Origin of the sequence: Streptomyces sp. NPDC050263, assembly GCF_040655955.1 — a bacterium.
Lineage (GTDB): Bacteria > Actinomycetota > Actinomycetes > Streptomycetales > Streptomycetaceae > Streptomyces.
This window is the reverse complement of the sequence record NZ_JBFAKW010000067.1, coordinates 1-52811: the sequence shown is the minus strand read 5'-3', so window position 1 is coordinate 52811 and position 52811 is coordinate 1. Positions and strand designations below refer to the sequence as shown.

The window sequence follows — 52811 nt, the reverse complement described above, 5'->3', positions numbered from 1 at the left end:
CTCGTACTGGACGTACTTGGGCTTTCGGCCGGTGCGGCGAGAGTGCGTGCCGGGCGTCGCGACGGGGCGAACGTTGCCTGCCGCGGCACTAGCGGCTTTCCAGCAGCTCCTGGAACACCACCAGCGCCCGGCCGCCCTTGCCCGCCAGCATGTTGTCGAAGGCCGCCGGGATGCCGTCCAGCGCGATCCGCTCCGTCACGAGGGCGGAGAGGTCCAGGCGGCCGGCCCGTACGTGCTCGGCGAGCACCGGGAGGTCCTCGGCGGGGTTGGAGTTGCCGTAGACGCAGCCGGACAGGGTCCGGCCCCAGTGGAAGAGTTCCAGCGCGTTGAAGGTGACCTGCTGGTCCTTGCCGCCGATGCCGACGACCGTGGTGCGGCCGCCGCGCCGGGTGGACTCCCAGGCGGTGCGGATGGCGACCGCGCGGCCCACGCACTCGACGGCCACGTCGACGCCCTGCTTCCCGGTGCGGCCGCGGATCTCGCGGGCGGTCTGTTCGGAGGCGACGACGTACTCCGTGGCGCCCGCCGCCCGCGCCAGCTCCTCCTTCTCGGGGGAGACGTCGACGGCGACGATCGTCGAGGCGCCGGCGATGCGGGCCGCCTGGAGGGTGGCCAGGCCGACCCCGCCGACGCCGAAGACGGCGACCGTCTCACCGGGCCGGACCTTGGCCGAGTGGTGGATCGCGCCGTAGCCGGTGAGGACGGCGCAGCCGAGGAGGGCCGCGTCGGTGAGGGGGATGCCGTCGGGCAGGGGCAGCACGCAGGAGGCCGGGACGACCGTCTCCTCGGCGAAGGCGGCGACGTTCAGGCCCGGGTGGAGGTCGATGCCGTCCGTCGTGCGGGCGTAGACCTCGGCGGCGCCGTTGAGGGCGTTGGCGCACAGCCAGACCTCGCCGAGCGAACAGGCATGGCAACGCCCGCAGGACGGAGCCCAGTTGAGGATGACGCCGGCGCCGGGCGCGAGGTGTTCGACTCCCTCGCCGACGGCGACGACCGTGCCGGCGCCCTCGTGCCCCAGGACCGCGGGGACCGGCACCCGCATGGTGCCGTCGGAGAGGGACAGGTCGGAGTGGCAGACCCCGACGGCGGCGAGCCGGACGCGGACCCGGCCGGGGCCGGGATCCGGCAGGTCGATCTCCGTGATCTCCAACGGAGCCCCGATGGCGGGCAGTACGGCGGCACGGACAGCCATGTTCGGTCGACTCCCTTAGAACTGGAGGGACTTGGTCTGGAGATACTCGGCGAGGCCGTGCGCGCCGAGTTCGCGGCCCACGCCCGACTGCTTGTAACCGCCGAAGGGGGCACGGGGGTTGAAGCGGCCCCCGTTGATGTCGACCTGCCCGGTGTCCATGCGGCGGGCGAAGGCCACCGCCTCCGTCTCGTCGCCGGCCCAGACGGCGCCCGCGAGCCCGTACACCGTGCCGTTGGCGATGCGCAGGGCGTCGTCCTCGTCCTCGTAGCGCAGGATGGTCAGGACCGGGCCGAAGATCTCCTCCTGGGCGACGGTCATGTCGGGGGTCACGTCGGCGAAGACCGTGGGGCTGACGAAGTAGCCCTGTTCGCGCGGGGCTTCGGGGCCGCCCGCGACCAGCCGCGCGCCCTCGGCCACCCCCTGCTCTATGTAACCCCGCACCCGCGCCTGCTGCTTGGCGTTCACCACCGGGCCGATGCGCTCGCCGTACTTGGCGGCCGCCGCGGCGGCCAGCTCGACCGCCGTGTCGTACTGGTCGCGGTGGACGAGCATCCGGGTCCAGGCGCTGCACGTCTGGCCCGAGTTGGACATCACGTTGGCCACGCCGACGTTGACCGCCTTCGCGAGATCCGCGCCCGGCAGGATGACGTTGGCGGACTTGCCGCCGAGTTCGAGGGCCGCCTTCTTGACGGCCGCGCCCGCCGTCGCGGCGATCTGCCTGCCGACGGCCGTGGAGCCGGTGAAGGAGACCAGGTCGACGTCGGGGTGTTCGGCGAGCGCCTGGCCGGCGACCGGGCCGAGGCCGGTGACGAGGTTGAAGACGCCGGCCGGGACGCCCGCCTCGTGGACCGCCTCGGCGAAGAGCTGGGCGGTGAGCGGGGTGTCCTCGGCGGGCTTCAGGACCACGGTGCAGCCCGCGGCGAGCGCCGGGGCGACCTTGGCGACGATCTGGTGGAGCGGGTAGTTCCAGGGGGTGATCGCGCCGACCACGCCGATCGGCTCCTGGAAGACGGTCGAGTTGCCGACCCGCTCCTCGAAGGAGTGGGTCGCGGCCAGTTCGGCGTAGGAGCCCGCGACCGCGATCGGCACGGCCGCGTGGACCGCCCGGGAGAAGGCCAGGGGCGAGCCGAGTTCGGCGGTGACGGTCTCGGCGATCTCCTCCTGGCGGGCGACCAGGACGTCCCGCAGAGCGGTCAGCCGGGCCGCGCGCTCGGCGGGCGGGGTCGCCGCCCAGCCCGGCAGGGCGGCGCGGGCGGCCCGTACGGCGGCGTCGACGTCTTCGGCGGTGCCCGCCGGGACGCGGCCGATCACCTGCTCGTCGACCGGGTTGACGACCTCGATCACGTCCTGGCCCGCGGCCGGGCGCCACGCGCCGTCCAGGTAGATGCCGTCGTGTGCCTTCATCGCGTTCCCTCCGGGCGGTGCTCGTCGTCCGCGCCCTAAACTAGCGTCGATAGTTTTCAGGCACCAGGGGACGCCGGGGCGCGCTGGAGTACGCCTCGTCACTCGTCCAGGTCGTCGAGGTCGGGCAGCCGGTCCGGGGCCGGGCTGATGCGCTCGCGCAGCTCCCGCTCCTCGTCGACGTCGAGCATCCCGTCGTCTTCGACCAGCGGGCGTGCCGATGCGGACGGCCTCCGAGCGCAGCCCGACGATCGCCTCACGGCCCTGCCGCACACGCGGCGACTCGTGGTCCGGGCAGAGGGGTTCGGGCAGCCGGAGGGCCTGTTCGCCGAGGCTGATCGTCATCGCCCCGTCGAGCGGGGCGCGCACCGGGCCGCGCAGCAGGTTGATGCGCGGCGCGCCCACCTGCTGGAGGACTCCGCCGCGCAGTACGGCGACCCGGTCGCCGAGCGACATGGCCTCGGCCTGGTCGTGCGCGACATGGACCGTGGTGACGCCCAGCTCCCGGGTCGGCTTGGAGATCTCGGCCCGCAGGCAGTTGCGGCGCTCGGCGTCGAGGTTGGACGGCGGCTCGTCCATCAGAAAGGCGGAGGGGTGCAGGGCGATGGCCCGGCCCGTGGCGACCCGCTGCCGCTCGCCGCCGAAGAGCTGGCCGGGATGGGGGTCCCAACCTCCCCCGCTCTCGGCTTCGCGCGAGCGGGGGAGGTTGCCACGGCCTTCCGGAGCTTCGCCCTCGGCATGTGCTCCAGCCCCGATACCCGAGCAACCGCACTGCCGGGTTCGGCGGGCGGGCGCGGTCCCGTCGGGTGGGGTCGGCGGTGGTGGGTGGTGGGTCAGCGGGTCGCCGTCAGGTGGGCGAAGACCACGACGTTGCTGGTGTAGCCCGTCGCGTGGCGGAACAGGCCTCCGCAGGTGAGGATGCGGAGCTCGGGTCGGCGGGTCGGGCCGTAGACCTTTTTGTCGGGGAAGGTGGCCTTGTCGAAGACCCTGACCCGGTCCACGGTGTAGACGGCGGTGTGCCCGTCCGCGCGCCGGGCCTCGATCCTGGCGCCCCGGGCCACCCGCGCGAGGCCGGCGAAAACCGCGGGGCCGGTCTTGGTGTCGCGGTGCCCGACGGCGACGGCCGTGCCCCGCTCCCCCGGCGTGGGGCCGCCCGCGTACCAGCCGACGAGTTCGGGGCTGTCGAGCGGCGGGGTCCCGAGGTGCCGGTCGGGGCCGAGCCGCAGCGGCATGATCGGTGCGTCGATGCCCAGCGAGGGCACGCGCAGGGTGGTCGCCGGGGACCGGGGCAGCGGGCGGGGCGGGGGCTTTCGCCGCTCGGACGTCTCCTTGTCCGCCGTCCGCTCGTCGTCGGCTCCGTCCCCGGCCGGGTGGGCGGCCGGCGCCCCGGCCTGTGCCGGTGCGACCGGGATGTCGTGCCCCCCGCACCGGACTCCCGCCGTCACCAGGACGACCGCGAGCGCGGCCGTCCTGGTGAGACGGTAGGCGCGAGTCCGGTGCCAGGGCCTGCGTGCGCGCCTACGCGGCACCGTGGGTGCGCCGGCGGGTCAGTCGGAAGTACGCGACGCCGCCGACGGCCACCAGACCGACGGCCGCGGCTCCGGCCAGCGGGGTGAAGGCGTGCGAGGTGTCGGCGAGACCGCCGCCGCCCGCGTGGACGCCGCCCTCCGGACCGCCGCTCTTCTCGCCGTTCCAGGCGGAGCCGCTCTGCTCGCCGGCGCCCTGCTGGGCGGCGCCCTGGCCCGTGGCGGTCTGACCGGTGGCGGTCTGACCCGTGGCGCCCTGACCTGTGGTGGCGGTCTGACCGGCCGCGTTCTCACCGGCCGCGGTCTGGCCGGTGGCGGTCTGGCCGGTGGCGGTCTGGTCGCCGCCCTGGCCGCCGCCCTGGCTGCCCGGGGCCGCGGCTTCCCGGCCGTCGTCCGTGATCGGCCGGTTCGGACCCTGGTTCCCGCCGCCGCGTCCGTCCTCACGGCAGTTGATCTTGAAGACCTTCACCTTGGGCGAGACGACCGGGGCGGCGTTGGGCGGAACGATGGTCCACTCCAGCGTGTACGAGCCCTCGGCCAGCCCGAGGGTGTCGGTGTGCCCTGCGCCCTGCGTCAGGACGATGTTGCCGGTCACCGTGGCGGTGTCGGGGGCCGGGGGCCGAGCCTTGATCGTGTAGGCGACGTTCGTCAGCTCGCCGAAGTTCGCCGCGTCGAGGTAGAAGCGGCAGGCCACCGGGTCGTCCTTCGAGACACCGGGCGGTACCTGCTCGCGGTGGATCCTGATGTCGCCGGCTTCCCCTACGGCCATGGCGGACGGCGCGGCGAGGCAGGTGAATCCCGCCGCGGCGAGCACCGTGAGGGCGGTGACGCCGAGGCGGGAGCCGCGGGCGGACGGGAGCGTCGAGGTGGACATGTGCATTCCTCCGAGTCAGGACGATTTTCATACAAATCGTTCTCGCACCTGACTCTCTTTCACATCGACGCCCCCGACTGTGGGAGCGCCGCCCGACGCGCCGTCAGACATCGCTCGACCGGCGCAATCCCGATCCAGGTCGCCGTCCGGCCGGGGCCGCCCCCGAGCCGCCTCCCTCGCGCGACTCCCCCGGCGACCGCAGCGCGACCCCCGACGACATCAGCAGCAGCACCCCCAGCATCACGAACGGCGCGGCCACGCCCGCGACCCCGGCGACCAGGCCCGCGGCGGCGGGCGCGGCGACCTGGCCGAGCCGGTTGCCGGTGAGGCGCAGCGCGAGGGCGGTGGACCGGGCGCCGTCGGGTGCGGCCTGGACGACCGTCGTCATGGACAGCGGCTGCCCGACGCCGAGGCAGAAGCCGAGCAGCGCGAGGATCACAGCGAGCCCCCAGACCGGCACCGGCAGCGCGACCGCGGCGCACAGCAGGGCGGCCAGCAGACAGGTCACGGTGAGCAGCGACGTCCGGCCGAGCAGCCGCAGCAGCGGGGTGAGGACGAGCCGGCAGGCGATGGAGGCCGCCGCGCGGACGCTGAGCAGGACGCCGATCACGGACGGCGCGATGCCCCGGTGTTCGCCGACCACCGGCAGATAGGCGGTGAGGATGTCCGTCGCGGACAGCACGGACAGGCTGACGAGGATGCCGGCGGGGACGCCCCGGGCGTGCAGGATGCGGCCGACGGGGACACGATCGCCTTGGCCCGCGCGGGACTTGGGCGTGGTGTCGCGGTCTTCTATGCGCCACAGCGAGGTGAACGCGACCGCGCAGCCCGCCCCCGCGACGAGCAGGGCCAGCGCGCTGCTGCCCGCCATGTCGGGACCGCCGATCAGCGCTCCGGCCGCTATGGGGCCGATCAGCTGGCCGAGGGAGGCGCCGATGGTGAAGTGGCCGAAGTTGCGGTCCTGTTCGTGCGGCGCGGACTGGCGGGCGACCAGCGACTGGGAGCCGATGACGAAGCAGAGATGGCCGAGGCCCATCACCCCGCTCCACAGGGCCATCGTCCAGAGCGAGCCGGCGAGGCCGCTCAGCGCGCAGCCGCCTGATATCAGGACCACGCCGACGGGCAGCAGGGGCGCGCAGCGGCCGTGGTCGGTGCGGCGGCCGAGCGGCACGGCCGCGAAGAGGGGCAACAGCGCGTACACGCCGGCGATGACGCCGATCGCCCGCTCGTCGGCGCCGAGCGCGAGGGCCCGGTAGGAGACGGCGGGCCGGGCCATCGACACCGCCCCCTGCGCGAAGCCGAAGGCGATGACGAGACGGAGCAGCCAGCCGCGGTTCCTACCGGGCCTCACAAGGTCCTCCAGTGACTTCGAGGAGGTGGATCAGATGATCCCGAACAGCATGCCCGCGCCGAGGATCACCAGGCAGGTGAGGGCGGCCCACTTGACGACGAACCTGGTGTGGTCGCCGAACTCGACCTTCGCCATGCCGACGAGGACGTAGACGGCCGGGACCAGCGGGCTGGACATGTGCAGGGGCTGGCCGACGAGCGAGGCGCGGGCCATCTCCAGCGGTGAGACGCCGTGCGCCGCGCCGGCCTCGGAGAGGACGGGCAGGACGCCGAAGTAGAAGCCGTCGTTCGACATGAAGTAGGTGAGCGGGAGGCTCAGGACGCCGGTGACGAGCGCCATGTGCGGGCCCATGCCCTCGGGGATGACGTCGACCATCCACTTGGCCATGTGGTCGACCATGCCCGTGCCCTGGAGGACTCCGGTGAAGACGGCCGCGGCGAAGACCATGCCGGAGACGTTGAGGACGTTGTCGGCGTGGGCGGCGAGCCGTTCCCGCTGGGAGGGGATGTGCGGGAAGTTGACGGTGAGGGCGAGCGCGGCGCCGAGCAGGAACAGCACCGGGATCGGCAGCCACTCCATGATCATGGCGGTCAGCAGGGAGACCGTGAGCAGCGCGTTGAACCAGTACAGCTTGGGGCGCAGGGTGGCCCGGTGCGGGTCGAGGCCCTTGAAGTCGTCCTCTTCCTCGTCGTCGTCGCCGAGCGCGACGGCGCCGCCGGAACCTCCGGCCGGGGTGGCGGACTTGTCGGCGCCGGAGCCGCCGGCGCCGACGAGCACGGACTCCGTCTGCTCGACCTTCTCCTCCACCAGCGTCTTCTTCTCCACCAGCACCTCGTCCAGCGTCAGCACGCCGAGCCGGGCGCGCTCGCGGCGGCCGAGGACGTAGGAGAGGGCGATGACGAAGAGCAGGCCCACGGCCAGCGCCGGGATCATCGGCACGAAGATGTCGCTGGCGTCGAGCTTCAGCGCGGTGGCGGCACGGGCGGTCGGGCCGCCCCAGGGCAGCGTGTTCATCACGCCGTTGGCCATGGCCGCGACGCCGGTCATCACGACCAGGCTCATCTTCAGGCGCTTGTACAGCGGGTACATCGCCGAGACGGTGATCATGAAGGTGGTGGAGCCGTCGCCGTCCAGGGAGACGATCGCGGCGAGCAGCGCCGTGCCGACGACGATGCGCAGCGGGTCGGCCTTGCAGAACTTCAGGATGCCCCGGACGATCGGGTCGAAGAGGCCGACGTCGATCATCACACCGAAGTAGACGATCGCGAACATGAGCATCGCCGCCGTGGGGGCGAGGCTGGTGACGCCGTCGATGACGTAGTCACCGAGCTTGGCGCCCTTCCCGACGAAGACGCAGAACAAGGCCGGGATCAGTACGAGCGCCGCGATCGGCGACATCTTCTTCAGCATGATCAGGACCAGGAAGGTCGCGATCATGGCGAAGCCGAGGATGGTCAGCATGAGTGGATACCTAACGTTCGCCCTTGAACATCCCACCTGGGGGTCGGCGGTGCGATGACGTTAGGTCTGTTCAAACGGTGTTAACAAGACGTTGACGCGCGAGCAATAAGCGCAAAACTCCAGGTCACGGCTTTGCTCAGCTCAGAGGGCCACGACGGCGGCGCATTCCACCGGCACTCCGTTGAGGACCGCGTTGCCCGACAGGGGGTCGAGCAGGCTGCCGTCGAGGAGCTGGTTGACGTTGACGCCGGGGTCGACTGCGGCGTGGCTGAGCCGGGTGCCGGGGCGGTCGTGGCCCCAGCCGTGCGGCAGACTGACGACGCCCCGGCGCACGCCGTCGGTGACCTCGGCCGGCGCCGTGACCTCGCCTCCGGCGCCCTTGACCCGCACCGGCGCACCGTCGCGCACGCCGAGCCGTTCGGCGTCCTCCGGGTGGATGTGCAGGGTGCAGCGGTTGGTTCCGCCGGTGAGGGCGGGGACGTTGTGCATCCAGCTGTTGTTGGACCGCAGATGCCGTCGGCCGACGAGGACGAGGCCGTCCGGCTCCCGCCGCAGTCCTTCGCGCAGCCGCGGGAGATCGTCGACGATCGGCTGCGGCAGCAGCTCGACGCGCCCGCTGCGGGTCTTGAGCGGCTGGGGCAGGCGGGGGCGCAGCGGTCCGAGGTCGATGCCGTGCGGGGCGGCGAGCAGCCGCGCCAGGCCCAGTCCGTCCGGGCGGGCGCCGAAGCCGTCGCCGTAGGGGCCGAGGCGCAGCATCATGTCGAGGCGGCGCTCGGGGCCGCTCTCGCCGGTGAGCTGCGCCGCGAGCTCCTGGGGGTCGCGGCCGTGCACGGGCGAGTGCGCTTCCCGGACGGCCTTGCCGAGGGTCTGGCCGATGACCAGGTCGTCGACGGCGGACGGGTCGGCGCCGTGCATGCCGGTCGCGGCGAGGGTCAGCCGGGCGAGGATCTCGGTCTCGGCCATCCGACCCGGTTCCAGCGGGACGGCGGGACGGTTGTAGCGGACCTGGTTGCGGACGGCGAGGGTGTTGAAGGCGAAGTCGTGGTGCGGGCTCTGCGAGGGCGGCGGCGGGGGCAGTACGACGTCGGCGTGGCGGGAGGTCTCGTTCAGGTACGGGTCGACGCTGACCATGAAGTCGAGCGCGTCGAGCGCCTTGTCGAGCCGGTCGCCGTCCGGTGCGGAGAGCACCGGGTTGGCGGCGACGGCGACGAGCGCGCGGATCGGCTCGCCCTTTGGGGTCGCGGTGTCGATCTCCTCGGCGAGCGCGGAGAGCGGCAGCTCGCCCTTGGCCTCGGGGTGCCCGCTCACCCGTGAGTGCCAGCGGGCGAGCCGGAAGCCGTGGCCGGGGCCCGCCGGGCGGGGGGTGCGGTCGGTGGCGGCCTGCGGGAAGAGCGCGCCGCCGGGCCGGTCCAGGTTGCCGGTGAGGATGTTGAGGACGTCGACGAGCCAGCTGGCGAGGGTGCCGTAGGGGACCGTGCAGCTGCCGATGCGGCCGTAGACGGCGGCCGTGGGGGCGGCGGCGAGCTCACGGGCCAGGGTGCGGATGAGTCCGGCGTCCACGTCGCAGGCGGCGCTGACGGCCTCGGGGCTGAAGTCCCGTACGGCGTCGGCGAGTTCGTCGAGGCCCTCGATGTGCGGGGTCAACTCCCCCGGGTCGGCGAGGTGTTCCTCGAACAGCGTGTACGCCATCGCGGCGAGGAGCAGCGCGTCGGTGCCCGGCCGGATCGCGATGTGCCGGTCGGCGAGCTTCGCGGTGCGGGTGCGGCGCGGGTCGATGACCGTGAGGGCGCCGCCGCGCGCCTTGAGCGCCTTGAGCTTGCCGGGGAAGTCGGGGGCGGTGCACAGGCTCCCGTTGGATTCCAGGGGGTTGGCGCCGATGAGAAGGAGATGGTCGGTGTGGTCGAGGTCCGGCACGGGGATCGCGTTCGCATCGCCGAAGAGCAGTCCGCTGGAGACGTGCTTGGGCATCTGGTCGACGGTGGAGGCGGTGAAGAGGCTGCGGGTGCCGAGTCCGGCGATCAGGACGGTCGGGTAGAGCGCGCCGGCCATGGTGTGCACGTTGGGATTGCCGAGGACGATCCCGACGGCGTTCGCCCCGTACCGTTCGACGACCGGCCGGATCCCGGCGGCCACGGCGTCGAAGGCCTCCTCCCAGGTGGCTTCGCGCAGCTCGCCGTCCCGGCGCACGAGGGGCGTCCGGAGCCGGTCGGGATCTCCGTCGACGGCGCCGAAGGAGGCGCCCTTGGGGCAGATGAAGCCCTTGCTGAAGACGTCCTCCCGGTCGCCGCGGGCGCCGGTGACCTTCGTCCCCTCGATGGTGAGCGTCAGCCCGCAGGTGGCCTCGCACAGGGGACAGATTCGCAGGGCGGTGCGGGACACGGGTCCTCCTGGAACGCGGCGACAACGATGACGCACGGACTGCACCCGAGCATACCGACCGGTACGGAGGGAGGGGAGGGTCTCGGGGCGACCGCTCAGTCCAGCACGCGCGCCAGATACGAGCGCAGCAGCACGCGCGTCTCGTCGATCACCTTGGCGTCGCCCTCCGGATCCACCCGGAAGGCCAGGTGGACGAGGGTGTCCGCCGTCTCCACGGCGATCAGGAAGGTGCGGCGCAGGTCCTCGTCGGGCGCACGGACGAGATAGTCCGAGAGCAGGACGGTGAGCCGGTCGGCGACGCGGTGGTTGGGCTCGGCGTGCCGGGCGCCGACCGGGATCTGGTTGCCGAAGTCGACGAGGGAGAACCCGGGCGCGGTGCGCTTCATGGCCAGGTACTCGTCCAGCACCGCGTCCATGGCGGCCCGCCAGTCGCCCCGGCGGGCCCCCTTCAGCCGCTCGGTGACCCGCTCGGAGTAGCGTTCGAGGTTGCGCTGCGCGAGCGCGTCGGCCATCTGCCGCTTGTTGCCGAAGAACCGGTAGACGGAGCCGATGGGCACGCCGGCGCGCTCGGCGACGGCCCGGGTGCTCAGGGCGTCGTAGCCGACCTCGTCCAGCAGGTCGGCGCACGCGTCGAGGATCCGGGTCAGCCGTTCGGCACTGCGCCGCTGCACGGGCGCACGACGCAGAGATGTCGCTTGGGGCACGGACTTCATGATGCCTTTCCGCCGCGGCCAGGTGAACCTCGCCCCCGGATACGGAGAAAGATTCCCGGTTCGCTCAACTCTCGGGCTCCGACGCCGTGACATCCGCCGTGCTCTGCACCGGCTTGCCGTCCACCGCCCACACCGTGCCGTCGTCCGCGTACAGCCGGGCGGTGACCTCGTGCGTGCCGTGCGGGAGGTAGCCGGCCGGGATGCGGTAGCCCGGGGTGCGCAGGTCGGCGACCGGCTGGTCGTCCACGAAGAGCCGGGCGATGCCCTCGCCGTGGACCGCCCGCGCCTTCGCCCCGGCGGTGGCCGTGAACCGGAAGTTCTCCACCTTCAGACGGACGTCCCAGCTGCCGTCCGCCTCGGGCTCCACCTCTACGCCGACCTCGGGCGCCCCCTTCTTCGCCACCTCACGGTAATGCCGGCCTTCGCCGTCCGTGTCCTTCAGGACCTTGCCCACGGGCGAGGGGGAGACCGACGCCTCGGTCGTCGCCTTCGGCCCCTCATGGGCGTCACTGGTGCCACAGCCCGCGGATCCGGTCAGCAGCAGGACACAGACCGCGGCCACGGCAAGGCTTCCGCGCGTCCACGACATGCGGGGGAGCGTAGAACAACCGACCGACACGCGGATCCCCCTGGGGTCTGGTTCCGGCCGTCTTGATCGTCCTCCATGAGGAGGACTGCCGCATCTCTTGCACCCGGGAAAACGCAATCCTACGGTGATACACAGGAATCAGGGATCAGGGATCAGGGATCAGGGATCAGGGCGCGAGAGCCGAGAGAGCGGGGCGAGCATGAGCAGCGGGGACGCACGCAAGACGGCCGAGGGGTTGGCCTACCTCTCGGGGTTCGGGAACGAGCACGCCTCGGAGGCCGTCCCGGGCGCCCTGCCCGACGGCCGCAACTCGCCGCAGCGCGCCCCCCTCGGCCTCTACGCGGAGCAGCTCAGCGGTGCCGCGTTCACCGAGCCGCGCGCGCACAACCGCCGCTCATGGCTGTACCGGATCCGCCCGTCGGCCGCGCACCCGGCGTTCACCCGCGTCGAGGACGGCGCGATCCGCACCGGCCCCTTCGCCCAGACCGTCCCCGACCCCAACCGGCTGCGCTGGAACCCGCTGCCCGAGCCGCCCGCGGGCACCGACTTCCTGGCCGGCCTGTGGACGCTGGGCGGCAACGGCGACGCCGCCCAGCGCACCGGCATGGCCGTGCACCTCTACCACGCGAACACGTCCATGGAGCGCGTCTTCGGCGACGCCGACGGCGAGCTGCTGATCGTCCCCGAGCGGGGCGGGCTGCTGCTGCGCACGGAGTTCGGGCTGCTGCACGCCGAGCCCGGCGAGGTGGCGCTGATCCCGCGCGGGGTCCGCTTCCGCGTCGACCTGCTGGACGCCGCAGCCCGCGGTTACGTCTGCGAGAACTACGGCGCCCCCTTCCGTCTCCCCGACCTCGGCCCGATCGGCGCCAACGGCCTCGCCAACCCCCGCGACTTCCGGGCGCCCCGCGCCGCGTACGAGGACGTCGAGGGCCCGGTGCAGGTGGTCAACAAGTTCTGCGGCCACCTCTGGGGCACGACGTACGACCACTCCCCGCTGGACGTGGTCGCCTGGCACGGCACCCATGTGCCGTACGTCTACGACCTGCGCCGCTTCAACGTCGTCGGGACCGTCTCCTACGACCACCCCGACCCGTCGATCTTCACGGTGCTGACGTCCCCGACCGACACCCCGGGCCTGGCCGGCGTCGACTTCGTGGTCTTCGCCCCGCGCTGGCTGGTGGGCGAGGACACCTTCCGGCCGCCGTACTTCCACCGGAACGTGATGAGCGAGTACATGGGCCTGATCGAGGGCGCGTACGACGCGAAGGCGGAGGGCTTCGTGCCGGGCGGCGGCTCGCTGCACAACATGATGTCCGCGCACGGCCCCGACCGGGAGACGTTCGACCGGGCGAGCGCCGCCGAGCTGAAGCCGCAGAAGATCGACGACGGACTGGCGTTCATGTTCGAGACGCGCTGGCCCATCGTCCTCACCCCGCACGCGGCCGACGCGGACTGTCTGCAACAGGGCTACGACGACGTGTGGCAGGGCCTCGAACGCCACTTCCGCCCGGCCGGTCCCGCCCCGGCCGACGGCACATTGCACTGAACGTTGCCGACCGGTACGGATAGCCCCGTGACCTCCTTCGCCCCGGACTCGATCGTCCTCACCCGCAAGCTGCCGCTCTGGTACCAGGTGTCGCAGTCGCTGCGCGCCTCGATACTCGGCCGCTCACCCCGGGACCCGCTCCGGCTGCCCACCGAGGAGCAGTTGGCGGGGCACTACGGGGTGAGCGTGCTGACCATGCGACAGGCGCTGAAGGAGCTGGAGGACGAGGGGCTGATCACCCGGCACCGCCGCCGCGGCACGTTCATCGAGCCGACCGCGCAGCGCGGCGCCCCGGTCCGGCTGCTCGGCTCGGTCGACGCGATCGTGGCCCAGCAGTCCGGCATGGCGACGGAGCTCCTCGACCACGGCCGGGCGCCCGTCCCCGCCGAGGTCGCCGAGCACTTCCCGGATCTGGCCGAGGTGGCCACGTACCACCGGCTCAGAAGCGACGAGGAGACGGGCGAGCCGACCAACCACGCCCGCAACTACGTCCGTCCGGAGCTCGCCGCCCGGATCGACCCCGACGACCTCGTGCGCTGGCCCATGACGAAGGTGCTGCGGGACGTCGTGGGCGCGGACATCAGCCGGATCACGGACACCGTCGAGGCACGGCTGGCGGACCCGGAGACGGCCCAGCTGCTCCGGGTGCCGCTGCTGAGCCCGATCCTGCACTACACCGGCGTCACCTACGACACGGGCGGCCGGGTCCTCGACGCGGCCGTCATCCACTACCGGGGCGACCGCTTCTCCTTCACGGTCACGCTCGACGCGACCTGACCGGCCGGATGCGAGCCGTCGTACCATGCCCAGCGTGACGCCCGACGACGCTCCGCCGCTGGCGGACCTCATGCCGTGGTCCGTCGCACCGCCGCGGCTCGGCCGGGGGTGGCCGACGGACCCCGATCCGGCTTCCCTGAAAGCCCGGTGGGACGCCCTGATGAAGGCCGAGGGGCCGGATCGCGAGGCCCTGTTCGAGCCGACGCGCTCCCGCACCCTGCACACGGCGGTGGGGCAGCTGCCCGGCCGGTCCGGCGGCACGGAGAAGCTGGTCCGCGCCTCGGGCCCCGGGCCGGAGCCGGTGCGGGTGCTGGCGGCGCCCTTCGACGAACAGTGGCTCATCCCCGACCACCGCCTGATCGACGCGGCCCGCCCGGAGCTGTGGCGGGTGGCGGACGACGCGCAGGTGTTCGTGGTCGAGACCCCGGACACGCCGGGGCGGCCGCTCCTGGCGACCTCGCTGCTCCCGCTCCTGCGCCCGGGCCGGATCCGCCCGCTGTACCGGCGGCCGGGCGGCCGGGAGCCGAACCTGGCGCCGGGCCTGCCGGCGTTTCTCAGCAGCCTGGGCCACTCCCCCGATCCGGTGGACTTCCTGGCCTGGACGCTGACGGCCGTCCGCCCCGGTCTCACCGTCCCCCTCACCCGGGACCCCGAACTCTGGGCGCGCGGCGTCGAGACGGGCCACCGCGCCCTGTGGCTGCTGCGCCGGCACGGCGAGCGCCCCAAACTCCCCGGCGGCCGCCGGCCCTACGTCCGCGCCCCGCTCCCGGCCCGCCCCCTCACCCTGCTGTACGACCGGGACGAGGAGACCCTGCACCTGGACGAGGGCCGCGTCTCCCCCGTCCCGCCCGAGGCCTGGGACTTCGGGACGGGGCCGGGCGGCCGGGTGCTGGAGCAGTGGTTCGCGGCGCGGACGGCCGAGCACGCCGAGCCGGGCACCCTGGCCGCGATCCGCCCGACGGCCTGGCAGCAGCCGTGGACCTCCGAACTGCTGGAGCTCATCACGGTGTTGGCGCTGCTGGCGGAAGTCGGCGAGCGACAGGCGGAGTTGAAGATGACGGACCCGGTCACGGCGGCGGAGCTGCGCGCGGCGGGCGTCCTCCCGGTCCCGGACGCGGCCCGCCACCCGGCGACGGTCCTGGACCACCACGAGGAGGGCCCCGAGGGCCAGTTCGCCTTGCTCTAGCGCCGCTCGAGCGTCCACGGCAGGAACCTGGGCCCGCTGCCGCTGGAGGGCCACCGGCAGCGGGGGGACGCCGGTCGGGCCGCTGCGGGCGGTGCTGCCCCCATCACGCTGCCGGGCGGAGCGGAGACGCAGGTGGGGAGACGTTCCCGCGCTCGGGGAACACACCGAAGCAGTGCTGCATGCCGTGGGGATGACGGACGACGAGATCGCAGCGCTGCGCCGGGACGGTGTGGCCGCCTGAACGCGGGATCAGTACACGGAAACGTGCCGGCCGGTCAGTGCTTGCCGCCGAACAGCGTGCGGCGCAGCCGGCGCAGGGGGGCGAAGAGCGAGACGCGGCTCATGCGCGCCGTCCTCGAGCTGTGGTCGCGCACGGGCTCACGCGCGGTCAGCTCCCGCATGAGCGAGGTCGCCTCGACCGTCTCCCGCTGCGGTATGGCGGGGCCCGCCAGCACCGAGAGATGGCGGTCCAGGCGCGAACTGGTCGCGCTGCTCCCGCAAGTGATCGCTGGGACCCTCGCCCTGCTGTGCATCGTTATCTGTTCCATGTCACTCCCCACCCGTACGAGTCCACCCGGCCCGGGCAGGGTAACCCTATCGCCCCGTCGCGGCACGCGTGTATCGAGCTCACAGGATTCACCTTCCCCGTAAGGGGGTTGACGACCCCTCTCCGATCACTCTCCGAATCCAACCGATTTCAGGGTGAGTTGGACAACCGGCTGCGTGGTGGGCTGCGGCGACCCTCCGTCGGGCTCGACGGTCACAGCGAGTGATGTCGCCGCCTTGTCGAGGCCGGTCGCGACCAGAGGCGTGGCGCCGTCGAAGAGCCCGAGGGAGCGTGGTTGCGCGTTGGGGCGCATGAGCCACAGCTGATGCACCTGCCCGGTGGGCAGGTCGCCGTATCCGCTCAAGGTGACGATCGCCTCCCCCTCCGATGCGGAAGCGATCACTCCGATATTTCTGCCCTGCGCGTCCTTCCCACCGCTCGCCCGCGCGTCCGGAGCTGCGAGAACGTGGGCGATCTCACGCGCCTGGGCGCGCTCCGCGGTCAGCTGGTCCTGGGTCCGGTTGGCCTGGACCGCGAAAAGCCCGGCGACGACGAGAGCCGCCGCGGCGGTGGCCGTCGCGAACGGCACGAAGAACGGGCGGCGCGCGCGGGGCGTACGGGAGCGTCCCGGCGGCGGCTGCGCGCCCCAGACGTGCGGCGGCAGTTGCGGCTCATGCTCCCGAACCTGCGCACGGGCGTGCTCCTGCGGAGTCCGCTGCACGGCGGCCAGCACCCGGTCGCGCATCGCGGCCGGCGGCGGGGCGGCGGCGGACCAGGCGAGCCGGACGGCGTCCTCGGCCATCGCCCGCACCTCGGCGGCGCAACGGTCGCAGCCCTTCAGGTGCTTCTCGAAGCGGCGGCGTTCGTCGCCCTCCAACGCGTCGAGCGCATAGGGGGCGGCCAGCGAGTGCAGGTCCTCGCGGCGGAACAGACCGAGCACACTCATGCGGCACCTCCCAGGCAGTCGCGCAGTCGCGTGAGCCCGTCACGCATCCGCGTCTTCACCGTACCCAGCGGGAGCTTGAGCCGGTCGGCCACCTCACGGTAGGTGTAGCCGTCGTAGTAGGCGAGGGTGACGGACTGGCGCTGAAGCGCCGTCAGCCGGTCGAGGCAGCGGCGGACCCACTCACGCTCCAGGCCGGCCTCGACCTCCTCCGTCACCTGGTCGAAGGCGGGGTCGTGGTAGCGCCGGGCCTCGCGCTGCTCGCGGTCGACGGCCGCACGGGCGCTGCGCACCCGGTCGACGGCGCGCCGGTGCGCGAGGGTGAGGATCCAGGAGAGGGCGCTGCCCCGGCTCGGGTCGAAGCGGCCGGCGGAGCGCCATGCCTCCAGGAGCACCTCCTGGGCGACCTCCTCCGACTGCGCGGGATCCCTGACGACCCGTCGCACGAGCCCGAACACCGGCCCGGACACCAGTCCGTAGAGCTGTTCGAATGCCTGCTGGTCGCCTCCCGCCACGAGCACCAGCAGCTCGTCCGCCTCCATGCGGTTCCCCTCTCTGCGGCCGCCGCAGCCGGGCCGCCCCGTCACACCAGGCATTCGCAACGAACACACCTCCGGATGGGGGGTACGGATCAGAAGGCCGAAAACGCGGGTGAGCAGGAAAGAAAAAGTTTTTTGGTTTCGACCAATCCGAACCCACCCTTCGCTCCGTATCACTGTCCGTCAGGCAAGTTGGCACAGAGGACGGACGGCATGACAGCTATCTCCACGAGCGGCAACGGACGCAAGAGCGTCGCGACCCTTATATGCGGCGCGTTGGCCGCCGGAGGGCTCGCAGCCGCCGGCGTCGCCACGCTGGGGCCGGGGGCGGCATACGCCTCCAGCCACCGTGAGGCCCCTCTCATCTCCGGCACGCCGCAGTACGACAACACGGACCTGTACGCCTTCGTCAGCCCGGACCACGCGGACACGACGACGATCGTCGCCAACTGGATCCCGTTCGAGGAGCCGGCCGGCGGCCCCAACTTCTTCCCCTTCGCCGAGGACGCCCAGTACGACCTCAACATCGACAACAACGGTGACGCGAAGGAAGACCTGATCTTCCGCTACACCTTCAAGACGCATACGAAGAACAAGAAGACCTTCCTCTACAACACCGGCGTCGTCGAGAGCCTGGACGACCCCGACCTGAACATCACGCAGACGTACGACCTCGAGCTCATCAAGTTGAAGAAGGGGAAGGTCGAGCACGAGACCAAGCTCGCGGACGATGTGCCGGTGGCGCCGTCCAACGTGGGCAAGGCCTCGATGCCGAACTACAAGAAGCTGCGCGACGAGGCGATCTACAAGCTCTCCAGCGGCGCCAAGACCTTCGCGGGCCAGGCCGACGACCCGTTCTTCCTCGACCTGCGCGTCTTCGACCTGCTGTACGGCGGCGACCTCTCCGAGGTCGGCAACGACACGCTCAAGGGCTACAACGTCAACTCGATCGCGCTTCAGATCCCGAGCGACATGATCGCGGAGTCGGAGCACCAGCCGATCGTCGGCATCTGGTCGACCACCCAGCGCGAGAACGCCAAGGGCAAGTACGAGCAGGTCTCCCGCCTGGGCATGCCGCTGGTCAACGAGGTCGTCAACCCGATCAAGGACAAGGACAAGTTCAACGCGTCCGAGCCCAAGGACGACGCCCAGTTCCTGAAGAACGTCACCAACCCCGAGCTGCCGAAGCTCATCGAGGCGATCTACAAGATCAAGGCGCCGGCCGAGCCGCGCAACGACCTCGTCGACGTGTTCCTGAAGGGCGTCAAGGACCTCAACCAGCCGCCCTACGTGACGCCGTCCGAGGAACTGCGCCTCAACACCTCCATCAAGCCGGCCGCCAGCCCCAAGCGGCTCGGCGTCCTCGACGGTGACACCGCGGGCTTCCCGAACGGGCGCCGTCTCACCGACGACGTGATCGACGCCTCGCTGCAGGTCGTCGAGGGCGAACTGCTCGGCGCGAAGAACGACCTGGGCGACGCGGTCGACAAGAACGACAAGGAATTCGAGAAGGCCTTCCCCTACGTGGCCCTGCCCACCGAGGGTTCGCGCGGCGCGACCGCCAAGACCGACGCGGCCACCCGCAGCCAGCTCGGTGACGCGCTCACCGGCTCGACCAGCGACACCACCCTCATCGCCTCGTCCGCCGGCGCCGGCGCCGCGGGCATCCTCCTCATCGGCGGCGGCCTGATGTGGTGGCGCGGGCGGCGGCGGGCCTACTAGGCCCTCCCCTGAGCGGGCCGGGGAGAATCCTGCGCTCCCCGGCCTTGCCCCACCGACTGGCGCGGCCCGCGTACTCATCCCCCACGGCGCGGGCCGCGCCACCCTCACATCAGCAGGCTGATCAACCCCAGGCGACCTAGGAGAGGGCATGTCCGCGCGGACGAACGACGGCCGGCCGGAACACGAGGACGACTCCGTCACGCAGCACGCGACCGAGCCACAGGCCGATTCGGCGAAGCCCGCAGAGGCCGCGGACGCGGAAGCCTCCGGGAGCGTGAGCACGGAGATCGCCGGGGCCGCGGACGGAGCGGCCGAAGACGCCGCAGTCGCAGAGGCCGCGAGGGCGGCGGCCCGGGCGGACGTCGAGAGCACGGAATCCGGTGCCGACTCGGACGCCGAAGCCGCTGCGGCCGACGCAGACACCGCCGCTGACGCTGACGACGAGCGCATCGCCGCCGTTCGCCGGGTGGGCGCCGCGGGCCGCCGCTGGCGTGGGGTGCAACTCGGGGCGTGTGCCGCCATGTTGGCCGTGGCACTCACCGCCGGGGCGATCGCGCTCGGCGCGGTGCGGGACGGACAGAACGTGCCCGTGGTGAACGCCGCGGCGGTCTCCCCCGGACTGCTCGCCGGCGGTGACCTCGACTCCAGCATCACCGCGCTCCAGGCCCATCTCCGCGTCCAGCCCCGGGACTTCGGCGGCTGGGCCACCCTCGGACTCGCCTACGTCGAGCAGGCCCGCACCAAGGGCGACCCCTCCCGGTACCCGCAGGCCGAGCAGGCCCTGAAGCGCTCCCTCTCCGTGCGCTCCGACAACGACCAGGCCCTCGCCGGCCAGGCCGCCCTCGCCGCCGCCCGCCACGACTTCGCAGGCGCCCTCCGGCTCGCCGACCGGGCGCTGAAGCTGAACCCGTACAACGAACGCGCCCTGTGCTCCCGCATCGACGCCCTCGTCGAACTCGGCCGCTACGACGACGCCGAGGCGGCCGTCGACACGGCCGACGACCGACGCCCGGGCGTACCGGTGTTCACCCGCTACGCGTACGTGCACGAACTGCGCGGCGACGTCGCCACCGCCCGCCGGGTCCTGGACAAGGCGCTCGCCTCGTCGACCTCCCCCGGCGACATCGCCTACGTCGCCGGCCAGCTCGGCCAACTCGCCTGGAACCAGGGCGACTACGAGACCGCGCTCACCCACTACGCCCGCGCGCTCGCCGCCGACGAGAACTACCTCCCCGCACTGGAGGGCCGCGCCCGCGCCCAGGCGGCCTCCGGTCGGCAGGCCGAGGCCATCAAGGGGTTGGAGCTCATCGTCGCCCGCTATCCGCTGCCCGGCCCGCTCGTCGAGCTCGGCGAGCTGTACGAGGCCCGGGGCGGCCCGGGCGACAAGGCGAAGGCCGCGGACCAGTACGCCCTCGTCGACGCGTGGACGGCCATCGCCCGGGCCAACGGCGTCAACGCCGACCTCGACACCGCGCTCGCCGCCGCCGACCACGGCGACAAGGCGACGGCGCTGCGCGCGGCCCGCGACGACTGGTCCCGCCGGCACACCGTGCACACGGCGGACGCCCTCGCCTGGGCCCTGCACGTCAACGGCAAGGACGCCGAGGCCCTCCCCTACGCCCGGCAGGCCACCGCCACCGGCTACCGCAACGCGTCCTTCCTCTACCACCGCGGTGTGATCGAGAAGGCCACCGGTCACCCCGCCGACGCCCGTACCCACCTCTCCGCCGCCCTGAAGCTGAACCCCGGCTTCTCTCCGCTGGGCTCCGGCGCGGCCCGTACGGCACTCAAGACGCTGGAGGCGAGCAAGTGATTTCCCGTCGTCTGCTCGCCTCCTGCGCGGCCGTGTTCACGGCCGGCTGCGCGCTCGTGCTGGTTCCTTCCACCAGCGCGAGCGCGCACCCCCTCGGCAACTTCACCGTCAACCGCTACGACGGTCTCGTCGCCGCTCCCGGACAGCTCCGCGTCGACCACGTCGAGGACCTCGCCGAGATCCCGGCGACCCAGGCCAAGCCGGACCTCGAACGGCTCGGGATGACCGAGTGGGCCCGGCAGCGGTGCGCGACGGCCGCGAGCGGCAGCAAGCTCACCGTCGACGGCCGTACCGTCACCCTCACGGCGGGCACGAGCAAGGCCACGGTGCGTCCGGGTCAGGCCGGGCTCGACACCCTGCGCGTCGAGTGCCGGCTGACCGCGCCGCTCCCCGACGAGGAGTCGATCACCGTCGGCTTCCACAGCGAGGGCGCCTCCACCGGCCCCGGCTGGCGGGAGATCACCGCGCGCGGCGACCGGATGACGCTCACCGACTCCGATGTGCCGGAGAAGTCGGTCTCGGGCGAACTGACCAGCTACCCCCAGGAGTTGCTCTCCTCCCCCGCGGACACCGTGACCGCGTCCGTGCGGGTCCGGCCCGGCGGCGCGGCCCTCGTCGAGGAGGACCGGGACGCTCCGGCCGCCTCCGTGCTGCCGCGCGGCGCCGACCGCTGGACCCGGGCCCTGGACCACCTGGTGGCCCGGCAGGACCTCACCGTCGGCTTCGCCGCGCTGGCGCTGCTGATCGCCGTCTTCCTCGGCGCGATGCACGCGGTCGCGCCGGGCCACGGCAAGACCATCATGGCCGCGACGGCCGCCGCCCGGGGCGGCAAGGCCCGGATGAAGGACGTCCTCCCGCTCGCCGCCTCCGTCACGATCACGCACACGCTGGGCGTCGTCGCCCTCGGCCTGCTCGTGACCGCCGGTTCGGCCGCCGCGCCCTCGGTGATCGCCTGGCTGGGTCTGGCGAGCGGCGCGCTGGTGCTCTTCGCGGGCGCGACCCTCGCCCTGCGGGCCTGGCGCGGCCGCGGCCCGGACACCCCGCACGGCCACACCCACCCGCACCCGCACCCTCATCCCCATGACCACCCCCACGAGCCGGCCAAGACCCCCGACCGTCAACTCGCCCTGGTCGGCGCCCCCACCCCGCACACCCATTCCCATCACGACCACGACCCCAGCCACGACCATGACCACGGGCACGGGCACGGGCACAGTCACGACCACGATCACCACGACCACGACCACGACAACGGCCGTACCCACACCCACACCCACGGCGGTCGCACCCACACCCACACCGTCGCCCCCACGCTGCGCGGCACGATCCTGCTCGGTTTCGCCGGCGGCATGGTCCCCAGTCCGTCCGCCGTGGTCGTCCTGGTCGGCGCCGCCGCCCTCGGGCAGGCCTGGTTCGGGCTGCTGCTCGTCGTCGCGTACGGCGTCGGGCTCGCGCTGACCCTCACCGCCGCCGGGTTCGCCGTCGTCAGGCTGGGCACGCAGGCGACCCGCCTGCTGGACCGTCAGCCGCGCTGGACGACCCACCCGGCAGTGACGCTCGTCCGGCGCAATGTGCCCCTGTGGTCGGCGTTCCTCGTCGTGGCCCTCGGCGCGGGACTCGTGCTCAAGGGGGCCGCATCCGTACTCGGCTGAGCTACGTTTGTGGGGTTGCGGAGGTTTTCGCCCGGATACGAAGAGCGAAATGGGGGCGCGGTGTCCGAAGAACCGGGCAGTGAACGTCTGATCGCGGGCCGCTACCGGCTGCTGACCCCGCTCGGCGAGGGCGGTATGGGCGTCGTCTGGCGAGCCCGTGACGAGGTGCTGCACCGCGAGGTGGCCATCAAGGAGGTGCGCGCCCCGGCGGGGCTGCCGACCTCGGACGTCGAGCGGATGTACGCCCGTCTGGAGCGCGAGGCCTGGGCCGCGGCCCGGGTCGCGAACCGGAACGTCGTGACGGTGTACGACGTGGCCCAGCAGGACGGCCGGCCGTGGATCGTCATGGAGATCGTGCGCGGGATCTCCCTCGCCGAGCTGCTGGACTCGGAGGGGCCGCTCGAACCGGCCCGGGTCGCGCACATCGGGGCCGAGGTGCTGTCCGCGCTGCGGGCGGCGCACGAGGCCGGGGTGCTGCACCGGGACGTCAAGCCGGCGAACGTGCTGATGTCGAACGACGGCCGGGTGGTGCTCACCGACTTCGGCATCGCGACCGTCGAGGGCACCTCGGCGCTGACCATGACCGGCGAGGTCATCGGCTCCCCCGAGTTCCTCGCGCCGGAGCGCGCGCTGGGGCGTACGCCGGGGCCCGAGTCGGACCTGTGGTCGCTGGGCGTGCTGCTGTACGCGGCGGTCGAGGGCAACTCCCCCTTCCGGTACGACACTCCGCTGAGCACACTGCGCGCGATCGTGGACGAGGAGCTGCCGCCGCCGCACCGGGCCGGGCCGCTCGCGCCCGTCATCGAGGGCCTGCTGCGCAAGGATCCGGCCGAGCGGCTGCCCGCCGACCGGGCCGAGCAGGATCTGCGGATGATCGCCGCGGGCGGCGACCCGCGGGCGGACACGACGCGCGTCGCGCCGTACACGCCGTATCCGCCGACGGTCGCGACCCCCGCCGAGCCGCTGCGCCCCGGGCCGCCGACTCCCACCCCGTCCCAGCCACAGCAGCCCTGGGCGACCACCCCTACGGGCTCCCCGCCGGGCTCCCCGACGACCTCCACGTCGTCGCGGCCGGATCGCAACCGGCGTGCGGGCGTGGTCCTCATCGCGGGCGTGGTGGCGGTGGCGCTGGCGGTCGCCGGGCTGACGTACGGGCTGCTGAACCGCGACGACGGCGGCGGAGCCGGTACCGGTGGGGTCACCAACAGCAGTACGGACAGCGTGAGTTCGCCTGAGACGCAGCCGTCGACGACCGAGGAGACCGGCGAGCCGTCGAGCCCCGAGCCGAGCGAGAGCGAGAGCTCGAAGGCCCCGGAGCAGACCGTGGCGGTCACCGTCAGCGGCGCGAACACGGACTACTCCGGCGACTGTCCGCCGACCGACGAGGACGCGCCCACGTTCACCGCGACGATCAAGGTGGGGCAGCTGCCCGCGACGGTGTCCTACCGCTGGGTGTCGAAGGACGGCGAGCTCTCCGGGCAGACCTGGAAGACGCTCGAGTTCCCGTCGGGCGGGGGCAGGTCCAAGACGGACAAGGTGATCCTGTCGACGTACGCGGAGAGCGGGACGTACCAGAACGCGATCGGCGTCGAGGTGCGCGATCCGGTGAAGGTGACGTCCAACTCGGTGCCGTTCTCGGTCACTTGTGAGACGGAGGCCCCGCCGGACGGAGCCTCCCCCTCCTCCTCGCCGTCGGAGTGACGGCTCAGGCGGCGCTGTTCAGGACCGGCAGGTAGCCACCCGACTGACCGGATGCGGTCGGGTGGTAGGACTCGCCGATGTTCAGCCAGTTGAGGCTGTGCAGCCAGGAGCTGCCGGAGCAGATCTCATGGCCGGCGAACGGGGTGCGGACGTCGCCGAAGGCGAACCCGTGGGCCGCGGCGCGCTTGGCGACGGCGGTGTCGAGGTAGTCGGCCGCACTGTTGATGGCGGAGCGCTTGGTCTCGGACAGGCCCAGGCAGACCGTGCCGAGCCGGTAGAAGCGGGGGTAGCCGATGACGACCACGTGCGCGTTGGGCGCCTTGGCGCTGATCGCCGAGTAGACGGTGTCGAGTTTCCCGGGGAGCGTCGAGTCGACGTAGGCCCGGGCCGTGCCGATGCGGGACAGGCAGGTGCTGTCGGAGCCGGTGACGCAGGTCGTCATGACGTCGGCGAAGCCCGCGTCGTTGCCGCCGACGGTGACGGAGACGAGTCCGGTGGAGGAGTTCAGACCGCCGAGCTGGTTCGCCAGAACGTCACCCGTCCGGGCGCCCGAGCAGGCCGCGAAGGTGAACGAGGCCGGTGCGTGGGCGGCGTTCCAGAGGTACGGGAACGCCTTGGTGCTGCGCTTGCAGTCGCCGCTGGAGCTGATGTAGCCGCCCGCGCCGACGCCGGAGGAGTAGGAGTCGCCGAGCGCCACGTAGCCGCCGGTCGCGGCGAGCGGGGACGCCTGTGCCGCGGTCGCCCCGGTGAGGGCTGCGCCGACGGCGAGGAGGAGTGAGCTGACGAATGCGACAAGTCGGGAACGTCTCATGGAACCTCCCTTTAGCAGGATCTCTGCCACAACCGTGGTAGCAACTACGCGTGTTGACGGGAAGTGTTCATGCCAAGACTTTTCGATGCCTACCGGGATCGTTCAGTGCCCGTTTTCGCTCACCTCGTTACGTGCACATGTCAATGTTGTTGACAACCTTTCAACTCCCTTGTCTTTGCCCGCAGATGACGGAAGCTTTACCTCGGTCGAGAACGGAACGCGACGTTCGAGGCCGTGTGCGCAACCGCGCGCACTCCCCCACAGCGTGCGCCCCACCCAGGCGTACGCGGCCCAGAGGAGGACTCCCTCGTCATGGCACAACTGCGTAGCGACAAGGTCCGGATAACCGCCGCCGCCGCCGCGGCTGCCGCCGCCCTCGTCGGCGGGCTCACCGCGCTCCCCGCCCAGGCCGCCCCGGCCCAGGGCACGGTGCTCGCGGCCGGCTCCCCCACCGCCGTCAAGGACAGCTACATCGTCACCCTGAAGTCGCAGGCGGGCTTCAAAGCGTCGTCGGCGACCGGCAAGGACCTCATCGAGGAGTACGGCGGCACGGTGAAGAAGACCTTCACCTCCGCGCTGAACGGCTACACCGCCACCCTCTCCGCCACCGAGGCGAGGAGACTGGCCGCGGACCCGGCGGTGGCCGCCGTCGAGCAGAACCAGACCGTCCGACTGGCCGACACCACGCAGTCGAGCGCCCCCTGGGGCCTGGACCGCGTCGACCAGAGCGCGCTCCCGCTGTCCGGCACGTACACCTACCCGGACACCGCGGGCGGCGGCGTCACGGCGTACGTCATCGACACCGGCGTGCGCATCACCCACTCCCAGATCAGCGGCCGCGCCGCCTACGGCTACGACGCCGTCGACGGCGACACCACCGCCTCCGACGGCAACGGCCACGGCACCCACGTGGCCACCACGATCGCGGGCTCCACCTACGGCGTCGCCAAGAAGGCGAACATCGTGGCGGTGCGGGTGCTGAACAACGCCGGTTCCGGCACCACCGCCGGCGTGATCGCGGGCATCGACTGGGTGACGGCGAACCACTCCGGCCCCTCGGTCGCCAACATGTCCCTCGGCGGCTCCGCCTCCGCCTCGCTGGACACCGCGGTCGCCAACTCCATCGCCAGCGGGGTGACCTACGCGGTCGCGGCGGGCAACAGCGCGGCCAACGCCTCCTCGTACTCCCCGGCCCGCGTCGCCAGCGCGATCACTGTCGGCGCCACCACCAGCACCGACGCCAGGGCCAGCTACTCCAACTACGGCTCGGTCCTGGACGTCTTCGCCCCCGGCTCCTCCATCACGGCCGGCTGGTACACCAGCGACACCGCGACGAACACCATCTCGGGGACGTCGATGGCGACCCCGCACGTCGCGGGCGCGGCGGCGGTCTATCTGGCGGGCCACACCTCGGCCACCCCGGCCCAGGTCGCCACGGCCCTGACCGGAGGCGCCACCACCGGCGTGGTCACCAGCCCGGGCACCGGCTCCCCCAACCGGCTGCTGAAGATCGTCCCGTAACGCCTGCGCGGCACCGAAACAGCCGTTCCCCGGAGGGCCCCACACCTCCGGGGAACGCTTTTTTCTCACACCTCCGACAGGACACACCATTGTGTAACGGTCAAACGAACAAAATCGTCAGAGGACCGCCAAGGGCTTGCCATCCGGGCGTAATCATCAATACCGTCATACATCTCACTCGCAGCGGACCGTCGACAACGGCTCCAGGGGAGGGCTCAGGGACCGCGACGGCATCCGGGGCGAGAGCGCGGTAGGGGGGTGCCGAGCTCGGTGGCCACTTCAGGCGACCGGGCCGTGCCGCGCGGTCGGCTGCCGTCTTTTCGCCGGTAGTCGGTCAGCTTTGCCAGCTCACCGGTGTGCGCGGAGATCACTCCGGCATGCGGCGGCGAACCAGTCCGCCATGGGTGAGAAACCAACCCCCCTTTCGAACCGGACGTGGATTCGGGCCGCCCACAGGGGCGGGCGGCCCACCGGACGAGAGGGACAGACTCATGAGTTCCGTTCTGCAGCCGGCGACATCGGGCCAGGATCTCGACAGCCCGTCGATCGTCGGCAAGTACCGGCCCATCTCCTCTTACCTGGCCATCGCGCCACCGGTGAGCGTGGTCATCCCTGCGATGAACGAGGCCGAGAACCTTCCGTACGTCTTCAAAACCCTGCCGGCCTGGATCCACGAAGTGGTCCTGGTCGACGGCAACTCCACCGACGACACCGTCGAGGTCGCACGCGAACTGTGGCCCGGCGTCAAGGTCGTCGACCAGCAGGGCCGAGGCAAGGGCGACGCCCTGATCACCGGCTTCGAGGCGTGCACCGGCGACATCATCGTGATGGTCGACGCGGACGGCTCGGCCGACGGCAACGAGATCGTCAGCTTTGTCTCCGCCCTCGTCTCGGGCGCGGACTTCGCCAAGGGCTCCCGCTTCGCCAACGGCGGCGGCACCGACGACATGACCTTCATCCGCCGGCTCGGCAACGCGGTCCTGTGCGCCATCGTCAACCGCAAGTTCGGCGCCCGCTACACCGACCTGTGCTACGGCTACAACGCGTTCTGGCGGCACTGCCTGGACAAGATCGAGCTGGACTGCACCGGCTTCGAGATCGAGACCCTGATCAACATCCGGGTCGTCAAGGCCGGCCTGAAGGTGCAGGAGATACCCAGCCACGAGTACCTGCGCATCCACGGCGTCAGCAACCTGCGCGCCGTCCGCGACGGGCTGCGCGTGCTGCGGGTCATCCTCAAGGAGCGGTCCAACCGGCGTGCGCTGCGCCGGCTGACCCGCCGCTCGCCGATGCTCGACTCGGTCCGGGGAGAGCTGTCTTGAGCACGATCGACGTCTCCGTCGTCATCTGCGTGTACACCGAGGACCGCTGGGAGGACATCCTCGCGGCGGTCGCCTCGGTGCAGGCCCAGACCCACCCGGCCCTGGAGACCCTGGTCGTCGTCGACCACAACCCGACCCTCCTGGACCGGCTGCGCAGCGAGTACAAGGAGACCGACGACGTGCGGGTGCTGCCCAACGCGGGCCCGCGCGGACTGTCGGCCGGCCGCAACACCGGCATCGCCGCCTCGCACGGCGAGGTCATCGCCTTCCTCGACGACGACGCCGTCGCCGAACGGGACTGGCTGCGCCGGTTCGCCGACCCGTACTCCGACCCCCGGGTGCTCGCCGTGGGCGGCCGGGCGGTGCCCGTCTGGTCCTCCGGCCGGCGGCCCGACTGGTTCCCCGAGGAGTTCGACTGGGTGGTGGGCTGCTCCTACCGCGGGCTGCCGCCCGGCCGGGTCCGGGTGCGCAACATCCTCGGCGGCAACGCCTCGTTCCGGCGCACCGCGTTCGACTCCGTGGGCGGCTTCGCCACCGGCATCGGACGTGACGGCAACAAGCGTCCGATGGGCGGCGAGGAGACGGACCTGTGCATCCGGCTCACGCACGCGAGACCCGAGGCCATCCTGCTCATGGACGACCGCGCGGTGATCCACCACAAGGTGCCCGAAGCGCGCGAGCACTTCGGCTACTTCCGCACGCGCACCTACGCCGAAGGCCTGTCCAAGGCGCTCGTCGCCCGCAGCGTCGGCGTCGACAAGGGCCTGGAGTCCGAACGCCGGTACGCCACCCGGGTGTTGCCGGCCGGAGTCCTGCGCGGACTGCGCGACCAACTGCTGGCCCGGCGCGGCGGAGCCCGGCGGGCGGGCGCGATCGTCGCCGGGGTGCTGACCGCGGCCGGCGGGTACGCGGTCGGCAGCATGCGGGCGCGGCGGCAGGGGACGACGTTCGCCGTGGTGCCGATCACCGTGGACGAAGTGGAGCGGGCCGCATGACCGAGGCGCGCGTGCCGATCCTCATGTACCACTCGGTCGCCGCCGAACCGAACGACGCCACCCGCACGCTCTCGGTCGCGCCCGAGGCGTTCGCCGAACAGCTGGCGGTGATCGCGGAGCGGGGCCTGACCCCGTTGACCACCGCCGATCTGGCGGCCCGCTGGCGGTCCGGCCGGCCGCTGCCGGGCCGCCCGGTCCTGATCACCTTCGACGACGGCTACGAGGGCGTGCACCGGCACGCCCTCCCGGCGCTGGCGGGACACGGGTTCCCGGCCACCCTGTTCGTCTCCACCGGCTGGATCCGGGGCGCCCATGACACCGGCGGCGGTCTGGACACCATGCTGGACTGGCGGCAGGTGCGCGAACTGGCGGACGCGGGCGTGGAGATCGGCGGCCACAGCCACACCCACCCACAGCTCGACCAGCTCGACGACGACCGGCTGCGCGCCGAGCTGACCCGCTGCCGGGACATCGTCGCCGGCGAACTGGGCGCCCTGCCCCTGTCGTTCGCCTACCCGTACGGCTACTCCAGCCGCCGGGTGCGGACCGCGGTGCGCGAACACGGGTTCGCCCAGGCACTCGCCGTGGGCAACTCCCTCGCCCGCCGCGCCCAGGGGCCGTTCGCCCTGCGGCGGGTGACGGTACGACGGGCCACGGACGCCGCGGAGTTCGAACGACTGCTCGACGGTCGGGCGATCGCCCGCACGTTCGCCCGGGACCGGGCTCTCACCAAGGGGTACGCGATGGTCCGCAGGACCCGGCAACTCCAGCGGCTGGTCTGAGGGGTGGCCCCGGCGGAGCCCGTCGGGGCCACTCACGACAGGCCGGACCGAACCGACACAGCCGGCACATGCGACACACCCGACACACCGCGCGCACTACGGAAACCGGGTGCAGAGGGCGTCCTCGTGCCGGATCATGGCGGCATGTCCGTACAGCCACACGACGCACTGCCGATCCGGCTCACCGTCGACGACTCCGACTCCCCGTCCGACGTCGTCGACGCGCTGTTCCTCGGCCGCTTCGCGACGGGCGAGCAGCCGTACTCGCACGCGGCGAACATCGACCGCGTGCGCTCCGGCGCGACCCTGCTGCCGGCGCACGCCCGCGTGCTGCGCGTCGCTCGCGACGAGGACCGCAGCGCCACCCTGGCCGAGGGCGACGGCTGGACGCTGCTGATCTCCCGCTGGAACCGCGGCGCCGACGTCACGGTCACGGCGACCACCGCCGAACTGGCCGCACAGGTGCTCGACGAGGCCACGGACGGCGCGGCGGACGAGCCCGAGCCCCAGCCGGAGAACGTGACCATGGGCTTCTGGTACGTCTCCCCGCGGCGCGGCCCGCACCGCACCACCCGCCAGATCTCCGCGGGCACCTGGGACGAGGTGCGCACCAACTACACCGCCCCCGTCGCCGACGCGATGGACCACCTGATGGGGACGACCCCGCAGGACATCGCGGGCCGGCTGCTCCTGCTGCACGGCCCGCCCGGCACCGGCAAGACCTCCGCGCTGCGCACGCTGGCCCGGTCCTGGCGGGAGTGGTGCCAGGTGGACTGCGTCCTGGACCCCGAGCGGCTCTTCTCCGACGTCGGCTATCTGATGGACATCGCGATCGGCGAGGAGGACGGCACGGGCAAGGGCCGCTGGCGGCTGCTGCTCCTGGAGGACTGCGACGAGCTGATCCGCGGCGAGGCCAAGCACACCGCGGGCCAGGCCCTGTCCCGGCTGCTGAACCTCACCGACGGCCTCCTCGGCCAGGGCCGCAACGTGCTGGTCGGGGTCACCACCAACGAGGACCTGGAGCGCCTGCACCCCGCCGTCGTGCGCCCCGGCCGCTGTCTGGCCCGGATCGAGATCGGCCCGCTGACCCGGCGGGAGGCGGTGGACTGGCTGGGCACCGAGGAGGGCGTCGGCCGCGAGGGCGCCACCCTGGCCGAGCTGTACGCACTGCGCCGGGGCGTCTCCCCCACCTCGCTGCCGGAGCCGCGGGGCGGGGCGGACGCGGGGCTGTACCTCTGAGTCGGCTCCCGGGCAGTGCGGGTGTTTTGATGGAGGTATGACGCTGTATGTCGGTACGTCCGGCTGGCAGTACAAGGACTGGAAGGGCGTCCTGTACCCGGCCGACGTGCCCGTGCGGCGGTGGCTGGAGGAGTACGCGGCACAGTTCGCCACCGTCGAGATCAACAACGCCTTCTACCGGCTGCCGTCGCGGGAGAACTTCGCGTCCTGGGCCGAGCGCGTCCCGCCGGACTTCGTGGTCGCGGTGAAGGCGAGCCGCTATCTGACCCACATCAAGCGGCTGCACGACCCCGAGGAACCCGTGCACCGGCTGATGACCCACGCCGCCGGCCTCGGCAGCCGCCTCGGCCCCGTCCTCCTCCAACTGCCGCCGACCCTGCACGCCGATCCCGGACTCCTGGACGCCTGTCTGTCCTGCTTCCCGACGGGCGCGCGGGTGGCGGTGGAGCCACGGCACGACTCGTGGTGGATCCCCGAGGTGCGGGAGGTCCTCCGGTCGCGGGGCGCGGCCCTGTGCTGGGCCGACGGACAGGCCCGCCCCCGCACGCCGCTGTGGCGGACCGCCGACTGGGGATACGTCCGCTTCCACGAGGGCCGCGCCCAGCCGTGGCCGCGCTACGGCCACCGCTCCCTGGCGACCTGGATCGACCGCATCGCGACGACCTGGGCCGACGGCTGTGACGTGTACGCCTACTTCAACAACGACCCCGGCGGCGCGGCGGTGGGCGACGCGGCGCTGTTCGGCAGGACGGCCGAGCGGGCCGGGCTGACGGTGACGCGCACCCCGCGCGCGCTCGCCGCCCGCGGCTGATCACTCCTCGTAGGCCGCCCGCAGGGCGTCCCGCGCGGCCGCCGACGCCTGCTCCTCGGTGAGCCCCAGCCGCCGCACCCGCTCGGCGTAGGCCTGCGCGGCTGCCGCGGCCTCCCGCTCGGCCGCCGAGCCCGCCGCTGCGACGAACGTGCCGTTGCGCCCCCGGGTCTCGATCACCCCGTCCGCCTCCAGCGCCCGGTACGCCTTGGCGACGGTGTTCGCGGCGAGGCCGAGCGACTCGGCCAGCCCGCGCACCGTCGGCAGCCGGTATCCGACCGGCAGCGCGCCCGACCGTGCCTGCCCGGCGATCTGCGCCCGCACCTGCTCGTACGGGGCGGCGCTCTCGTCGACATCGATGTGGATCTTCAAGGTCACCGACCGATTGTCCCGCACGCACGGGGAAGGGGCGCAGGGAAGGTCACGGGAAAGAGGCACAGGAAAGAGGAGCACGGGAAAATGGGAGGCAACCGGGGGCCGCCCGCCCGTAGCGTGCGCTGCCATGACCGTCATCGTGCGCGATCTGCGCCCCGACACGGCTGCCGACGTCGAAGGCTTCATCCGGGTCCGGCACGTCGCCCTGCCCTATGTGTTCTTCAGCCCGGCGTCCGTGCTGCACAGCCTCTCCTTGACCCACCCCGGCGCCCACGCCCGCAAGCTGGTGGCCGTCGAGGACGGCGAGATCGTCGGCACGGCCCAGGCGGGCCTCGCCCATGACAGCCCGGAGCCCGGCCAGGGCTTCCTGAACGTGTACGTGGACCCGGCGCACACCGCACGCGGCGCGGGCGCCGCGCTGGTCCGCGCGGCCGAGGAGCATCTGGCGGCGCACGGGGCGACGAAGCTGTTCTCCTGGGTGCTGGACGAGCCGGGCAACCGCGCCTTCGCCGAGCGCCGCGGCTACCGGCCGAGCCGCTCCGCGCACTTCCTCCGCCTGGACCTGGCCCGCACCGCGCTGCCGCCGCTCCAGGACCCGCCGCCCGGCGTCGAGCTGCGGACGGCCGCCGACTTCGCCGAGGACCCACGCCCGCTGTTCGTCCTGGACGCGGAGGCGGGCTCGGACGAACCGGGCGACATCGACACCGAGTTCACGGACTACGAGGCCTGGGTCGACGAGTACTGGAAGCACCCCCACCTGGACCTGGAACTGACCTCGGTCGCCGTGGCCGACGGCCGTCCGGTCGCCTTCAGCGTGGTCCACACCGGCGACGCCGGCCTCCCCCACTCTCGACTCCGCGCGAGCGGGGGGACCCCCATCGCCACGGGCATGACCGGCACCGCCCGGACCCACCGCGGCCGGGGCCTGGCCAAGCTGGTCAAGAACGACTCCCTGCACCGCGCCCGCGCCGCGGGGTACACGCAGGCGTACACGGGCAACGACGCGGACAACGGGCCGATGCTCGCGATCAACCGCTGGTTCGGGTACGAGATCTGTGCGACGGAGGTGCGGCATGTCCGCGAACTCGGCTGAGCGGGCGCGTTCGGTGGACGTCGTCCTGGTCAAGGGCGGCCGGACGAAGATCCGTTACGCCGCCGAGCTGCTGTCCGACGACGGCGTCCGGATCGTCGTGCGCGCCCCCTGGGCCGGTGAGGGCGTGCGCGACTTCGGCTTCGTACGGTTCGAGGCGGGCGACGTCTTCACCGAGTACTACTGGCGGGACCGCTGGTACGCCGTGAAGGAGGTCCGCGACGCGACGGGCGCGCTGAAGGGCTGGTACTGCGACGTCACCCGCCCGGCCACGCTGTCCGGCGCCGAGCTGGTCGTCGAGGATCTCGACCTGGACCTGTGGCGCTCCGCCGACGGGACGGACGTACTGCGGCTGGACGAGGACGAGTTCGAGGAGAGCGGGCTGGCGCGACGGGACCCCGAGGCCGCCGCCGCCGCGCTGACCGCCCTCGACGAACTGGAGGCGCTCGCCACCGTCGAGGACGGCCTGGAGTCGCTGCTGGCGTGAGAGACCCGGGTGAGAGACCCGGGTGAGGGGCCGGGGTGAGGGGCCCTCACACCGTGGCCACCACGGCGTACCGCTCGTCGGCCACCGGCCCGCCCCACAGCCCGGCGTCGTGCGACAGCGGCTCCACGCGCGTGTGCACGGTCAGCGGGGCCAGCAGGGCGGTGAGCCGGTCCGCCGGTATGCCGACCGGGGTGACGGTCCCCCACACGCCCTCGACCAGCACGAGCCGCCCTCCCGGGCGCAGCAGGCCGCGCCAGTGCCGCAGGACGCGGGCGGGGTCGGGCAGGGTCCACAGCACATGCCGGACGAGCAGGGCGTCGAAGCGCTCCTCCCCGACCGGGGGCGCCGCCGCGTCACCGAGGAGGAACACCGCGTCACGCCCGGCGAGTTTGGCGCGGGCCAGGTCGATCATGGCCGGGGACAGGTCGACGCCCGTCACCTGGTGTCCCTGTTCGGCCGCGAGGAGCGACAGGCTGCCGGTGCCGCAGCCGAGGTCCAGGACGTCACAGCCGCGCTCCGGGAGCCACGTCCGCAGCCGCCGGGCCCAGGCCGCGCGCACTGCGGGGTCGCGCAGGCCGTGGTCCGGCTCCTCGTCGAAAGCGGCCGCCGCCGCGTCCCAGTCGACACTCGGCGGAGTCGGTTCATCACCCTTTTTCGTCATGTGCCCAAGAGTGACACCCACCACTGACACTCGAATCGTGACAGCCGCCACTGACAGACCGGGGGGCGATGAGGAACTCTCCCCCAAAGGGTCTACCTCCGTGAGATCGCGGAACCAGGTAGTTCCTGAAGGAGGCAGCCATGCGCCGCACGACCGTGCAGAAGCCCCTGAAGAAGACGGACTCCCGCCGCATCCGCGAGGAAGCCGACGAACGCCCCGCCGGGCGCCCCGAGGTGCGCAAGGACATCGCCCGCACCTGGTGGCCGGACGGCTGAGGACGGCCCCGCCCAGCCCTGCCCAGACGCGCTCGGCCCTGCTCAAGCCAGCCGTTTGCGGTAGTGGAGGCGGTCGTACGGCCCGTCCATGCGACGCTCCACGAACTCGTAGCCGTACCGCGGGTAGATCTTCTGGTTCTCCCACATCATCGCGTGCGTGCAGAGCCTGACCTCGGTCAGGCCGAGCGCACGCGCGTGTGCGTCCACGAAGTGCAGCAGCCGCCGCCCGACGCCCCTGCCGTGGGCGTCGGGGTGGACGGCGATGCTGTCGAGGAACAGATGGTCGGCGAACTCCTCGACGACGACCAGCCCGTCGACCGGATCGCCGGTGACGAACACCTTCCCCGCGGCCACGTTCGCCGCGTGGTCCGCCGCCATGGGCTTCGGCGCGAGCCCGATGCGCTCGATGTAGGGCGTATAGGCCGCGTCCGTGACGGCCTTCACGGCCTGCACGTCGGCCGCCGCGGCGGGCCGGATCTCGTCGCTCGTCATACCTGGAGGCTAGGGCAGGTCCCGGCTACCTGATCCCAGGCTCAGCGCTTCCTTAAGGCGACCCTAAAGATCGCCGGCGGCCTCCCCCAGCAGGCGATTTCGCGGTTTCTTGGTTCCGGCACACCTCCGCGTGGCAGCACTCCGGGGCCTGACCGGCGGCTCAGGTCGGACAGGCCCCGGCGGGACGGCCTGCGGCTCAGCTCAGCGCGGAGGCGCAGGTGGTGGCGGTGGCGTGGGCCGGGTCGAGCGCGTTGGCCACCTCGTGGAAGGCGATCCGGTCGAACAGCCCGATCGCCACGTGCTCGGAGAGGTCCAGCGGGCACAGGTCCTGGAGCAGGACGTTGTGCACGTCGGCGCCGCTGAGGTACTGGCTGCGCCAGGGGGTGACCACCTCGTCGTACTTGGTGGCGATGACCGTGTAGCGGACGCCAGGGACGGTGTCGCCGCCCGCGTTGAGCTTGGCGAGGAAGGCCGACCCGGCGATCTGGTCGGCGAGACCGGGGGTGGCCGTCGAGAGCAGATCCTCGGCGCCGGGGAAGTACGGCAGCAGGTTGGCGAGTCCGCCCAGCGTGGTGCCGTGGTTGTCGGGGGCGATGCCGACCAGCGCGTTGACCTTGGCGGCGCCGCCGAGGAACTTCAGGTAGTAGCGCGGCATCATGCCGCCCTGCGAGTGGCCGACGAGGTCGGCCTCGGCGGCGCCGGTCGCGGAGAGCACCTTGTCGACGAAGGCGGAGAGCTGTCCGGCCGACTTGTCGATGGGGCCGAGGCCGTTGAAGAGCGGGACGCCCGGCAGCTGGCCGTAGTCGACGGAGAAGACGCAGTATCCGCGGACCGTCAGATAGGGCGCGAGGGCCAGCCAGTTGTCGATCGAGTTCCCGAAGGTGCCGTGCACGAGCACGACGGGGCGGGGATGGGCGGCGGAGGGCTTGCAGTGGTAGTCGTTCCAGCCGCTCGACGAGGCGGTGGCGGCGTCGGTGGATTCGGCGTGGGCGGCGGTGGCGGGGACGGTGGCGGCCGTGGCGGCCAGCAGCAGTGCGGCGAGTGGTCCGAGCAGACGCTTCCAGGGCAGCATCGTGTGATCTCCTTGCGGCTCAAGGGAGGAGCGATGGCCTTACGCCCTGTGATCCGGATCACGAGGATGCTGTTCACTCGTCAAGTTACGGATGAGTAGGTGAAGTGTGAAGTTACGCGTCGGTAAAATACGCTCCGTCACCAGGCGGGCCTGAGGGGACCATAGGGTGCGATCCGCGCCAATTGGTTGCACAACACTCGCACTTCACCCTCCCCCAGCACATCGACCCACGCCCGTACCGCCTCGGCGGCCGCCTCCTCCGCCGCCCGGGTGCACTCCCAGCCCCGCTCGGTGAGCACGATCAGCCGGGCCCGCGCGTCGTCGGGATGCGGACGGCGCTCGACGTACCCCTTGCGCACGAGCTCCTCGACGAGCTGACTCGCCGCCTGCTTGGTCACCCCGAGGTGGACGCCGAGCTCACTGACCGTCGCGCCGCCCGGGGCGAGCCGGGCGAAGGCGAAGCCGTGGGCGGGCCGCACCTCGAAGCCACGGGCGACGACCCCGTCGTTGATGCGCTGGGTGAGCTCACCCGCGGCGGCGAGCAGGGCGGCGGACAGGGCCAGGGCCTCGGAGTTCTGCACGTCCGCATTGAAACACCCTTGACGTGACGGTCAAGCAGCTTGACCATAGGAGCGTCATGGATGGTCAAGCTGCTTGACCATCTCCGGAACCGTCCCACAGGGGGCCGCATGCCCGTCGTCCGCTCGTCGGAAGCCGTCACTCATGAGATCCACGGCGCCCGCTTCGTCTCGTACGCCACTCCCCGCACCGGCAGCAAGGAGTTGTGCGCCTGGCGGGGTGAGATTCCCGCGGGGACGAAGGCTCCCGCGCACACCGTCAGCCGGGAGGAGATCTTCCATCTGCTCGTCGGCGAGCTGATCCTCACGCTCGACGGCCGCGCCGAGCGGATCACCGCCGGCGACACGGTGATCGTCAATCCGGGTGCGACCCTGGCCGTCGAGAACCCGACCGATCACACCGCGCTCTCCTGGGTCACCACGTCCATCGGCCTGGAGGCGGAACTGGCCGACGGAACCCGGATCGCCCCCTTGTGGGCCAACTGATCCTGCCGATCCTGCCGATCCTGCCGGCCCTGCTGGCCCTGCCGGCCCTGATGCGCCTCGTCAGGCGGCCAGCGTTCCCGGCTTCACCGCCCCCGGCCCGAACTTCGCCCGCACCCGGTCGGCGACCTCCTCCACCCTACGGACCTTCTCTTCGACGGGATCGAAGGTGAGCTGGTACGAAGCCTGTTCGGCGGGGCCGAGGGCCTCCGCGCGCAGCGCGATCGCGCGGACCCGGGCGCGTTGCAGACCGAGCGCCTCGTACAGGCCGTACGCCGTCCTCGTCAGGGCCGCCGAGTGCGCGGTCGGCTCCTTGAGGGTGCGGGTGCGGGTGGTGCTGGAGCAGTCGGCATAGCGCACGGTGAGGGTCAGGGTGCCGCAGACCTTCTCCAGGGCGCGCAGCCGGGCGCCCAGTTCCTCGGCGGCCGAGAGCAGGGCGCGGCGGTGCCGGTCCGGGTCCAACTCGTCGCGCTCGAAGGGTCGTTCGGTGGCCAAGGACCGCGACACGGCGTTCGGCACGACCCGGCCGCGGTCGACGCCGTTCGCCTTCTCGTGCAGCTCCCGGCCCGCCTTGACGCCGATCAGGCGCTGAAGCGTGGACAGGGGTGCGGCGGCGACCCGGCCGAGGGTGTCGAGTCCGTACTCGCCCAGGGTGCGGGCGGTCGCCGTACCGACACCGGGGAGCGCGGCGACGGGCTGCCCGGCGAGGAACTCCCGCACCTCGTCCGCGGGGACCGCGCAGGTCACCCCGGGCCGGGCGGCCCGCAGCGCCATGCGGGCCGACAGCGGGCCGGGGCCGGCGCCGATCACACAGTCGACGCCGTGCAGTGCGAGCGCCCGCACCCGGATCACCGACGCCAGCTCCACCGCGCTGCGCCCGAAGTACCGTTCGGCGCCCCGGAGATCGGCCAGCGCCCCGTCCGGCGGCAGCGCCTCGACGACCGGCGTGAACTCCTCGAGCAGCCCGAGCAGCGCCGGCAGGGCGGCCTCGACCGCCACCGTCTCGGACGCCGGAGGCAGCTGGAAACGTACGCAGAGGATGGTCATCCCGCACTCCCCGGACTCTGGTGCCACAACTTCCGTACGCTCGAAGGCCCTTGCGAGACGTCCTGCCCCGCAGGCCGCAGATCGGCCCACGGATGCAGCTCAAATCCGGTGGACAGCCGAATCCGCCTGCCCCTGCCCGATTCCCCCCGCCCCACCCGACCACCGTCGCCCACCCGATCCCCACTCCCCGCCGGATCACTGCCCCCGGCCCGGCCACGGTCCCCCACCTGGTCACCGTCCCGGGCCCGACCGCCGTCGCCCACCCGATCCCCACTCCCCGCCGGATCGCCGCCCCCGGCCCGGCCACGGTCCCCCACCTGGTCACCGTCCCGGGCCCGACCGCCGTCGCCCACCCGATCCCCGCTACCCGCCGGATCACTGCCCCCGGCCCGACCACCGCTCCCCGACGGACCGCCGCTCCCCACCCGGCCACCGCCGCCTGTCCGATCCCCGCTCGCCGCCCGGGCACCGCTCCCCGCCCGCTCACCGTCCCCCTCCGCCACAAGTGCGGGCGCCTCCGCGGGCGCCGTCTCCCGGGTCGGTTGCGCAAGGTGGGTCGCCACCTCGTCGAGGCCGCCCTCGGTGCGCAGTTCGACGAGTTCGGCGAGGTTCCAGGCCGCCGCGCCCACCACGCTGAGGCTGCGCGGGCCGCGCCGCTGCACCACCCCGCGCACCAGCAGCAGCCAGGAGTGGAAGACGGTGTGGGCGCAGGCGTCGTGGGAGTCGTCGAAGAAGGCGAGGTCGACCAGGCCCGTGCCGTCGTCCAGGGTGCTGAAGATGACCCGCTTGCCGGACCGGATCGGCGGGGTCTGGGTGGCCGCCTTGGCACCCGCGACCAGCACCGTCTCCCCGTGCCGGGCGTCCCGCAGCCGTCGTGCCGAGACCACGCCCAGCTCGTCGAGGAAGGCCCGGTGGTCGTCCATCAGATTGCGCGAGGCGTCCATGGAGAGCACGCCCAGCTCGGCGCTGAGCCGCTCGGCGGAGGACAGGTCCGGCAACCCGGCGGGAGCCGTCTGCCGCCCGCCCGCCAGGGGGAGTTGGCCGCCGCCCGCACCCCGCGCCCCCCGGTGCAGCTCGGTCAAGTGCAGTTGCAGGTCACGCCGGTTGGCACCGAAGGCGTCCAATCCGCCGACCTGCGCGAGCCGCCCGGCGAGCGGACGGCTCGGCCGCGCCCGTTCCCAGAAGTCGAGCAGCGAGGCGTACGGCTGTCCGTCCGCGACCCGCGCCGCCTCGGCCTCGCTGATGCCGTGCACGTCGGAGAGGGCCAACCGCAGCCCCCAGACCCCGGATTCAGGCACCAGTTCGATACGGTGGGCGACCCCCGACCGGTTCACGTCCAACGGCAGGATCGGCACCCCGCGACGCCGCGCGTCCGCCAGCAGCAGCCGCTTCGGATACATCCCGGGGTCGTGCGTGAGCAGCCCGGCGTAGAAGGCGGCCGGGTGGTGCGCCTTCAGCCACGCCGACTGGTACGTCGGGACGGCGAACGCGACCGCGTGCGCCTTGCAGAAGCCGTACGAGCCGAAGGCCTCGACGATCTCCCAGGTCCGCTGAATCGTTTCTGCCCCATATCCTCTCGCCGCCGCGTGCTGCGCGAACCACACCCTGATCCGCCCCTGCGACTCCGGGTCGGACAGCCCGCGCCGCACCCGGTCCGCCTCGCCGCGTCCGCAGCCGGTCATGATCGCGACGATGTCGATGATCTGCTCGTGGAAGACGACGACCCCGTACGTGTCCCGCAGCGGCTCCTCCAGGTCCGGGTGCGGATACCGGATCGGCGCCCGCCCGTGCCGCGCCTCGATGAACGGCCGCACCATGTCGGCGGCGACCGGCCCCGGCCGGAAGAGGGAGATGTCCACGACCAGGTCGTGGAAGGCAGCCGGCTGCAACCGCCCCACCAGGTCCCGCTGACCGGGCGACTCGATCTGGAAACAGCCCAGCGTCTCGGCGGAACGGATGAGCCGGTACGTCGCCGGATCGCCGCCCTCGACCGCGTCCAGGTCGATCCGCTCGCCCGTCGCCCGCGCCACCTCCGCCACCGCGTGCGCCATCGCCGACTGCATCCGCACGCCCAGCACGTCCAGTTTGAGCAGCCCGAGGTCCTCGACGTCGTCCTTGTCGAACTGGGCCATGGGGAACCCCTCGCCGCTGCTCGGCACGACCGGCGTGCGGGAGAGCAGGGAGGCGTCGGAGAGCAGGACCCCGCACGGATGCATGGCGACTCCGCGCGGGAGGGCGTCGAGGGCCTCGACCAGTTCCCACAGCCGCCCGTACCGCTCCTTCTCCCCTGCCAGCGCACGCAGTTCGGGCAGCTCCGCCAGGGCCGCCCGGGCATCGCGCGCCCGGATGTGCGGGAAGGACTTGGCGACGCGGTCGATCTCGGCGGGGTCCATGGACAGGGCCGCGCCGACGTCCCGGACGGCGTGGCGGACACGGTACGTCTCCGGCATCGCGACCGTCGCGACCCGCTCGGCGCCGAAGCGGCCGATGATCGCGCGGTAGACCTCCAGCCGGCGCGCGGACTCCACGTCGATGTCGATGTCGGGCAGCACCACCCGTTCCTTGGACAGGAAGCGCTCCATCAGCAGCCCGTGCTCGACGGGGTCGGCGTGGGCGATGCCGAGGAGGTGGTTGACGAGGGACCCCGCGCCCGAGCCGCGCGCGGCGACCCGGATGTCCATGTCCCTCACGTCGTCCACGACCTGAGCGACCGTCAGGAAGTAGGAGGCGAAGCCGTGGTGGGCGATGATGTCGAGTTCGCGGTGCATCCGCTCCCAGTAGTGGCGCGCGCGTGCGGAGCGGTCGTAGCCGCGCAGCACCATCCCCGCCGTCGCCCGTGAGGCCAGCGCCCGCTGGGCGGTGCGGCGGCCGGCGCCGACGAGGTGCGGCTCGGGGAAGTGGACGGCGCCCATGCCGAGGTCGTCCTCGGGGTCGACCAGGCATTCGGCGGCGGCCGTCCGGGTCTGCTCCAGCAGGTGGTGGGCGGCGGCGCGCCGGAAGCCGGCGGCCTCCACGATCCGCTCGGCCGCCCCGAGCATGACGTCCGCGCCCTTGAGCCAGGCCTCGCCCGAGTCCAGTTCCTTGGCCGGGTCGACGGGGACGAGCCGGCGGGCGGCGTCCAGGATGTCCGCGACCGGGCCCTGGCCGGGGTCGGCGTACCGGACGGCGTTGCTGAGCACGGGCCGGATCCGCTGTTCGGCGGCGAAGCCGACGGTACGGGCGGCCAGCCGCAGGGAGCCGGGGCCGGTGCCGGTGCGCCCGTGCCAGACGGCCTCCAGCCGCAGGGCGTCGCCGTACACCTCCCGCCAGGGGGCGAGGAGCCGCGCGGCGCGGTCCGGCCGGCCCGCGGCGAGCGCGCGGCCGACGTCGGAGGCGGGGCCGAGCAGGACCGTCAGGCCGCCCCCGTGGTTTCCGGTCCAGGGCAGCACCGGGATGTCCGCCCCGTCCGCGTGCGCGGCCGTGACGATCCGGCACAGGTCGGCCCAGCCCCGGGCGCCGTCGCGGGCGAGGAAGGTGACGCGGGGCGTCGACTCGTCGACGAAGACGCCGCCGCGCACGGGGGTGCGGCGGCGGTCCCGCCGTACGTCGCTCCCCTCCCGCGGCGGCGCCGCCACCGCCAGATCCACCCCGAACAGCGGGCGCACGCCCTCCTTCGCGCAGGCCTTGGCGAAGCGGACCGTGCCGGCGAGGGTGTCGCGGTCGGTGAGGGCGAGGGCGTCCATGCCCCGCTCCGAGGCGCGTGCGGCCAGCCGGTCCGGGTGCGAGGCGCCGTAGCGCAGGGAGAACCCGGAGACGGTGTGCAGATGCGTGAACCCCGGCATCCACCGCACCTCCGATATCGAACATCAGTTCCCTACTGACCCACCCCCACCATAGACCAAATCTCGAACATATGTACGACGACCGTTCGGACGCCTCCCACCTGCGGAAACACCCGACGCCCCGGACCGTGGGGACATGACACAGAGCACCGGCGCCGACGCCCCCGCGACCGCCCCGTAGCGCACGCATGAGGTCCCGCCCCTCACACGCGGGGCGGGACCTCCACAGGTGCCGGGCGGGTCAGCCGATCTGCGTTCCCGTGGCCGACAGCGCCTCCGTGACCGGCTGGAAGAACGTCTCCCCGCCGGAGGCGCAGTCGCCGCTGCCGCCCGAGGTCAGGCCCACGGCGCTGCTGCCCGAGAAGAGGGAGCCGCCGCTGTCGCCGGGCTCGGCGCAGACGTCGGTCTGGATGAGGCCGTTGACGATGTCGCCGTTGCCGTAGTTCACGGTGGCGTCCAGGCCGGTGACCGTGCCGGAGTGCACCTGGGTGGTCGAGCCGCTGCGGGTGACCTTCATGCCGACGGTGGCCTGCGCGGCGCCGGTGATCGCCTGCGCGGAGCCGTTGTAGAGGTCGACCTCGCTCGGGTGGTCGACGTCGGCGGTGTACTTGACGAGGCCGTAGTCGTCGCCCGGGAAGCTGGAGACCTCGTTGACGCCGATCTCGGCGCCGGAGGAGTCCGACCAGGTGGAGACGGCCTCGGTGCAGTGCCCGGCGGTCAGGAAGTACGGCTCGCCGCCCTTGACCACGTTGAAGCCGAGCGAGCAGCGCCCGCCGCCGCCGGCGATGGCGTCGCCGCCGGCGATGAAGGGCTTGAACTCCCCCTTGGTGCGCTGGAGTTCGGCCGTGCCGCCGAGCCCGTCGACGACCTTGGAGAGCTTGGCCCACTCGGCGTCGGAGACGGTGCGGTCGGCGGTGACGACGACCTTGTTGGCCGTCAGGTCGGTCACCCACGCGGTGCCCGGGATGGTCGCGTCCGCCTTGAGCGTGGCATGGGCGCCGGTCAGTTCGGCGAGGGAGTTCTCGACGAGTCTGGCCTCGGCGCCGGCCGCCTCGACGGTCTTCGCGGCCGTCTCGTCGAGGACGTTCACCACGAGACTCCTGCTCTTCGCGTCGTAGTACGTGCCCGCCGCGTCGGCGCCGAGATCCTCGCCGAGCGTCGAGGCGAGCTGTCCGGCCGCGAGGGCCGAGAGGGTGGTCGGCTGCGGGGTCCTCGCGGACTCGCTGGCGTTCGCAGTCTGGAAGGTGACTCCGGCCGCGACGAGCGCGGCGACACCCGCGCCCGTCATGACCGCCCGCCGCTCGGGTATGCGTCGGTGCTTCAACTCGTGTCCTCCTGTGGGGGTCGGCCCGGCGGCCGTGGGGACCGCGGCGGGCCGGAAGGCCGGGACTTGCCCTGGTTGACGGGCGCTCACTCTTCCGAACCGCACAGGGAGCACACAAGGTCGCCTTCAGGAAGCGCACAGGGTGGGCACCGCGCGCCCTCCGCTTCTTCACCACCTTGTCCGGACAGCGATGCTGTGCATACGCAAAATCGCGCGGACCCGCCCTACTCCTCGGTCGGCTTCGCCTCGGGCGCGGGCACCGCGGCCGCGGGGGTTGCCGCGGGCGGTTGCTGGGCCCGTTCCAGGAACCTCAGCAGTTCCACCGGGAACGGCAGCACCAGCGTGGAGTTCTTCTCGGCGGCGACCGCCACCACCGTCTGGAGCAGCCGCAGTTGGAGCGCGGCGGGCTGCTCGGACATCTCCTTCGCCGCCTCCGCGAGCTTCTTCGACGCCTGGAGTTCGGCGTCGGCGTTGATGACCCTGGCCCGCCGCTCACGGTCGGCCTCGGCCTGCCGGGCCATGGACCGCTTCATCGTCTCCGGCAGGGAGACGTCCTTGATCTCGACCCGGTCGATCGTGACGCCCCACTCCACGGCCGGGCTGTCGATCATCAACTCCAGCCCCTGGTTGAGCTTTTCGCGGTCGGACAGCAGATCGTCCAGCTCGCTCTTGCCGATGATGGACCGCAGGGAGGTCTGCGCCATCTGCGAGACGGCGAACCGGTAGTCCTCCACCCGCACGATCGCCTCGGCCGGCGCGGTCACCTTGAAGTAGACGACGGCGTCCACCCGCACGGTGACGTTGTCCCGGGTGATGCCCTCCTGCCCCGGCACCGGCATCGTGACGATCTGCATGTTGACCTTCCGGAGCCGGTCGATGCCCGGAACGATCAGGGTCAGTCCCGGCTCGCGCACCTCGGGCCGGAGTTTCCCGAGCCGGAAGACCACGCCCCGCTCGTACTGTTTGACGACCCGCGCCGCCGCCGTCACGTACACCGCCCCGGCGGCCACGAGCGTGACTCCCGCCGCCAACAGTTCCTCGACCATGCCGGCCCCCAAGGGTCCGAAACGCTTCCCGAAGTTCCCGCAGCACTTGCCGTACCACGACGGTAACTCCGGGTTCCGGGCAAGAGCGAGCCCCCGCACGCCGGTTCACGCGCGGGGGCTCGTGGTGCGAGAGCTCGTGGTGCGGGGCCGGGACGGGCCTAGAAGACGCTCACCCCGTACGCGCTCAGGGCCTCCGCCACCGGCTGGAAGAAGGTCGTGCCGCCGGAGGTGCAGTTGCCGCTGCCGCCCGAGGTCAGACCGTAGGCGATGCCGCTGGTCGAGTACAGCGGACCGCCGGAGTCGCCGCCCTCGGCGCAGACGTTGGTCTGGATCATGCCGTAGACGATGTCGCCGCTGCCGTAGTTCACGGTCGCGTTCAGCGCGGTGACCCGGCCGCTGTGGATGCCGGTGGTCGAGCCGTCACGGTAGACCGTGGTGCCGACGCTGGGCGTGCCCGAGCTGGTGATGTCCGTGTTGCCCGCACCGCCGGTCTTGGTGACCGAGGTGTTGGTGTAGCGGACCAGCGCGTAGTCGTTGGTCGGGAAGCTGTAGCTGACGTTCGTGCCGAGCGTGGTCGTCTGCCCGGAGTTGGAGTACCAGGTCGACGCGACCTCGCCGCAGTGGCCGGCGGTGAGGAAGTAGTAGGTGCTGCCGCTGACGACGTTGAAGCCGAGCGAGCAGCGGTAGCCGCCGCCGTAGATGGCGTCGCCGCCGGTGATCAGCTTGTTGAACTTGCCCGGCGTGTGCTTGATCGTGAGCGCGTCGGCGTTGCTGCCGGCCCGCTCCTTGATCTGCGCGATCTCGGCCTGCGAGACCGTGCTGTCGACGGTGACCACGACGCGGTTGGTCTTGGCGTCGACCGCCCAGGCGGTGCCCGCGATGTCCGCCTGGAGCACCGAGCTGCTGGCGCTCTTCAGCTGGGCGGTGCTGAAGGTGGCGTTGTCCGCCGCGCTCGCGTTGGGGATCGCGATGGCGGCGGCGGCCACGAGTCCGGTGGCGACCGCGGTCAGCCGCATCCGTCTCGAGATACCGCTCATGGGGGTGGTGGGGGTGGTGCGCTTGATCCTCACGTTTCGTTCCCTCCCAGGGGAAGTCGGGGGCCCGTCGTGTGGGGTCGGGGCCCGTGAGGCGCAGCCAGGACCGACGTTCGCCCGGAAAAATCGGACACGCCGTGACCCTGACAAGCGCTGAGGGGGAGTATTCGGCCGAACGGCCGGTCGGCGCAAGAGCGCCTTTCGGCCGTCAGACGTCGATCGAACTGCGTGAGTTGAACCCTCTTGCAGACCTCTTGCCCCAGCTCAGACCAGGTTGCGCTCCCCTGCCTCGACCGCCACGTGACATGTGTTCCCCGACGACGGCCCGGCGCAGCCGAAACCGTCGGCAAAGGCGCACGGAGGCAGTACGGCACGGTGGAGGTCGACGGCCGTGCATCCGTCCGCGTCGGGTGCGCCGGAGTGCGGTGCCGTCCTCTTCCGTCACCCGGGCCCCGGGGGTGTCCGGAAGTCGACCGTCCGGATCGCCGGGCGGTCGACGGGCCGGGGCAGCCCCAGGTGCTCGCGGAGGGTGCTGCCCGGGTAGAAGGTGCGGAACAGGCCGCGGTGCTGAAGCAGTGCCACCGTGCCGTTGACCAGCCGTTCCAGGTCGCGGCGCGGTTCCACGGGGATGAGGTGGAAGCCGTCGGCGGCGCCGTCCTGGCGCCAGGACGCGATCAGGTCGGCGAGGTCGACGGGGCCGCCCCGGTAGAGCGGGCCCTGTGCGGTCTGCCGGGGGCCGCCTCCGCCGTGGCCGCGTTCGGCGGCGTGCTCGCCGTCGCCGAGGTCGATCAGCAGACTCAGCAGGACCCGCAGGCTGTCGGGGTCGCGTCCCGACCGGGCCGCCTCGGAGCGCAGCCGGTCGCGGACGGCACCGGCCTGCGCGCGGTCCGCCACCCGGACGAGAGCCACGTCGGCCCGGCGCGCGGCGACGGACAGGGCCGGTCCCTCGACCACGTCGACGACGCGCACCGGATGGCGTCCCTCCACCGAGGAGGCCGCGCAGGCCGATCCCTCGGTCGCGGAAGCGTCGATCCGCCATCCGGCCCTGCCTCCGCTGACCCGGTCGAGGTCGGCGACCGCGTCGGCGGCGGTGAACGTGGGCACCAGTCCGACGCGGTGCGTGGCGGGCGCCACGTGGGACAGCACGGCCGGCGCGTCGGGCCCGGGCCCGGGCCGCGCGAAGGTGTCGTCGTCCAGCGTCACGAAGTCGAGCCCGCCGCGCTCGGCGAGCCGCGCCAACTCGACGTAGGGGCCGGTGTCGTGCACCCCGGGCTGGTCGACGGCGGCGGCCAGGTGCAGCAGGCCCCGGCCGGGCGATGAGGTCGATCGAGAGGTCATCGGGAAGAACCCTTTCTCAAAGGTGACCGGCTCACCCGACGGCGTCGGCGCCCAGGTCCCGCAGGAACACCAGGGCGGCCCGCGCGGTCGCGTCGTTCTGCCGGAACGCGGGGCCGCCCGTGCGCGGCCGGGTGAACGCCCCGGGCGTACGGCCGTCGGTGTGCGGCCCGAGCGCGAAGCGCCGGGGGTGCGGCCGGCCGGCCCGGTCCAGGATCCGGCCGTCGGCGCGGTCCACCCGCAGCAGCCCGTCCGGGGTCTCGCCGGCGCCGTCGGTGTGCAGCTCGCGCAGCAGCGGATCGAGGGCGTGCCGGAGCGTCGGCTCCGGCAGCCGGGCCTCGACCAGCGCCCGCGCCTCGACCGAGAACCCCGGCACGGTCGCACCGGACGCCCGGAACACCCCGTCCTCGGCGCGTACGGCCATGTCGGCGCCGACGAACCTGAGCAGCCCCGCCCGGGACAGGGCGAGCAACTGCCGCAGCCGGGGGCCGGGCGGCCCGGAGGCGAGGTAGCTGAAGAACCCGTGCCACGAGGAGCCGATGTTCCCCAGCCGGACCAGTTGTCCGTAGACGGACAGCAGCCCCAGGAAAACGGCCAGGTCAGGGCTGTGGGCCGGATCGTGACGGCGGCTCAGATCGTCCTCGACGTATCCGCGCAGCCCCTCCTGGAACTCCTCGAAGGACTCGTACGTCACCCCGGCCAGCGGCCGGTCGAGCGCGGTCAGATCGAGCCGGTCGCGTGGATCGGGCACGGCGGACGCCACCAGCGCCTCGCGCTCGGCCCCCTCGGCCGCGGCCGCGTACTTCTCCTCGAAGTCGGTCCAGGCGATCGCGGTCCGCTCGGCGTGGACGGTGAACAGACGGTGGTAGTGGGCGAAGCCCAGCTCCTTCTCCACCAGCGGCCACACGTCCCTGCCGAAGTCGAAGCCCTCGGGCCGCGCGAGCAGTCCGTCGATCTCGGCAGGTCCCAGGAACCGGGGCAGCGGCGGCCGCTCGCCGGTCCAGTCGTAGCCGATCTTCGAGTGGTACGGCACTCCGCGCCGCGAGCCGACGTACAGCACCGGCTCCCGCCCCGAGGGCACATAGGCGTCCCCTTCGTACCGTCCGCCGCGCCCCTCGGTGAGCAGCGCCATCAGGTCGACGAAGGCGAGCCCGAAGCCGCGCACCAGGACGGGTTCGCCGCCCGGGAGCGCGGACAGGTCGCTGTCGGCGGTGAAGTCCGGCGGCAGGTGGACGAGTCCGTGCTCGCGCGCGTAGGCCGCCAACTCGCTTTGTTCGTCGTCGAGTTCGGCGTCGAGGTGGCCGAGGGCGAGAACGACGAGGTCGGCGGGCAGCGGCCGGTCCCGGCCCTCCAGCCACACCTGCTGGCGCCCTTCGCGGGAGCCGCTCACTCGCAGCGCGCGCCGCGGATGGTGGTGGACGGTGATGTCCGGGGGCAGCGCGGCGACGGCCCGCTCGTGCACCCAGCGCAGATAGTCGCCCTGGATCCGCCGGTCGGCGAAGGCGCGCCCGTCGAGGCCGGCCCACTCGTGCAGGGTGGGACCGGGCCGTACGGGGCCGTCCATCTGCACCGTCCCGTCGGTGAACATGGTGACGTCCTCGGCGTGCGAGTTCATCCACAGCAGCGGCGACTGGGCGGCCCGCCAGATACGGCCGGCGCCCGGTGGGTGCGGGTCGACGAGATGGATGTCGAGGCCCGAACCGGCGTACAACTCGGGCGCGTTGGCGGCGATCCGCTCGATGAGACCGGTCCCGCGCGGCCCGCCCCCGACGATCACGAGGGTGGCAGGGGATTCGGGAGTGAGGGTTTCGGAAGACATGCGAAGGCTCCGTGAGCGCAGAGTTGGACACGGGGGCGCCTTCACGCACCAAAACGGCCGAGCCCCTCAGCAGGGCCGTTCCGGCGAGAGTACGCCGGCGTTTCCCCTCGCCGTCAAGGCTGTCCACACTGTGAGCCGTACGTCTCACGTCGGTTGACGCATAACCGGAGACCTGTTCCACTTGGCCCATGCATCCGCAGCAGTGGCTGGTCACCCGCTCCCACATCGACTTCGGTCGCGTGTGGTCCTGTTCCTGTTGAGCTGACCCACTGCGGCCCCCGGCTCTCCCGGGGCGCCCTTCTCGCGCTCTTCCCCCGCACCCGGCTCAGCCTTCACGTACTCGCGCGCACTCCCCTCCCCTCGCACCCCCTTTTATTACGGCGCTCGGCTTCCTCACGGCGCTCAGCGCACCCCGACCGCCTTCGCCTTCCGTCTGGCGGCGGCCCGAAACCCGATCACCCGGTCCATCAACGCCCCCAGCACATCCCGCACGGAGTCACGCTCACGCGCGTCGCACTCCAGCACCGGCACGTCGACGCTCAGCCCCAACGCCTCCCGGACGTCCGCCAGTTCGAACCGCTCGGCCCCGTCGAACCGGTTCACGGCCAGGACGAACGGCTGCCCCCGGGTCTCGAAGTAGTCGACGGCCGGGAAGCACTCCTCGATCCGCCGGGTGTCCACCAGGACGACCGTCCCGAGCGCCCCTTCGACCAGGTCGTCCCACAGGAACGAGAACCGGCCCTGTCCGGGCGTGCCGAACAGATACAGCGCGATGGTCGGATCGATCCTGATCCGGCCGAAGTCGAGAGCGACCGTGGTCGTCGTCTTGGACTCCACGCCCTCGAGCGAGTCGACCCCGACCGACACCTGGGTGATGGCCGCCTCCGTGTCGAGCGGCTCGATCTCGGAGACGGCCCCGATGAAGGTGGTCTTGCCCACCCCGAGCCCTCCGCTCACCACGATCTTCACGGCGAGCGGCACGGTCTTGTCAGAACGCCCGGGCATGATCACTGATCCTTTCGAGCATCCGTGTCCGCATCCTCTCCGGGAGATACGTCCCCGAGGTGCTCACCGCTCATCGTGACGCCCGTTCGGCACGCACGATAAGCGTCCGCACACAGCAGGTGACGTCCCGTCAGCAGGAGCAGTCGCAGCAGGAGCAGCACTCACAGCACTCGCACCCGTCACAGCAGTCGCAGCAATTGCAGTCGCAGTTGCTGCACCAGCCTTCGCGCTTCTTCCGCGACCAGGGCCCCTCGAACTCGTCGGCGCAGCACGCCTTGCAGGTGCAGCACAGCCCGAGCGCGACCGCGCAGCCGGCCAGGAAGCCGCGCTTGTCGGGCCGGGGCGGCTCACCCCCGTAAGGGCTGCCGTAGGGGTTGCCGGGGGCGGCGGGCGCGTTCGGATCCACCGGGCCCTGCGGGGCGTACGGACCGGTCGGCGGCCCGAACGCGCCCAGCGGTCCGGGCCCGCTCTGCGGTCCGGGCCCGCTCTGCGGTCCGGGCCCGTGCGCGTGTCCGCAGCTCTGCGTCCCGAACGCCCGGTCGACCGACCGCTCCAGCTCGTGCGCGAGCAGCAGATGCACCAGCTTGCCGTCCACGAACACGGCGTCCTTCAGGGCGAGCCGGATGCCGTGCAGCGCGTCGTCGGCGAGCCGCCGGGCCTCGGTGAGCGGGGTGCCGGTGGCCGTCAGCGGGTTCCAGGCCCCGTTCGCCGCGTCGGCCTGCCGGTCCTCGACCGCGTCCAGCAGATGCGCCAGCCGGCCGAAGAGCCGGCCGACCTCGGCGAGGGGCGCGGCGTTGCCCGCCCGGCCCGCCAGGACCGCGGTGTGCGCGAAGGCGGCGGCGGTGGCGGTCTCGGTCGGCTCGGTGACGGCCGGCAGCGAGGTGCCCGGTCCGGCGAGCGCCTCGATGCCGACCTGCCGCTCCACGGCGTCGACGAGGACGGCGGTGTCGAATCCGACGGCGGCCCCGCCGCGTTCCCCGGCCCGCCCCCAGCTCGCGGCGACCCGGCGCGCGGCGACGGCGACCGGCCGCCGCGCCAGCAGCCCGTCCCCGTCGGCGACGTGGTCGCGGACCTTGGCTGAGGCGAGCACGAGCGAGACGGCGGCCGCGAGCCGCGCGCCCTCCCCCTGCGCGACGGACGCAGTGCGCATGCCGCGCAACGGGCACGGTCCCGCCGTGCGCCGCCACCCGCCGGCCGTGATCCGCTCGGCCTGAGCCTCCGTCAGAACCGATATGAGCAGCCCGTCGTAGTTGGTGACGACCCGCGAGAACTGCCCGTGATCCCGGCGCAGCGCGAGACACAGCCCGCACAGATGCGCCATCCACTGCGTCTTGAGGCCTTCACCGAGCCGGTGACTGCACGGCCTGACGATTCCGAACACGACAACCCCCGTCGTCTCTGGGACATTGAGCTGGCGCATGTTATCGACCGATTGTCATGCCGGAGTGAACGTCTCGGTTCACCCGGACGCACCGAGCGTCACCCATCCGCCACGAAGAATCATATTTCACTCACAGTCAGCAGCCGTATGCGGTAGGACCCTTGGGGGGCGCGGGCTCTGTACGGATTCGCTGTGCACCAGTACCGTCACAAACCCCCCGCGCGGCGTCTATCCACTTGGCGCGACATCCGCATCATGGACGACCATGGGGAATGCGGAAAGCAGAAAGACCGCTGTGAGAGGAGGCGTCCATGGGATCGGTGCGCAAGGCGAGTGCCTGGCTTGGCCTCGTCGACGACAACGATGACGAGCGTTACTACGACGACGACTATTCCGAGGGGACCGACTCCGGAGAGGCCTGGGTCACCGACCCCCGCGTCAAGGTCGCCGCGGACACGGCCGAGGAGAAGGGCCGACGGATCGGCACCGTGACCCCGGACAGCTTCCGGGACGCGCGGGCGATCGGTGAGCTGTTCCGCGAAGGCGTGCCGGTCATCGTGAACCTCACGGCCATGGAGGCCGGCGACGCCAAGCGCGTCGTCGACTTCGCGGCCGGGCTGATCTTCGGCCTGCGGGGTTCGATCGAGCGGGTGTCCACCCGGGTGTTCCTGCTGACCCCCGCCAACACGGAGATCGTGAACGGCGACCCGTCCGGGCGTCGGGCGGACGGTTTCTTCAACCAGAGCTGAGGCAGGGCCGCTCGCCGGCCCTGCCCCCTCCGGGGGTCAGCGGAAGGCGTCGAGTCCGGTGAGCGCCTTGCCCAGCACGAGCTGGTGCATCTCGACGGTGCCTTCATAGGTGAGGACCGACTCCAGGTTGGTCGCGTGCCGCATGACGGGGTACTCGAGCGAGATCCCGTTGGCCCCGAGGATCGTGCGGGCGGTCCGGCAGATCTCGATCGCTTCCCGTACGTTGTTGAGCTTGCCGAAGCTGACCTGCTCGGGACGCAGGCGGCCGGCGTCCATCCGCCGCCCCAGATGATGGGCGAGCAGAATCCCCTTGTGCAGTTCGACCGCCATGTCGGCGAGCTTGGCCTGGGTGAGCTGGAAGCCCCCGATGGGCCGCCCGAACTGCTCCCGGGTCTTCGCGTACTCGACGGCGGTCTCGAAACACGACCGCGCCGCGCCCATCGCGCCCCACACGATGCCGTAGCGGGCGTGCGACAGGCAGCTGAGCGGCCCGCGCAGCCCGGTGACCTCCGGCAGCACGGCGTCGGCGGGCAGCCGCACGTCGTCGAGCACGAGTTCACTGGTCACGCTGGCCCGCAGGGACCACTTGTGCTTGATCTCCGGGGCGGAGAACCCAGGGCTGTCGGTAGGGACGACGAACCCCCGGATCCCGTCCTCGCTCCGCGCCCAGACGACGGCCACCCCGGCGACCGACCCGTTGGTGATCCACATCTTGCGCCCGTTGAGCACCCAGTCGGAGCCGTCGCGCTTGGCGTACGTCCGCATGGCGGCCGGGTCGGACCCGTGGTCGGGTTCGGTGAGCCCGAAGCACCCGATGACCTCGCCGGCGGCCATCCCCGGCAGCCAGGCCTGCTTCTGCTCCTCGCTGCCGAAGCGGTGGACGGCGTACATGGCGAGGGACCCCTGCACGGAGACGAGGGACCGGATCCCGGAGTCGGCGGCCTCGAGTTCGAGACAGGCGAGCCCGTACTGCACGGCGCTCGCGCCCGCGCATCCGTAGCCGCTGAGCGACATCCCGAGCGCACCGATCCCGCCGAGTTCAAGGGCGAGCTCCCGGATGACCGGCAGCTCGCCGCGCTCGTACCACTCGGCGACGTGCGGCAGCACCCGATCCGCGGCCCAGGCCCGCACGGTGTCCCGGACGGCCCTGTCCTCGGGCTCGAGCAAGTCGTCGAGACCGAGGGGGTCGGCGGGGTCGAAGGGGGGCAACTTCGAGGACGCAGACATCGGCAAACCCTCCGCCACTGTAAAAACTAGTGCCGCGGCAGGCAACGTTCGCCCCGTCGCGACGCCCGGCACGCACTCTCGCCGCACCGGCCGAAAGCCCAAGTACGTCCAGTACGAGGA

47 protein-coding genes and 2 pseudogenes are annotated in these 52811 nt (G+C 72.3%); 20 read left to right on the top strand and 29 right to left on the bottom strand.

What is annotated here, in order from left to right; genetic code table 11:
• Window positions 1-88: 88 nt before the first annotated feature.
• Window positions 89-1192: a Zn-dependent alcohol dehydrogenase gene (locus tag AB0J04_RS27105; RefSeq protein WP_363171160.1), complete on the bottom strand. Its 1104-nt coding sequence runs from the start codon at window positions 1190-1192 to the stop codon at window positions 89-91.
• Window positions 1193-1207: 15 nt separating this feature from the next.
• The gene (locus AB0J04_RS27100; protein WP_363171159.1) at window positions 1208-2596 is read right to left on the bottom strand and encodes an aldehyde dehydrogenase family protein; all 1389 of its coding nucleotides are present in this window, start codon (window positions 2594-2596) and stop codon (window positions 1208-1210) included.
• 282 nt (window positions 2597-2878) lie between these two features.
• On the opposite strand from AB0J04_RS27100, the gene AB0J04_RS27095 reads away from it, so the two are divergent.
• On the top strand, window positions 2879-3475 hold the full coding sequence (locus AB0J04_RS27095; protein WP_363171158.1) for a hypothetical protein: 597 nt from the start codon (window positions 2879-2881) through the stop codon (window positions 3473-3475).
• On the opposite strand, the gene AB0J04_RS27090 is transcribed toward AB0J04_RS27095, so the two are convergent.
• The 7 genes from AB0J04_RS27090 to AB0J04_RS27060 all read right to left on the bottom strand — a co-directional run bounded on the left by AB0J04_RS27090 (window position 3427) and on the right by AB0J04_RS27060 (window position 11486).
• Complete coding sequence (locus AB0J04_RS27090; RefSeq protein WP_363171157.1) at window positions 3427-4122, bottom strand: class F sortase; 696 nt, start codon at window positions 4120-4122, stop codon at window positions 3427-3429. The two genes, AB0J04_RS27095 and AB0J04_RS27090, sit on opposite strands and share 49 nt — an antisense overlap.
• Window positions 4112-4993, bottom strand: coding sequence for a hypothetical protein (locus AB0J04_RS27085; RefSeq protein WP_363171156.1), 882 nt, complete (start codon window positions 4991-4993; stop codon window positions 4112-4114). The genes AB0J04_RS27090 and AB0J04_RS27085 overlap by 11 nt, the downstream gene beginning before the upstream one ends.
• A 103-nt stretch (window positions 4994-5096) precedes the next feature.
• Window positions 5097-6344, bottom strand: a complete 1248-nt coding sequence (locus AB0J04_RS27080) for an MFS transporter (protein WP_363171155.1) — start codon at window positions 6342-6344, stop codon at window positions 5097-5099.
• A gap of 30 nt (window positions 6345-6374) precedes the next feature.
• Window positions 6375-7805 (bottom strand): citrate:proton symporter, encoded by a 1431-nt coding sequence (locus AB0J04_RS27075; RefSeq protein ID WP_363171154.1) that lies wholly within the window; start codon window positions 7803-7805, stop codon window positions 6375-6377.
• A gap of 141 nt (window positions 7806-7946) precedes the next feature.
• Complete coding sequence (locus AB0J04_RS27070) at window positions 7947-10184, bottom strand: molybdopterin oxidoreductase family protein (protein ID WP_363171153.1); 2238 nt, start codon at window positions 10182-10184, stop codon at window positions 7947-7949.
• Between the two features lie 95 nt (window positions 10185-10279).
• Complete coding sequence (locus AB0J04_RS27065) at window positions 10280-10897, bottom strand: TetR/AcrR family transcriptional regulator (protein ID WP_363171152.1); 618 nt, start codon at window positions 10895-10897, stop codon at window positions 10280-10282.
• 64 nt (window positions 10898-10961) lie between these two features.
• Complete coding sequence (locus AB0J04_RS27060; protein ID WP_363171151.1) at window positions 10962-11486, bottom strand: hypothetical protein; 525 nt, start codon at window positions 11484-11486, stop codon at window positions 10962-10964.
• A gap of 199 nt (window positions 11487-11685) precedes the next feature.
• Between AB0J04_RS27060 and hmgA the strand changes: the two genes are divergently transcribed.
• From hmgA to AB0J04_RS27040, 4 genes and pseudogenes are all read left to right on the top strand, one after another.
• Window positions 11686-13032, top strand: a complete 1347-nt coding sequence (gene hmgA, locus AB0J04_RS27055) for a homogentisate 1,2-dioxygenase (protein ID WP_363171150.1) — start codon at window positions 11686-11688, stop codon at window positions 13030-13032.
• Between the two features lie 27 nt (window positions 13033-13059).
• Window positions 13060-13809 carry a GntR family transcriptional regulator gene (locus AB0J04_RS27050; RefSeq protein ID WP_363171149.1) on the top strand — a complete coding sequence of 250 codons (750 nt, stop codon included), beginning with the start codon at window positions 13060-13062 and terminating at the stop codon, window positions 13807-13809.
• A gap of 25 nt (window positions 13810-13834) precedes the next feature.
• The gene (locus AB0J04_RS27045; RefSeq protein WP_363171148.1) at window positions 13835-14995 is read left to right on the top strand and encodes a type ISP restriction/modification enzyme; all 1161 of its coding nucleotides are present in this window, start codon (window positions 13835-13837) and stop codon (window positions 14993-14995) included.
• Between the two features lie 31 nt (window positions 14996-15026).
• Window positions 15027-15236 (top strand): annotated as a pseudogene (locus tag AB0J04_RS27040) (CoA transferase); the annotation flags it as partial.
• A gap of 34 nt (window positions 15237-15270) precedes the next feature.
• On the opposite strand, the gene AB0J04_RS27035 reads toward AB0J04_RS27040, so the two are convergent.
• From AB0J04_RS27035 to AB0J04_RS27025, 3 genes are all read right to left on the bottom strand, one after another.
• On the bottom strand, window positions 15271-15543 hold the full coding sequence (locus tag AB0J04_RS27035) for a hypothetical protein (RefSeq protein ID WP_351914273.1): 273 nt from the start codon (window positions 15541-15543) through the stop codon (window positions 15271-15273).
• A 126-nt stretch (window positions 15544-15669) separates the two neighbouring features.
• Window positions 15670-16488: an anti-sigma factor gene (locus AB0J04_RS27030; protein ID WP_363171147.1), complete on the bottom strand. Its 819-nt coding sequence runs from the start codon at window positions 16486-16488 to the stop codon at window positions 15670-15672.
• Window positions 16485-17027 (bottom strand): sigma-70 family RNA polymerase sigma factor, encoded by a 543-nt coding sequence (locus AB0J04_RS27025; protein ID WP_351914277.1) that lies wholly within the window; start codon window positions 17025-17027, stop codon window positions 16485-16487. Before AB0J04_RS27025 ends, AB0J04_RS27030 begins: the two co-directional genes overlap by 4 nt.
• A gap of 210 nt (window positions 17028-17237) precedes the next feature.
• Between AB0J04_RS27025 and AB0J04_RS27020 the strand changes: the two genes are divergently transcribed.
• The 4 genes from AB0J04_RS27020 to AB0J04_RS27005 all read left to right on the top strand — a co-directional run bounded on the left by AB0J04_RS27020 (window position 17238) and on the right by AB0J04_RS27005 (window position 23912).
• Window positions 17238-18746, top strand: coding sequence for a DUF4331 domain-containing protein (locus AB0J04_RS27020; protein WP_363171146.1), 1509 nt, complete (start codon window positions 17238-17240; stop codon window positions 18744-18746).
• Window positions 18747-18894: 148 nt separating this feature from the next.
• Window positions 18895-20559 (top strand): tetratricopeptide repeat protein, encoded by a 1665-nt coding sequence (locus AB0J04_RS27015; protein WP_363171145.1) that lies wholly within the window; start codon window positions 18895-18897, stop codon window positions 20557-20559.
• Complete coding sequence (locus AB0J04_RS27010; RefSeq protein ID WP_363171144.1) at window positions 20556-22211, top strand: nickel transporter; 1656 nt, start codon at window positions 20556-20558, stop codon at window positions 22209-22211. Before AB0J04_RS27015 ends, AB0J04_RS27010 begins: the two co-directional genes overlap by 4 nt.
• A 60-nt stretch (window positions 22212-22271) precedes the next feature.
• Window positions 22272-23912: a serine/threonine-protein kinase gene (locus AB0J04_RS27005; protein WP_363171143.1), complete on the top strand. Its 1641-nt coding sequence runs from the start codon at window positions 22272-22274 to the stop codon at window positions 23910-23912.
• A gap of 4 nt (window positions 23913-23916) precedes the next feature.
• Here AB0J04_RS27005 and AB0J04_RS27000 read toward each other — a convergent pair whose 3' ends face one another.
• A complete protein-coding gene (locus AB0J04_RS27000) occupies window positions 23917-24723 on the bottom strand; it encodes an SGNH/GDSL hydrolase family protein (protein ID WP_363171142.1) in 807 nt (268 codons plus the stop codon).
• Window positions 24724-25035: 312 nt separating this feature from the next.
• Between AB0J04_RS27000 and AB0J04_RS26995 the strand changes: the two genes are divergently transcribed.
• The 6 genes from AB0J04_RS26995 (at window position 25036) to AB0J04_RS26970 (ending at window position 31393) form a co-directional block, all read left to right on the top strand.
• Window positions 25036-26244: a S8 family peptidase gene (locus AB0J04_RS26995; RefSeq protein ID WP_363171141.1), complete on the top strand. Its 1209-nt coding sequence runs from the start codon at window positions 25036-25038 to the stop codon at window positions 26242-26244.
• 491 nt (window positions 26245-26735) lie between these two features.
• Window positions 26736-27566, top strand: a complete 831-nt coding sequence (locus AB0J04_RS26990; RefSeq protein WP_363171140.1) for a glycosyltransferase family 2 protein — start codon at window positions 26736-26738, stop codon at window positions 27564-27566.
• Window positions 27563-28561, top strand: coding sequence for a glycosyltransferase family 2 protein (locus AB0J04_RS26985; protein WP_363171139.1), 999 nt, complete (start codon window positions 27563-27565; stop codon window positions 28559-28561). The genes AB0J04_RS26990 and AB0J04_RS26985 overlap by 4 nt, the downstream gene beginning before the upstream one ends.
• On the top strand, window positions 28558-29343 hold the full coding sequence (locus AB0J04_RS26980; RefSeq protein ID WP_363171138.1) for a polysaccharide deacetylase family protein: 786 nt from the start codon (window positions 28558-28560) through the stop codon (window positions 29341-29343). Before AB0J04_RS26985 ends, AB0J04_RS26980 begins: the two co-directional genes overlap by 4 nt.
• A gap of 144 nt (window positions 29344-29487) precedes the next feature.
• A complete protein-coding gene (locus AB0J04_RS26975; RefSeq protein WP_363171137.1) occupies window positions 29488-30582 on the top strand; it encodes a DUF5925 domain-containing protein in 1095 nt (364 codons plus the stop codon).
• A 37-nt stretch (window positions 30583-30619) separates the two neighbouring features.
• A complete protein-coding gene (locus AB0J04_RS26970) occupies window positions 30620-31393 on the top strand; it encodes a DUF72 domain-containing protein (protein ID WP_363171136.1) in 774 nt (257 codons plus the stop codon).
• On the opposite strand, the gene AB0J04_RS26965 is transcribed toward AB0J04_RS26970, so the two are convergent.
• Window positions 31394-31768 carry a GntR family transcriptional regulator gene (locus tag AB0J04_RS26965; RefSeq protein ID WP_363171135.1) on the bottom strand — a complete coding sequence of 125 codons (375 nt, stop codon included), beginning with the start codon at window positions 31766-31768 and terminating at the stop codon, window positions 31394-31396.
• A 124-nt stretch (window positions 31769-31892) separates the two neighbouring features.
• Here AB0J04_RS26965 and AB0J04_RS26960 point away from each other — a divergent pair, with 124 nt between their 5' ends.
• Window positions 31893-32858 carry a GNAT family N-acetyltransferase gene (locus AB0J04_RS26960; RefSeq protein ID WP_363171134.1) on the top strand — a complete coding sequence of 322 codons (966 nt, stop codon included), beginning with the start codon at window positions 31893-31895 and terminating at the stop codon, window positions 32856-32858.
• The gene (locus AB0J04_RS26955; protein ID WP_363171133.1) at window positions 32839-33342 is read left to right on the top strand and encodes a DUF402 domain-containing protein; all 504 of its coding nucleotides are present in this window, start codon (window positions 32839-32841) and stop codon (window positions 33340-33342) included. Before AB0J04_RS26960 ends, AB0J04_RS26955 begins: the two co-directional genes overlap by 20 nt.
• Before the next feature lie 46 nt (window positions 33343-33388).
• Here the strand turns inward: AB0J04_RS26955 and AB0J04_RS26950 are convergent, their stop codons facing one another.
• On the bottom strand, window positions 33389-34003 hold the full coding sequence (locus AB0J04_RS26950; RefSeq protein WP_363171132.1) for a class I SAM-dependent methyltransferase: 615 nt from the start codon (window positions 34001-34003) through the stop codon (window positions 33389-33391).
• 140 nt (window positions 34004-34143) lie between these two features.
• On the opposite strand from AB0J04_RS26950, the gene AB0J04_RS26945 reads away from it, so the two are divergent.
• The gene (locus AB0J04_RS26945; protein ID WP_133913577.1) at window positions 34144-34278 is read left to right on the top strand and encodes a hypothetical protein; all 135 of its coding nucleotides are present in this window, start codon (window positions 34144-34146) and stop codon (window positions 34276-34278) included.
• A 42-nt stretch (window positions 34279-34320) separates the two neighbouring features.
• Here the strand turns inward: AB0J04_RS26945 and AB0J04_RS26940 are convergent, their stop codons facing one another.
• From AB0J04_RS26940 to AB0J04_RS26930, 3 genes are all read right to left on the bottom strand, one after another.
• Entirely contained in the window at window positions 34321-34770 is a 450-nt protein-coding gene (locus tag AB0J04_RS26940) for a GNAT family N-acetyltransferase (protein ID WP_363171131.1), read from the bottom strand.
• 196 nt (window positions 34771-34966) lie between these two features.
• On the bottom strand, window positions 34967-35842 hold the full coding sequence (locus AB0J04_RS26935) for an alpha/beta fold hydrolase (protein ID WP_363171130.1): 876 nt from the start codon (window positions 35840-35842) through the stop codon (window positions 34967-34969).
• Between the two features lie 137 nt (window positions 35843-35979).
• Window positions 35980-36423, bottom strand: coding sequence for a MarR family winged helix-turn-helix transcriptional regulator (locus AB0J04_RS26930; RefSeq protein WP_363171129.1), 444 nt, complete (start codon window positions 36421-36423; stop codon window positions 35980-35982).
• 108 nt (window positions 36424-36531) lie between these two features.
• Between AB0J04_RS26930 and AB0J04_RS26925 the strand changes: the two genes are divergently transcribed.
• Window positions 36532-36906 (top strand): cupin domain-containing protein, encoded by a 375-nt coding sequence (locus AB0J04_RS26925; protein ID WP_363171128.1) that lies wholly within the window; start codon window positions 36532-36534, stop codon window positions 36904-36906.
• A 60-nt stretch (window positions 36907-36966) separates the two neighbouring features.
• On the opposite strand, the gene AB0J04_RS26920 is transcribed toward AB0J04_RS26925, so the two are convergent.
• The 10 genes and pseudogenes from AB0J04_RS26920 to AB0J04_RS26875 all read right to left on the bottom strand — a co-directional run bounded on the left by AB0J04_RS26920 (window position 36967) and on the right by AB0J04_RS26875 (window position 50715).
• The gene (locus AB0J04_RS26920) at window positions 36967-37950 is read right to left on the bottom strand and encodes a hypothetical protein (RefSeq protein ID WP_363171127.1); all 984 of its coding nucleotides are present in this window, start codon (window positions 37948-37950) and stop codon (window positions 36967-36969) included.
• On the bottom strand, window positions 37947-41771 hold the full coding sequence (gene dnaE / locus AB0J04_RS26915; RefSeq protein WP_363171126.1) for a DNA polymerase III subunit alpha: 3825 nt from the start codon (window positions 41769-41771) through the stop codon (window positions 37947-37949). The genes AB0J04_RS26920 and dnaE overlap by 4 nt, the downstream gene beginning before the upstream one ends.
• Before the next feature lie 241 nt (window positions 41772-42012).
• Window positions 42013-43095: a S1 family peptidase gene (locus AB0J04_RS26910; protein ID WP_363171125.1), complete on the bottom strand. Its 1083-nt coding sequence runs from the start codon at window positions 43093-43095 to the stop codon at window positions 42013-42015.
• Window positions 43096-43319: 224 nt separating this feature from the next.
• Window positions 43320-44141, bottom strand: a complete 822-nt coding sequence (locus AB0J04_RS26905) for a slipin family protein (protein ID WP_363171124.1) — start codon at window positions 44139-44141, stop codon at window positions 43320-43322.
• A gap of 158 nt (window positions 44142-44299) precedes the next feature.
• Window positions 44300-45211, bottom strand: a complete 912-nt coding sequence (locus AB0J04_RS26900) for a S1 family peptidase (RefSeq protein WP_363171123.1) — start codon at window positions 45209-45211, stop codon at window positions 44300-44302.
• Between the two features lie 228 nt (window positions 45212-45439).
• Window positions 45440-45589: pseudogene (locus AB0J04_RS26895) on the bottom strand (DUF1684 domain-containing protein); the annotation flags it as partial.
• Between the two features lie 27 nt (window positions 45590-45616).
• Window positions 45617-46513 (bottom strand): LLM class flavin-dependent oxidoreductase, encoded by an 897-nt coding sequence (locus AB0J04_RS26890; RefSeq protein WP_363171122.1) that lies wholly within the window; start codon window positions 46511-46513, stop codon window positions 45617-45619.
• A gap of 31 nt (window positions 46514-46544) precedes the next feature.
• Window positions 46545-48329: an FAD/NAD(P)-binding protein gene (locus tag AB0J04_RS26885; protein WP_363171121.1), complete on the bottom strand. Its 1785-nt coding sequence runs from the start codon at window positions 48327-48329 to the stop codon at window positions 46545-46547.
• Window positions 48330-48731: 402 nt separating this feature from the next.
• A complete protein-coding gene (locus tag AB0J04_RS26880; protein WP_363171120.1) occupies window positions 48732-49334 on the bottom strand; it encodes an ATP/GTP-binding protein in 603 nt (200 codons plus the stop codon).
• A gap of 130 nt (window positions 49335-49464) precedes the next feature.
• Window positions 49465-50715 (bottom strand): DUF5685 family protein, encoded by a 1251-nt coding sequence (locus tag AB0J04_RS26875; RefSeq protein WP_363171119.1) that lies wholly within the window; start codon window positions 50713-50715, stop codon window positions 49465-49467.
• Between the two features lie 311 nt (window positions 50716-51026).
• Here AB0J04_RS26875 and AB0J04_RS26870 point away from each other — a divergent pair, with 311 nt between their 5' ends.
• Window positions 51027-51464 (top strand): cell division protein SepF, encoded by a 438-nt coding sequence (locus AB0J04_RS26870; protein ID WP_363171118.1) that lies wholly within the window; start codon window positions 51027-51029, stop codon window positions 51462-51464.
• A 36-nt stretch (window positions 51465-51500) separates the two neighbouring features.
• Here the strand turns inward: AB0J04_RS26870 and AB0J04_RS26865 are convergent, their stop codons facing one another.
• Window positions 51501-52691 carry an acyl-CoA dehydrogenase family protein gene (locus AB0J04_RS26865; RefSeq protein ID WP_363171117.1) on the bottom strand — a complete coding sequence of 397 codons (1191 nt, stop codon included), beginning with the start codon at window positions 52689-52691 and terminating at the stop codon, window positions 51501-51503.
• Window positions 52692-52811 lie beyond the last annotated feature (120 nt).

Excerpts from the sequence above, each read along its gene's own strand:
- AB0J04_RS27105 (WP_363171160.1), bottom strand. The coding sequence starts at position 1,192 with ATGGCTGTCCGTGCCGCCGTACTGCCCGCCATCGGGGCTCCGTTGGAG.
- AB0J04_RS27100 (WP_363171159.1), bottom strand. The coding sequence starts at position 2,596 with ATGAAGGCACACGACGGCATCTACCTGGACGGCGCGTGGCGCCCGGCC.
- AB0J04_RS27085 (WP_363171156.1), bottom strand. The coding sequence starts at position 4,993 with ATGTCCACCTCGACGCTCCCGTCCGCCCGCGGCTCCCGCCTCGGCGTC.
- AB0J04_RS27075 (WP_363171154.1), bottom strand. The coding sequence starts at position 7,805 with ATGCTGACCATCCTCGGCTTCGCCATGATCGCGACCTTCCTGGTCCTG.
- AB0J04_RS27065 (WP_363171152.1), bottom strand. The coding sequence starts at position 10,897 with ATGAAGTCCGTGCCCCAAGCGACATCTCTGCGTCGTGCGCCCGTGCAG.
- AB0J04_RS27060 (WP_363171151.1), bottom strand. The coding sequence starts at position 11,486 with ATGTCGTGGACGCGCGGAAGCCTTGCCGTGGCCGCGGTCTGTGTCCTG.
- hmgA (WP_363171150.1), top strand. The coding sequence starts at position 11,686 with ATGAGCAGCGGGGACGCACGCAAGACGGCCGAGGGGTTGGCCTACCTC.
- AB0J04_RS27045 (WP_363171148.1), top strand. The coding sequence starts at position 13,835 with ATGCCCAGCGTGACGCCCGACGACGCTCCGCCGCTGGCGGACCTCATG.
- AB0J04_RS27035 (WP_351914273.1), bottom strand. The coding sequence starts at position 15,543 with ATGGAACAGATAACGATGCACAGCAGGGCGAGGGTCCCAGCGATCACT.
- AB0J04_RS27030 (WP_363171147.1), bottom strand. The coding sequence starts at position 16,488 with ATGAGTGTGCTCGGTCTGTTCCGCCGCGAGGACCTGCACTCGCTGGCC.
- AB0J04_RS27025 (WP_351914277.1), bottom strand. The coding sequence starts at position 17,027 with ATGGAGGCGGACGAGCTGCTGGTGCTCGTGGCGGGAGGCGACCAGCAG.
- AB0J04_RS27020 (WP_363171146.1), top strand. The coding sequence starts at position 17,238 with ATGACAGCTATCTCCACGAGCGGCAACGGACGCAAGAGCGTCGCGACC.
- AB0J04_RS27015 (WP_363171145.1), top strand. The coding sequence starts at position 18,895 with ATGTCCGCGCGGACGAACGACGGCCGGCCGGAACACGAGGACGACTCC.
- AB0J04_RS27000 (WP_363171142.1), bottom strand. The coding sequence starts at position 24,723 with ATGAGACGTTCCCGACTTGTCGCATTCGTCAGCTCACTCCTCCTCGCC.
- AB0J04_RS26995 (WP_363171141.1), top strand. The coding sequence starts at position 25,036 with ATGGCACAACTGCGTAGCGACAAGGTCCGGATAACCGCCGCCGCCGCC.
- AB0J04_RS26990 (WP_363171140.1), top strand. The coding sequence starts at position 26,736 with ATGAGTTCCGTTCTGCAGCCGGCGACATCGGGCCAGGATCTCGACAGC.
- AB0J04_RS26980 (WP_363171138.1), top strand. The coding sequence starts at position 28,558 with ATGACCGAGGCGCGCGTGCCGATCCTCATGTACCACTCGGTCGCCGCC.
- AB0J04_RS26975 (WP_363171137.1), top strand. The coding sequence starts at position 29,488 with ATGTCCGTACAGCCACACGACGCACTGCCGATCCGGCTCACCGTCGAC.
- AB0J04_RS26970 (WP_363171136.1), top strand. The coding sequence starts at position 30,620 with ATGACGCTGTATGTCGGTACGTCCGGCTGGCAGTACAAGGACTGGAAG.
- AB0J04_RS26960 (WP_363171134.1), top strand. The coding sequence starts at position 31,893 with ATGACCGTCATCGTGCGCGATCTGCGCCCCGACACGGCTGCCGACGTC.
- AB0J04_RS26955 (WP_363171133.1), top strand. The coding sequence starts at position 32,839 with ATGTCCGCGAACTCGGCTGAGCGGGCGCGTTCGGTGGACGTCGTCCTG.
- AB0J04_RS26950 (WP_363171132.1), bottom strand. The coding sequence starts at position 34,003 with ATGACGAAAAAGGGTGATGAACCGACTCCGCCGAGTGTCGACTGGGAC.
- AB0J04_RS26945 (WP_133913577.1), top strand. The coding sequence starts at position 34,144 with ATGCGCCGCACGACCGTGCAGAAGCCCCTGAAGAAGACGGACTCCCGC.
- AB0J04_RS26940 (WP_363171131.1), bottom strand. The coding sequence starts at position 34,770 with ATGACGAGCGACGAGATCCGGCCCGCCGCGGCGGCCGACGTGCAGGCC.
- AB0J04_RS26935 (WP_363171130.1), bottom strand. The coding sequence starts at position 35,842 with ATGCTGCCCTGGAAGCGTCTGCTCGGACCACTCGCCGCACTGCTGCTG.
- AB0J04_RS26925 (WP_363171128.1), top strand. The coding sequence starts at position 36,532 with ATGCCCGTCGTCCGCTCGTCGGAAGCCGTCACTCATGAGATCCACGGC.
- AB0J04_RS26920 (WP_363171127.1), bottom strand. The coding sequence starts at position 37,950 with ATGACCATCCTCTGCGTACGTTTCCAGCTGCCTCCGGCGTCCGAGACG.
- dnaE (WP_363171126.1), bottom strand. The coding sequence starts at position 41,771 with ATGCCGGGGTTCACGCATCTGCACACCGTCTCCGGGTTCTCCCTGCGC.
- AB0J04_RS26905 (WP_363171124.1), bottom strand. The coding sequence starts at position 44,141 with ATGGTCGAGGAACTGTTGGCGGCGGGAGTCACGCTCGTGGCCGCCGGG.
- AB0J04_RS26890 (WP_363171122.1), bottom strand. The coding sequence starts at position 46,513 with ATGACCTCTCGATCGACCTCATCGCCCGGCCGGGGCCTGCTGCACCTG.
- AB0J04_RS26885 (WP_363171121.1), bottom strand. The coding sequence starts at position 48,329 with ATGTCTTCCGAAACCCTCACTCCCGAATCCCCTGCCACCCTCGTGATC.
- AB0J04_RS26880 (WP_363171120.1), bottom strand. The coding sequence starts at position 49,334 with ATGCCCGGGCGTTCTGACAAGACCGTGCCGCTCGCCGTGAAGATCGTG.
- AB0J04_RS26870 (WP_363171118.1), top strand. The coding sequence starts at position 51,027 with ATGGGATCGGTGCGCAAGGCGAGTGCCTGGCTTGGCCTCGTCGACGAC.
- AB0J04_RS26865 (WP_363171117.1), bottom strand. The coding sequence starts at position 52,691 with ATGTCTGCGTCCTCGAAGTTGCCCCCCTTCGACCCCGCCGACCCCCTC.